The following is a 57318-nucleotide window of genomic DNA, read 5'->3' on the forward strand; positions in this document are numbered from 1 at the left end:
GGCGTGGAGGCGCAAACCATCAAACTCTTGAACGTCTGCCGCCTGCGCAATACACCGATTGTGACGTTCATGAACAAATACGACCGCGAAGTGCGCGATTCTTTGGAATTACTGGACGAAGTGGAAAACATCCTGCAAATCCGCTGCGCGCCCGTCACCTGGCCAATCGGCATGGGCAAGAACTTCAAAGGCGTGTACCACATCCTGAACGACGAAATCTATCTCTTTGAAGCGGGCGGCGAACGCCTGCCGCACGAGTTCGACATCATCAAAGGCATCGACAATCCCGAATTGGAACAACGCTTTCCGTTGGAAATCCAGCAGTTGCGCGACGAAATCGAATTGGTGCAGGCGGCTTCCAACGAGTTCAATCTCGACGAATTTCTCGCCGGCGAACTCACGCCCGTGTTCTTCGGCTCTGCGATTAACAACTTCGGTATTCAGGAAATCCTCAATTCATTGATTGAATGGGCGCCCGCGCCGAAACCGCGTGATGCGACCGTACGCATGGTCGAGCCGGACGAGCCGAAGTTTTCCGGATTTATCTTCAAAATCCAAGCCAACATGGACCCGAAACACCGCGACCGTATCGCCTTCTTGCGCGTCTGCTCCGGTAAATTTGAGCGCGGCATGAAGATGAAACACCTGCGTATCAACCGCGAAATCGCCGCCTCCAGCGTAGTAACCTTCATGTCGCACGACCGCGAGCTGGTGGAAGAAGCCTACGCCGGCGACATTATCGGCATCCCGAACCACGGCAACATCCAAATCGGCGACAGCTTCTCCGAAGGCGAACAACTGGCGTTTACCGGCATCCCATTCTTCGCACCCGAACTATTTCGCAGCGTTCGCATCAAAAACCCGCTGAAAATCAAGCAACTGCAAAAAGGTTTGCAACAGCTTGGCGAAGAAGGCGCGGTACAGGTTTTCAAACCGATGAGCGGCGCAGATTTGATTTTAGGTGCGGTCGGCGTGTTGCAGTTTGAAGTCGTTACCTCGCGCCTCGCTAACGAATACGGCGTAGAAGCCGTGTTCGACAGCGCATCCATCTGGTCGGCGCGCTGGGTATCGTGCGAAGACAGGAAAAAACTGGCGGAATTTGAAAAAGCCAACGCAGGCAATCTGGCGATAGACGCAGGCGGCAACCTCGCCTACCTCGCGCCTAACCGCGTAAACTTAAATCTGACACAAGAACGCTGGCCCGACATCGTATTCCACGAAACACGCGAGCATTCGGTTAAACTGTAAAATGCAAAGGCCGTCTGAAACTTTCAGACGGCCTTTTTTTCATTCGATATCAACCCAATAAATCCCAAGCAAACTTTCCGATGGTCAGGCACAGCAGCAACATAAACCCATAACGCAGTAATTTAGTTCCGCCGCGTATTGCCAAGCGCGCGCCGACCACGCCGCCGCACAAATTCGCCACCGCCAACGGTATCGCCCATGCCCACACGACATGGCCTTGTGGGATAAAAAACGTCAGCGCGGCAAGATTAGTGGTCGAATTGATGACCTTTGCCGAAGCATTCGCCGCTAAAAAATCATAGTCGTAAAAGCGGACGAACACAAAAGCCAGCAGGCTGCCCGTCCCCGGCCCGAACACGCCGTCGTAAAACCCGATTAATGCGCCGAAAAACAAGCCCCATAAGGTTTCACGGCGCGTCAGCTTTTCAGTGCGCGCCGTCTGCCCCAAGTCTTTTTTCAAAAAAGTGTACAGGCACATGGCAATCATGATGACCAACATTGCCGGTTTCATGTATTGCACTGGAAAATACACCACCGTTTTCGAGCCCAAATATGAAGCGGCAAATGCCAATGCCGCGGCAGGCAGCAGCATTTTCCACAGCACGGGGATTCGGCGCAGATATTGCCCCGTCGCAGTCAACGTGCCGCAGCAGGAAGCAAATTTATTGACACCCATCACCGAGGCCACAGGCGTGGCGTTTGGCAATAGGTTGAACAATCCGGGAATCTGCAACAACCCTCCGCCGCCAACCGCCGCATCCATCAGCCCGGCGGCAAAGCCGACCAACACCAGATAATAAAAAAACGAATCTGCAAGCATAATGTCCATCTCTAAAAAGCAAAACGATTTTGCGCGTGTTTGCCTGTCCTGACAACCTACAAGGCCGTCTGAAAACAAGAAACCATATTCTGTTTTCAGACGACCTTTCTTTTTCAATTCAACCACTCAAATTGCAGCTTGAAAATTTTTCCATTAAAATGCCGCCCCTTATCTTTCCTACACACAATACATTTTATGGAACACCCCACCCCGACCAAACGCACAGCCCACGACCGAATGGGCATCTTCGCGCATTTCATTTTCGCCAGCTGCTGGCTGCAACTGCCGATTTATATAGGCTTGATTATCGCCTAAGTCATTTATGCCTGTAAGTTCCTCAAACCCCTGTGGTACTTGATCTCCAACTTCGGCATTATGGATGACAATACCGTCATGATCGCCGTATTGAACCTGATTGATGTCGTGATGATTGCCAACCTGCTGACCATGGTCATTGTCGGCGGCTACGAGACCTTCGTCTCCCGCCTTCACGTTGACGAACATCCCGACCAGCCCGAATGGCTCAGCCACGTCAATGCTTCGGTTTTGAAGGTTAAGTTGTCGATGTCCATCATCAGCATTTCCTCCATCCATCTGCTGCAAACCTTCCTCAACGCCGCCAATCTGTCGAAAAACAAATCATGTGGCAATGTATTACCCACATCTGCTTCCTGATTTCTGCCCTCGCCATGGCTTTAACGGACAAAATCGTGTACAGCACGACGCATAAAGCGCATTGATAATAAAAGGCAATCAAAAGGCCGTCTGAAATATTTCAGACGGCCTTTTGTTATCTGGTAATGTTTACAACTTATTGCTTACGCTTGTCCCACCATGCAAACAAGTTACCCAAAACCGTTCCCGATACAGAGTGCCAAACGCAGGCAACGGCGGCGGCAACGGCAGACTCGGCATTACCGGGGAAAAATTTAGCACTCAAACCGGTGGCAAGTCCGGCATTTTGTACGCCGACTTCGATGGCAAGGGTACGTTTTTTGGCAGTGTTCATGCCGGTCAGCGCGCCGCTGTAATAGCCGAGGATGTAGCCGCCGATGTTGTGGGCAGCAATGGCGAGTACCATCACGAAGGCAGATTCGGCGAAACGGTGTCCATGAACGGCAGCAACGCCGCCGACGATGCAGGCAAACGCGACAACGGCAACGGCAGGCATAATCGCGCGCACGTCTTCAAACCAATGTTTTTTATGCAGCAAGATATTGGCGACAGAACCGATAACGACAGGCAACAGGGTAACGAGCAGCATAAATTTGAACATACCCCAGCCGTCCATTTCGACGGTTTGTCCGACCAAATAAGTCATCCACAGCGGCGTCATCACAGGCGCGAGGACGGTGGAGACGGTGGTCATACCGACTGAAAAGGCGACATCGCCTTTAGCCAAAAAACTCATGATATTGGACGAAACGCCGCCCGGGCAGGTGCCGACCAAAACCAGACCCAGTGTCAATCCGGGCGAAAGGTCAAAGGCTTTGGCAATGCCGATGGCGAGCAAGGGCATAATCGTATATTGGGCGATTGCACCGATAAAAATATCGAGCGGACGTTGCGCCAGAATTTGATAATCTTCTTTGCCTAAAGTCATGCCCATACCGAGCATAATGATGCCGAGTACGACGACTTGCGTATCACCTTTTACCCATGAAAACGTAGCAGGTTCAATAAAGGCGATGATGGAGGCAAGGACGATAATCAGGGCGGTGAAGCGGGTCATTTGCCGACTGATAGCGGTCAGAAAGTTCATTATTTTCTCCTGTGTATGTTTTTATCATGACAATAATTGCCATAATTTAACACATGTTAACTCTTATGCGCAATTACAGTAACGAAACAGGAAATCCATCATCCAATAATGTTTAAAAACAAACCACACTGACTCCACCCAATATCAACACAAAGGCCGTCTGAAACTTTTCAGACGGCCTTGTTTTATCTGTTCATGATCGATTTATTCGATATTTTGAACCTGTTCGCGCATTTGTTCGATTAAGACTTTCAGTTCGACAGAAGCTTGCGTGCATTCGGCGGCGATGGCTTTGCTGCCCAATGTATTGGCCTCGCGGTTAAGCTCCTGCATCAGGAAATCCAAGCGTTTACCTGCACTGCCCTTACCTTCGGTAACGATACGGCGTACTTCGGCGATATGGGTGCGCAAACGGCTGAATTCCTCATCCACATCGGATTTTTGGATGAACAAAGCAAATTCCTGTTGCAAGCGGTCGTTGTCGATATTGCCGACGGCTTCTGCCAAACGGGTTTTGACTTTATCCATATGCGCTTGCAGAAGGCTGGGGAACAATTCGTTCAAAGCGTCCACAATCTCTTCCATGCCATCCAGGCGTTGCAGCAGGTGCTCGCCCAGTTTTTTGCCTTCGCGTTTGCGGGCGGCTGTAAACTCTTTCAAAGCGCTGGTCAATAAATCTTTAACGCCTTTGGCCAAAGCCTCGGCATCTTCGCCCTGGCCTGCCAAAACGCCGGGGAAACGCAAAACGTCTGCCACGCTCAGCTTGCCGAAATTGTGTTCCTTGCGCCATTCTTTGTTCAAATGCGCCAGTTGTGCGACTAAATCCTGATTGACTTCCAAAGTCTGACCGCCCGAAGCCGCATCTTGCAGCTGAACACGACACTCCAATTTACCGCGCGCCACAGCCGCGGCAATCTGCTCGCGCAACGCGCCTTCCAAATAGCGCAACTCTTCCGGCATACGGAATTGAACATCCAAATAACGATGGTTGACCGCGCGGATTTCCAAATTAATCCGCTTGCCGCCGCATTCGCCTGCGGCATTAGCAAAGCCGGTCATGCTGTGGATTTGAATAGTTCGTCTTGTAGCCATGGTTTTACTCCGTTTCCAAATACGAGTGAAAGTATGGACACTATAACACACCCGACCGACGATTTTCAGACGGCCTTTGATGCCAAATTCCTCTATAATTCAAGGCAAGCTATTTTTTATTCCTCCCAAAGGACCATCATGAGCGACTACACCCGCACCGGCCGCGCCGCCGACAGCCTGCGCAATATCAAAATTACCCCAAACTTTCTTCCCCACGCCGACGGTTCCTGCCTTATCGAGTGCGGCAACACCAAAGTGATTTGCACTGCCTCCATCGACGAAAATGTCCCGCCCTTCTTGCGCGGTAAAGAACAAGGCTGGGTAACGGCCGAATACGGCATGTTGCCGGCTTCTACCGCCTCCCGTATGCGCCGCGAGGCCGCCGCAGGCAAACAGTCCGGCCGCACACAAGAAATCCAACGTCTGATCGGCCGCTCGCTGCGCGCCGTTGTCGATATGGAAAAACTCGGCGAACGCCAAATCCTGATTGACTGCGACGTCATCCAAGCCGACGGCGGCACGCGTACCGCCTCCATTACCGGTGCCTACGTTGCCCTGCAAATCGCCGTGGACAAGCTGCTTTCAGACGGCCTTATCAGCGAAAACCCAATCCGTGAAGCCGTTGCCGCCGTTTCCGCCGGCGTGGTAGGCGGTGTACCGCTTTTGGACTTGGACTATCCCGAAGATTCAGGCTGCGACAGTGACGTTAATATCATCATGACTGCATCCGGCAAAATCATCGAAATCCAAGGTACGGCCGAAGGCGCGCCGTTTAGCATCGAAGAATTGGGCAAGCTGATTGCCCTCGCGCACAAAGGCATTGCCGAATTGGTTCAACACCAGCAGGCCGCCCTTTTGGCCCGATAATCAGCAAGGCCGTCTGAAAACTTTCAGACGGCCTTTTTTAACCAAACCCCTTTATGCGTATTTACTCAAAAAAGCGCGTCCCATCCTTGAATTCCATGTAAAAAATAGTAATAATAACCCTTTTTCCAGCAAACCAAGCTGCCCGACAACCCCCCACAAGAAAGCACGAAACATGGCGTTAATCGTACATAAATACGGCGGCACATCAGTAGGCTCGCCCGAACGCATCAAAAACGTAGCCAAACGTGTCGCCAAAGCCCGCGCCGAAGGACACGACATCGTAGTCGTCGTATCCGCCATGAGCGGCGAAACCAACCGACTGGTCGCACTGGCGCACGAAATGCAAGAGCATCCCGATCCGCGCGAACTCGACGTCGTTCTCGCTACCGGCGAACAAGTGACCATCGGCCTGCTGGCCATGGCCCTGAAAGACATCGGCGTTGACGCCAAGAGCTACACCGGCTGGCAAGTCGCCCTCCAAACCGACACTTCCCACACCAAAGCCCGCATCGAAAACATCGACGACGAGAAAATGCGTGCCGATTTGGCCGCCGGAAAAGTCGTTATCGTAGCCGGTTTCCAAGGCATCAGCAGCGAAGGCAATATCTCAACTCTTGGCCGTGGTGGTTCGGATACCTCCGCCGTTGCTATCGCCGCAGCCCTCAAAGCCGACGAATGCCAAATTTACACCGACGTGGACGGTGTTTACACCACCGACCCGCGCGTCGTACCCGAAGCGCGCCGCATGGACACGATCACTTTTGAAGAAATGATCGAACTGGCCAGCCTTGGCTCAAAAGTTTTACAAATCCGCTCCGTAGAATTCGCCGGAAAATACAAAGTGCGCCTGCGCGTACTCAGCAGCCTGCAAGATGGCGGCAACGGCACCCTGATTACCTTTGAAGAGGACGACAACATGGAAAGAGCAGCCGTAACCGGTATCGCATTCGACAAAAATCAAGCACGCATCAACGTACGCGGCGTACCTGACAAACCCGGCGTTGCCTACCAAATCCTCGGCGCAGTTGCCGATGCCAACATCGAAGTCGACATGATCATCCAAAATGTCGGCAGTGAAGGCACAACCGACTTCTCCTTCACCGTTCCACGCGGCGACTACAAACAAACCATCGAACTCCTGCAACAACGCCAAGACAGCATCGGCGCCGCTTACATCGACGGCGACGACACCGTATGCAAAGTCTCCGCAGTCGGCTTGGGCATGCGTTCACACGTCGGCGTAGCCGCCAAAATCTTCCGCACCCTCGCAGAAGAAGGCATCAACATCCAAATGATTTCAACTTCCGAAATCAAAGTATCCGTCCTGATTGACGAAAAATACATGGAACTGGCCACCCGCGTTCTACATAAAGCATTCGACTTGGGCAACTAATTCCAGCCAATCAAAAGGCCGTCTGAAACTTTATTGTTTCAGACGGCCTTTTATATTAAAACCTTGCTGTTTCAATACTCAATCCTTCCCTTCTCTCGAAAAATGCTCAATCTCAAATCCGCTCTGACGATAAGCTCGAAAACGGTCTCGGGCTTCGGCCAAATCTTCTAAGCTATTGCCCACAATCTCAAGGATACGATTTGGAATGGCCGGGGCTTGGCTCCAGAAATCGGCAGACAGGTTCAAAACCGTGCAATCTTGCGAAATATTCGGCAATGAGTTTCCAAACGCAAGCAATACCGGCGTTTCAGACGGCATGGGGTCGGTAGGCAGCCAGACTTCATGCGGAATAAAGCTTTCGGGAATCTGCTGCCACAAATCAATGTCGAGTTGCTGCATGGCCGCAGCAGAATCCGACCATACCAAAATCTGCCCGCCATCGCGTATGGCGCGGGCAATCAGGCGGCAGGCAAAGGCGGCCGGCTGGGCGACGTGTGTATAAAAAGTGGCTTTAGGCATGGCGTATTCTTTCATTTAGGCAATGGATTTGCCGTTTTCAGACGGCCTTTTTGGTTTTCAACAATCTCAAGGCATTGCCCAATACCAGCAGCGAGCTGAAACTCATGCCGAGCGCGGCGATCCACGGGGTAACGTAACCAAACACGGCCAGCGGAACGGCAACCAGATTGTATGCGCTCGCCCAAGTCAGGTTTTGGCGGATGATTTGATGGGTACGGCGTGCCTGTTCCATCATCACGGGTAAAACGTTCAAATCATCATTGAGCAAAACCACATCCGCACCGTCTCGCGCCACATCGGCACTCGTGGCCACGGCAGCCGATACGTCGGCTTGGGCAAGGACGGGGGCATCGTTGATCCCGTCGCCGATCATCATGACTTTACGCCCTTGTTTTTGCAGATTTTCCACATAAGCCAGCTTGTCTTCAGGCGTGGCTTCGGCACGATAGGCATCCAAACCCAGCTCTTGCGCGACTTGGGCTACGGCAGCCTGACGGTCGCCGCTTAAAAGGTGCAGACGGATGCCGTGTTGTTTCAGGTTTTGCAACATTTCAGCGGCGCTGTCTTTGATTTGGTCTTCTAGCAAAAAGGCCGTCTGAAAACCGCTTTGATTGCCCAAGAAAATAATGCTGCCTGTGTGGTCGATATGGGCAAATGTTTCAGGCAGATTACCGGCGATCTCAGAAACAAATGCCGCTTTGCCCAAAGCCCAAACCTGGATTTCGCCATCAAATTCGATTTGCGCGCTGACGCCGTGTCCGATACGGTTGATCCGTTGCTGCACTTTCACATCAAGCGCGGATATGGGGCCATCTGAAAGCGTATGGTTCAAAATGGCACGGGCGATGGGGTGTTCGGATTGCTGCTCCAATGCTTGGGCAACGGCAAGGGCTTGGGCCTCGTTCAGACGGCCTGCGGACAACATACGGCTGACGGAAAGCTGCCCTTTGGTCAACGTACCGGTTTTATCGAACACGACATCGTCAATTTGAGCAAGCGTTTCCAAGCTTTGTTTGCCGCTGATGAGAATGCCGTCTTTGGCAAGCGCACCGGTAGAAGCAGCCAGTGCGGTCGGAGTGGCAAGCGATAAGGCACACGGACAGGTAATGACCAGCAGGGCAACGGTAATCCACAAGGCGGTGTGCGCATCGGCATACCAAGCCCAGCCGATAAAAACAGGAACTGCAAGCAAGAGCTCGCCAAATACAAAACTGGACGCGTATTTTTCGGCCAACTCGGCGGCACGCGGTTTTTGCGCCAGCGCACGGTCGAGCAGTTTGACGATATGGGACAGGCGCGTGTTGCCGCCGGTATGGTCGGTGCGGATGATTAAAGGGCTGCTGGTGTTGAGCGTGCCGGCGGTTACTTTTTCAGACGGCCTTTTCACGATGGGCAGGCTTTCGCCGGTCAACATGGCTTCGTTAACTTCACTCTCGCCGGATAAAACCGTACCGTCCACCGGAATGACTTCGCCGGGCTTCACAACAATCGTATCGCCGATATTGAGGCGGACGACTGCGGCTTCTTCGATGGCTTCACTTTCCGGATAAGATGGCAAACGGTGGCAGAATGCCGGAACCAGTTTGACCAACCGCTCCGCCGCATCGCCTGCTTTGCGTCGGGCAATCTGTTCCATAAAACGCCCGCCCAACAGGAAAAACAGCAGCATGGCGATAGATTCAAAATACATGCCCTGCCCTGCGTTGGTGGCCAGGCTGTAAATACCCGCAATAAAGGTCATCACAATGGCAATGGCAATCGGCGTATCCATGCCGACACGGCGGTTTTTCCAGTCGCGCCATGCGCCGCGGTAAAATGGCAACGCGCTGTAAAACACAACGGGCAACACCATCAAAAAGCCGCCCCAATGCAGGATTTCCAAATAAAGCGGCTCGATGTCGCCGCCGTAAAAATAAGTCGGCAGAGCAAACATCATCGTCTGCATCATACCCAGTCCGGCCACGGCCAATCTGACGATAAACTGCTTACGCTCCTTCTGCGCCTGCACTTCGATTTTTTGCGCATCATAAGGCGCGGCGGTATAACCGGTTTGGCGGATTTTCAGCAAAATGTCCGACAATTCGATGTGGGCGCTGTCCCACACCACGCGGCAGCGGTGGGTACTATAATTCAAATCCACGCGCACCACGCCCTTCATGCGCAACAACTGTTGTTCAATCAGCCACACACACGCGGCGCAGGTAATGCCGCCCAGCATCAACACCGCCTCGCGCTCATCCCCTGCGCCGACCTCGACAAAATCCGCCTGCACTTCGGGCAAATCGTACAGCTTTAATTGTGACAACACTTCCGGCGGCGGCAATTCAGATTTTTCCGCGTCTGCGGTACGCTGTTTGTAATAATTGCCCAAACCGGCATCAATGATACTCTGCGCCACCGCTTGGCAGCCGGCGCAGCAGGTTTCGTGTTCTTCGTCTTCAAAACGAACCGTCAGATGCAGATGCTCCGGGACTTCAAGTCCGCAATGGAAACAGTTTTTTTGGGGATGTGTGGAAGATGTCATAATGTGTTCGATTTATTTTTCAGACGGCCTGAAACAATCGTTTCAGGGTGTTACATTTTAGCAAAAAGCGTTTTTCCGCCTCATTTCATTTACTTTTGAATTAATAGACTGTCGAATTTTATAAAAAATATGGAAAACAAAGTATTGACCGTTTATCAAATGATGAACGGTAACATATAAATACCGTTTATCCTTAAAAACTTCCAATTATTTTAATGTAAAAATGGAACTTTTTTAAAAACTCCAATACATTTTTTATTGACCTCAATCCATTTAAGCAGCATACTTTAGGCATTCCGCGAAGACGGAAATAAAAAAACACACATTTACTTATAAAACTAACTTATTGGGAAACCTCACCATGATTGATCGCCTTATGCCTATCTTCGCCGTTATCGGCATTTTGTCCAGCACCGTATACCTGAGCCTCGCCGCTTGGATGCTTTACGAAAGCGTGTTCAAAAAGAAAAGCCCTCTGTCGGCATAATCCTCAGATTTAGAATTTTACGGTAAGGCCGTCTGAACATTCAGACGGCCTTGTTTCATTCCATACTATCAAGCACTTGGCTGTACGGCCAATTCAATCATTGCTTCGCGCAAACCGTCCAAGCCCAAACTTTCTGCAACGGAAACATTCACGCCGACGGCATGCCCGGAATTGTCGCGCAAAATGCCTGCTTCACGCATACCTGACGGCAGCAAATCGATTTTGTTGTACACCACCAATTGCGGAATTTCATGCGCGCCGATTTCTTCCAAGACTTCGTTGACATCGTCCATCTGCCGTTCAAAATCGGTATTGGACGCATCAACAACGTGCAGTAGCACATCCGCCATCGCCGTCTCTTCCAAAGTAGCGGAAAACGCCGACACCAGCTTGTGCGGCAAATCGCGGACGAAGCCGACGGTATCGGTCAAAATCACGCTCGCCTCGTGCGACAGAAAAAGCCGACGCGCAGTGGTATCCAAAGTGGCAAACAATTGGTCTTTCGCCAATACGTCCGCTTTGGTCAGGCGGTTGAACAGGCTGGATTTTCCGGCATTGGTATAGCCGACAATGGCAAAGGTTTTCAGACGGCCGCTCATGCGCGATTTGCGGCGCGTGGCGCGTTGTTTGCGGACATCGGCAAGCTGTTTTTTCAATGCCGTGATTTTTTGTCCGATTAAACGGCGGTCGGTTTCCAACTGGGTTTCGCCCGGCCCTTTCAAGCCGATACCGCCCTTCTGACTTTGCAGGTGTCCATAACCGCGTACCAGCCGTCCGCTCAAATGGTTCAACTGAGCCAGCTCCACCTGCAACTTACCTTCCTGCGATTGGGCGCGTTTGGCAAAAATCGCCAAAATCAAACCCACTCTGTCGAGGACGCGGCATTGAAGCTCTTTCTCCAGATTACGCTCTTGTGTCGGCGTGAGTTCGTGGTTAAACACGACCAGCCCGACATCATGCTGCTTGACCACTGCCGCCAATTCTTCCGCCTTACCCGTACCGACAAACAAAGCCGGATGCGGTTTGTCGCGGCGTGAAGTTTCGATAGAAACCAAATCGCCTCCGGCCGCGCTCACCAATTCTGCCGCTTCGGTCAAGGCCGTCTGAAAGCCGCGCTCGCGCGTTTCATTTGCGCCAGAATAGTCCGCCGTCAGCATTACGCCGACCAAGAGGACGCGTTCGGGCTGCTCCAAAGATTTATCGACGGAAAACAGATTGCGCTTGCTCAAAAAATTTCCTTTCAGACGGCCTTATGGCTGGGTCAAAGTGCTAATTAACGGTTTTTCAAAATATCGGCAAAATATTCGGTCACTTCTGCCAAACGTCCGCCTTGCGCGGCATAAGGCTGCATTACGGCCACCAGCTGCTCCAACACTTCGCGCGTTTCGGTTTGCGCGTGTTCGCGGTAGAGCCACATATTTTGCATGGTCACCGTGGTCAATGCCTCGCGTACATTAAGCAAGAGCAAGTGGCGGCAAGATTCATAGCCTTGGCGCAAATCGCCGGCCGCATAGGCGGTAACCGACAATTCATAATCGATGTCCAACTGATAAACATTGCTTTGGACAAAAAGAATATCGTCTGTTGGGAACGGGATACGTTTCGCCATCAGACCGATCGCATGGGAAATGCGGTATTTCCCTTCCTGGCGCAACATGGTTTGCGCAAGGTAGAGACATTCGGCACGGCGCGGGTTGTAATCATAGCCTGCCAACCAAGTCGCCAAGGCTTCATCGCGTTTGCCCATTAATTTGTAGCACTCGCCCAGCTGTTGGTAAGAAACCGACACTTCCTCGATCCAACCGCCCAACTCGATGCGTTTTTTAAACCATTCGCTCGCACGCTCGGGCATATCAGAATCCCAATAAGAACGTGCCGCATAAAAGGCGTAACGCGGTTTCAGGTCTTCATCTTCAGGGCTGTAAAACGCTTTTTCCAAAGAAACGGCGTCAAGCAGGTATTTGTTCGCCATATTGCTGCGCGCGCCGAAACGGCCGCTGAGTACCGTATAGTCGCCATGAAGCGTGGCTTCGCTGGTATCTTGTTTGTCGGTTTCAATAAATTCGTGCAACACGCCGCGCCAGTAGAATGTGCCGTCATTGCGCAACAACAGCGGACGATAATAAACCACGCTGCCCATGGCATTTCTCATGCGGAGGCGGTAGCGGTCGGCGGTCAGCTCGGGCAATTCCAATTTGCCTTCAAAGCGGTCGTCCGCATCAAAAATCAACACGTAATCGGTTTTGTCTTTTGCGTGTTTCAACGCTTGATTGCGGTTGTATGCAAAATTTTGCCAACCATCATGATGAATCTCGCCTGCGATGCCCTTTGCATCGAAAAAGCGGCGGATCACGCCGGCGGTATCATCGGTCGAGCCGGTGTCGCTGATGACATAGTAGTCAAGTTTGATGTGGTCGGTGATGTTGGCCAGTGTTTCTTCGATGATTGCCGCTTCGTTTTTAACAATCATATTCAAGCAGATGGTTTGGGACATTTTCAATAGCCGCATTGGTTTGGAAAGGTATTATTTTACTTTAGCATTTTGTTTTTTGCACACAAAATACTCAGGCCGTCTGAAGATTGCCTTTCAGACGGCCTGAAGTTTATTTTGCCTTATCTTTTTTCCTGACGGCGTATCAGATACACCGCCAACAGTGCAAACAAAACCGTCGGCAATGCGCCCGCCAAAAACGGCGGCACACCGTACAACTGACTGGTAAAGCCGAAGAGCCGTCCGGCAAAGTGGAACAGCAAACCAAGGCAGATACCGCCGAAAAGTTTCAAGCCCATATTGCCGTGGCGCGTGGTTTGCGGCGTAAAGGCGAAGGCAACAAGCGCCATCACCCATGCGGCAACGGGATACACCAGCTTGCGCCACCATGCGATGGCATAGACTTGGGTATTTTGGTTGTTTTTTTCCAGATGGTCGATGTAGGTGGTCAATTCGCCGACAGACATTTGGTCGGGCTTGACGAGCAATACATCCATCAGGTTGCGTTTAACGGAAATCGGCCAGTTTTCTTCGGTGGTAGTGGAGACCTCGACTTTATCTTCGCCCAATATGCTGCGGCGGATATTTTTCAGCTGCCAACTGCCGTCGGGATTCAAAACGGCTGATTCGGCTTCTGCCGCTTGGGTCAGTTCGTTTTTATCGTTGCGCTGCCAAATTTTGATGCCCAAAAGCGTATGGTCGGGCAGCATTTCGCGCACGTTGATAATGCTGTTTTTTTCTTTCAACCAAAGGCCGGTATTGCCGGTACTGATTTTGCCATTGATGGCCGCAGCTTTGATGTTTTCGGCTTTTTGGCTCAGAGTGGGAGCAACCCATTCGCCAAGAGCGACGGTGGCAATGGCGAAAATCAAACCAAACTGCGACAGAATCAACAGCAGTTTTTTGGTGCTCATGCCGCTGGCTTTGATAACGGTCAGCTCGCTGCCGGAAGCCAGTTGGCTGAGGGAAATCAGGCCGCCGATCAAAACGGCAAGCGGCATCAGTTCATATGCGCGCGCAGGCATCTGCATTAAAACATACTGCCCCAATTTTGCGCCGTTATAGCTGCCTTTTCCAAGATCGCCGACTTCGTTGATGATTTCAAAAAAGCTGTACAAAGCGAGGAAGGCAAGGAGGGCGTAAACCGCCATAACCGCCATTTGACGGATGATGTAACGTGAAATCAGGTTCATTTTCCGCCTTTCAATGTCAGACTTTTGGCAACCGCCTGCCAGAAGGGTTGGCTGGGCATACTGCGCACGCGTAGCAGGACGACGGCAATCACAAACATGATGATGTGCATAGGCAGCAGTCCGAGCCAAAAATGGATTTTGCCGTCTTCCACAGCATTGCGCAGGAAGGTCAGCCCGTTTTGGTAAACCAAAAACAAACCGATGGCAATCAAGATATTGTAGGTATGGCCGCTACGCGGATTGAAATAAGAAAGCGGCACGGCAAGCAGACACAACAACAAAACGCTGACGGTCAAGGAAATACGCCACATCAATTCCGCTTGGTGTTGGGGATTGCTGCTGCCAATCAGTTGGGCAGTCGGAATGGTACGGCGGTGTGAAACAGGGTCGATGAGTTTGGGCGTGGTGCTGATAATCAGGCTGAGGTGTTGGAAAGAAACGCGGTTGTAATCGGCTTTGCCGGGTGTACCGCTGTAACGGTAGCCGTCGCGCAATTCAAGCGTGCGTTTGTTGTCGGTCAGCGAAAAATTGCCCTCTTTGGCAAAAACGATGTTGTCGTTGCCGTTTTTGTCCTGTTCGCGCAGGAACAGGTTTTTCATGATGCCGGATTCTGTATCGAAGGTTTCGACAAAATAAACCCTGCCGTTGCGCTTGCCCAAGTTATTGAACTCGCCGGCTTCCACCAAAGACAATTCCTGCTTCTGCTTCAAAATTTCGGCATATTCGCGGCTGCGCAACTCTGCCCACGGCATCACCCAAAGCTGCATGACGGCAATCAAAATGGCAAACGGCACGGCAAACTGCATGACCGGGCGTATCCATTGTTTCAATGCCAATCCGCAGGAGAGCCAAACCGACATCTCGCTGTCGCGCCAGTAGCGGGTCAATACTGTCAGCGTACTGATAAATGCGGTCAACACCAGCAAAAACGGCGTCATGCCGATGACCCAGAAGCCGACCAAGGCCAGCACGGCATCGATGGCGACACGCCCGTCGGCTGCGCGGCCAAGCAGGTTAATGGCCTGCGTGGACACCAATACCGCCAAGAGGACGACAAAGATGCCGACGGCGGTAAAGGAAAGTTCTTTAATAAAGTTTCTTTGGTAAATCATAAGATTGAGCGTGGTATACGGTTTATGGGAAACCTATATTTATTCATAAGGCTTCAGACGGCATGACACAAATGGAGTACAATGATTTTCATCTGTTCGGACGGTTGGTCAACAGGCCGTCTGAATAACCGACAACCGTTCCAATCAGGAGAATAAACGTGAAATTTAGCACAAAAGCCGAAACTTTGCAGGCTCAACAGGCAGGTGCGCAATTATTTGTCTGCGCCGAAGCATCGCAACTGAGCAACCCGACTGCCCTCGCCCTCTTCGCTTCCCTTGAAGAAGGTCAAAATTTCGCCGACACCAAAATCCCGACGGACAACGGTTTGCAGGCAGTCGCCGTCGCCCGCCTCGAAAAAACCGACCGCGCCGCATTGAACAAAGCCGCCGCCGAAGCCGCCAAATGGGCGCAAAACCAAGAAACGGTCAATGTGGACGTTCACGCCTTTGAAGAAGCGCAAGCAGCAGCCGTTGCCGAGGCGTTTGCGATTGCGTTCGGCAACGCCGCCTACCGTTTCGACCGCTACAAAAAAGAAGCCAAACCGGCCAAATTTGCAGAAGCCGTGTTCCACAGCGCACACGAAGCCGCCGTCAAAGAAGCCCTGCGCGTTGCCGAAGCGCAAGTTTACGGACAAAGCCTCTGCCGCGACTTAGGCAATGCCGCACCAAACGAGTGCACGCCTGAATTCCTCGCGCGTACCGCCAAAGCCGAAGCCGAAAAATTGGGTGCACACGCCAAAATCATTGAAAAAGACTACATCAAAGAAAACATGGGTTCGTTCTGGTCTGTCGCCAAAGGCAGCGTCGAAGACCCATATTTGGTCGAACTGAGCTATTTCGGTGCGGCCGACAAAGAAGCCGCGCCTGTGGTATTGGTCGGCAAAGGCATTACCTTCGACACTGGCGGCATTTCCCTCAAACCCGGCCTGAACATGGACGAAATGAAGTTCGATATGTGCGGCGCGGCAACCGTCATCAGTACCTTCTGCGCCGCCGTCAAACTGCAACTGCCGATCAACCTGATTGCCATCGTCGCCACTTGTGAAAACATGCCTTCCGGCGCGGCCAACAAACCGGGCGATGTCGTAAAAAGCATGAAAGGCTTGACCATCGAAGTGTTGAACACCGATGCTGAAGGCCGTCTGATTTTGTGTGACGCGCTCACTTACGCCGAACAATTCAAACCCAAAGCCGTCATCGACGTCGCCACCCTGACCGGCGCGTGCATTATCGCCCTGGGTCATGACGTCAGCGGCGTAATGGGCAACAATCAAGATTTGGTCGACAGCCTGCTGGCCGCTTCCCGCAATGTGGACGACAAAGCATGGCAACTGCCGCTCTTTGAAACCTACAAAGACCAACTCAAATCCAACTTTGCCGACATTCCAAACATCGGCACGCCCGGCGCAGGCACGATTACCGCCGCAACATTCCTGTCCTACTTCACCGAAGACTATCCATGGGCACATCTCGACATCGCAGGTACCGCATGGAAATCCGGCGGTGAAAAAGGCGCGACCGGCCGCCCTGTTCCTTTATTGCTGAACTATCTGCGCAATGTGAAATAAATCTTGGGGGAAGCCTGCGGGGTTAATCGTTTCAACCCTGCAGGCCGTCTGAAAACGGAATCCGCATTATCTGACTCAACCTGACAAACGGAGAACCACCATGAAACCACTATTTGCCGCATTATCTGTCGCCCTTCTGCTCGGCACATCTCTAAACACTCAAGCCGCCGAACAAACCACCCCCACCGACCGCAGCATCCAAGTGTACAAAAAAGCCGACTTAACTGAATGGAACCGCGAAAACGCAGCCGGAGGCCAAGGCCCCTTGCTCGGCAGCTTTGCCTTCACGCGCCATCAAACCGCCGACCAAGACGCATTCAAAGAAATCGGCTGGCTGACACTGCCGCCGGGCGCTTCCATCGGTCAGCACAAACATACCGGCAATGAAGACGTCTACATCATCGTATCGGGCAAAGGCCTGTTTACCGACAGCGAAGGCAAACAAACCGAAGTCGGCGCCGGAGACATTACCATCGCCCGCCCCGGCCAGTCCCACGCACTCAAAAATATCGGCAAAAAGCCGTTGGTCTTCCTTGATCTGATTGCCGAAACTGCTGCTGCCCAAACTAAGACCTTTACAAAATAACCCATTTATCCAACAGCCGAAACCTAGACACAAGATTTCGGCTGCTTCAGGTACTGTAATCGGGTTAGAGTAACCATTGTTTCTATATTAAATCATGTTATGATTGAACTTGTTTTATTCTTGAGTTCAATCAATTATGGCTAACCGTCTTTTTCACTTATATCGCTATCAAATTATTTCGAATGAACGCATTCAAGAACGTCTGCCTTTTGGGGATATGACAGTTGAAGAAGTAATCCAAAATAAAAATGCATTTTTTATCGAAGCCTTTAATAATCTTATCCTGCAGAGTGATTTGAATTTATATGAAGAAACGACTAGAAAGATAAGAATTAAGCAAATTTTCCCAAGTACCCATGCAGATGAAAGTGAGCAACTTTTTGTATTTAAAGTTGCTACACGTAAGCGATTGAAGAGAGAAACAGAAAATTTTGAATCGGTTTCCGAAGAAAATTGGCCAAGTGCGTTTGTACTTATTTGGAATGACCCAGAGCAACAAATTATTGCTATTGAATATCGACCAATAGCATTTCATAGTACTAATTCATTAGCAGCAACCTTGGAAAAACGTTTAAATGAAATACTTGCTATTCATAATTTAAATGTGCAAATCAATCCGATATTTGATAAGAAATCCTTTTGGGAATTTATTGAAGGTCGCAACTTAGAAAAGGTTATCTTCAAAATAGTTACACCTAACATGGCTTCTATTTCTCAGTCATTAAGTGAAGAATTAAAAGCCATAGCTAAAATGTCCAATTCTGCCACAACAGAATTGACTTTGACTGCTCCCGAAAATGGTACTTTGAATATTTCACCCAGTATGCCGCAACTTCCTGAACTGGTAGATTACAGCAGTAAAGGAGGTGGAAATATTAGAGTAAAGTATAAAGGTGTCAAAGCAATTACCAACGTCAAAACTGAACACTCTAGTTTAACGGTTGATGAGATTACTATTGAATATCACCCCTATAACCTTGTTGACAAAATTCAAGATTCTTGTAGAGAAAATGATTAAAACTATTGCTGACACCTTTGCCAAATCTTTTGTCATTGCTGTGGTTATTTGTGCCATTCAAGCATTATTTGGGATTTCTTTTGTCAGAGAATTCATGCAGGACAATTTGCTCAATATTCTGGTTACTTTGATGGCTATTAACACTGCAACAATAGCTGTCATTTTGTCAAAAATGTATGAAATCAGTCGAGAACATCAAAAAAAAGTTAATGAAATCTTTGGTGCTACCAAATCACAAATGTTGTTGTCTATTCGTGAACAAATTGCTTTGATAGGTAGTGGTCTAGTTCTTTCTATTTTATCGAAAAAAATAGATTGGGCTTGGAATCCGACTATTATTAATGCCAGTTTGGAAATTTTGTTATTAACAGTATTTATTTATGCATTGTTTATATTGTATGACACTGCTAAAGCTGTTTTAGAATTTTATCAATAACTTTCTAGTATCTGTTAAATAGTCAGCAAGCACCCCTTAACAGTTGGTTAAACATTGATTTATACAATGTCTAACCAACTGTTAAGGACTTTTATGTCTAAATCCCTTGAACTCATTTGAACATCGAAAATTACGAAGCGCGTTTTTTCCCGATCTAAACCGCCCAAGCCGCCAAATAGCAGTTATCAAACCGACAAGGTCGTCTGAAAACCATATTACGTTTTCAGACGACCTTTTTTGCTGTTTAGGCAGCATGATTCGTTCCAAGCAAACGGGGGGATGGTGCGCCGCCGTTGTTTCCATCTTTTTTATCATTTTCAAGATATTGGGCTTCAGACGACCTTTGGTTTTTCACTGTTTGTATGAGCTTTGGCTTGACTGTTTTTCAGCATCAAATGCGATTTACTTCTTAAATTCTTGTTATATTAATGATGAAATGTTATATAATAACAGCCTTTCGAAATATGATGAGAAACTAAAATGACACAAACCACACTCAAACCCATTGTTTTATCTATTCTTTTAATCAGCACCCCCATTCTCTCCCAAGCGCATGAAACCGATCAGTCGGTGGACTTGGACGAGGTTACCGTTGTCGGCAAAAGCCGTCCGCGCGCCACTTCGGGGCTGTTGCACACTTCGACCGCCTCCGACAAAATCATCTCCGGCGATACCTTGCGCCAAAAAGCCGTCAACTTGGGCGATGCTTTAGACGGCGTACCGGGCATTCATGCCTCGCAATACGGCGGCGGCGCGTCCGCTCCCGTTATTCGCGGTCAAACAGGCAGACGGATTAAAGTTTTGAACCATCACGGCGAAACGGGCGACATGGCGGACTTCTCGCCCGACCATGCCTTGATGGTGGACAGCGCCTTGTCGCAACAGGTCGAAATCCTGCGCGGCCCGGTTACGCTCTTGTACAGCTCGGGCAATGTAGCCGGTTTGGTCGATGTTGCCGATGGCAAAATCCCCGAAAAAATGCCTGAAAACGGCGTATCGGGCGAAACCGGATTGCGTTTGAGCAGCGGCAATTTGGAAAAACTGACATCCGCAGGCATCAATATCGGACTGGGCAACAACTTCGTGCTGCATACCGAAGGCTTATACCGCAAATCGGGCGATTATGCCGTACCGCGCTATCAAAAAGAAGAAGGCCGTCTGAAACGACTGCCCGACAGCCATGCCGATTCAAAAACAGGCAGCATCGGCCTGTCTTGGGTTGGGGATAAAGGTTTCCTCGGCGTAGCGTACAGCGACCGTCGCGACCGCTACGGCCTGCCTGCCCACAGCCATCTCTACGACGACTGCCACGCCGACATTATTTGGCAAAAGAGTTTGATTAACAAACGCTATTTACAGCTTTATCCGCACCTGTTGACCGAAGAAGACGTCGATTACGACAATCCAGGCTTGAGCTGCGGCTTCCACGACGATGATAATGCACACGCCCATGCTCACAACGGCAAACCTTGGATAGACCTGCGCAACAAACGCTACGAACTCCGCGCCGAATGGAAGCAGCCGCTCCCAGGTTTTGAAGCCCTGCGCGTACACCTGAACCGCAACGACTACCACCACGACGAAAAAGCAGGCGATGCAGTAGAAAACTTCTTCAACAACAAAACACACAACGCCCGTATCGAGTTGCGCCACCAACCTATAGGCCGTCTGAAAGGCAGCTGGGGCGTGCAATATTTGGGACAAAAATCCAGCGCGCTCTCCGCCATTCCCGAAACCGTCCAACAACCGATGTTGATTGACAACAATGTCCGCCATTACAGCTTTTTCGGTGTAGAACAGGCAAACTGGGACAACTTCACGCTTGAAGGCGGCGTACGCGTGGAAAAACAAAATGCCTCCATCCAGTACGACAAAGCATTGATTGATCGGGAAAACTACTACAACCAGCCCCTGCCCGACCTCGGTGCGCACCGCCAAACCGCCCGCTCGTTCGCACTTTCGGGCAACTGGTATTTCACACCACACCACAAACTCAGCCTGACCGCCTCCCATCAGGAACGCCTGCCGTCAACGCAAGAGCTGTACGCACACGGCAAACACGTCGCCACCAACACCTTCGAAGTCGGTAACAAACACCTCAACAAAGAGCGTTCCAACAACATCGAACTCGCGCTGGGTTACGAAGGCGACCGCTGGCAATACAATCTGGCACTCTACCGCAACCGTTTCGGCAACTACATCTACGCCCAAACCTTAAACGACGGACGCGGCCCCAAATCCATCGAAGACGACAGCGAAATGAAGCTCGTACGCTACAACCAATCCGGCGCCGACTTCTACGGCGCGGAAGGCGAAATCTACTTTAAACCGACACCGCGCTACCGCATCGGCGTTTCCGGCGACTATGTTCGAGGCCGTCTGAAAAACCTACCGTCCCTACCCGGCAGGGAAGATGCCTACGGCAACCGCCCTTTCATCGCACAGGACGACCAAAACGCCCCTCGCGTTCCGGCTGCGCGCCTCGGCGTCCACCTGAAAGCCTCGCTGACCGACCGTATCGATGCCAATTTGGACTACTACCGCGTGTTCGCCCAAAACAAACTCGCCCGCTACGAAACGCGTACGCCCGGACACCATATGCTCAACCTTGGCGCAAACTACCGCCGCAATACGCGCTATGGCGAGTGGAATTGGTACGTCAAAGCCGACAATCTGCTCAATCAATCCGTTTACGCCCACAGCAGTTTCCTCTCTGATACGCCGCAAATGGGCCGCAGCTTTACCGGCGGCGTGAACGTGAAGTTTTAAAATCGGACAGGCAAACAAAAAAGGTTTTCAGACGTCCGTCTGAAAACCTTTTTCTTATTTTAACCAATCATTTAAAACTAACTATTAATCTTTCAACACATCGCGCACAGCCGCTTGAATCTTGGCCGCCGCTGCTTCGATTTGCTGCTGTTCGGTAGATTGGTTTGCCACTGTCTCAACCGGAGCCGCTTGTGAAGCTGGAGTCGCTTGTGAAACTGGCGCGGCTTGTTGAGCTGCGGTTTTAGGCTCAGATTCAGTTTGCGACGCAGTCAGCGGCAAACGCGCCAATACTGTGCTGACGCCGGTAACTTTATCGCCAATCGCCACTTGCGCCTGCGCATCGACAGGCAGATACATATCCACGCGCGAACCAAAGCGGATAAAGCCATAGCGTTCACCGCGAGACAGTTTTGCACCTGCTTGGGTGTAGCACAAAATACGGCGTGCCACCAAACCGGCCACTTGAACAAAAGTAATTTCACGACCAGAAGCCGTAGTCGCCAACACCGCGTTACGTTCGTTTTCCGTGCTGGCTTTGTCCAAATCTGCATTCACGAATTTGCCTTTGTTATAGACCACTTTCGTTACCGTACAATCGGCAGGCGATTTTTGCGAATGCACGTTGAACACGTTCATAAAAATACTGATTTTCAAAGCATCAACATCACGATATGGATCGCGTGCGCGCTCGACCACCACGATACGGCCGTCAACCGGGCTTAATACCGCTTCAGGATTTTGCGGAATCTCACGCGCAGGGTCGCGGAAAAACTGCAGGGCAAATACGGTAAACACCCAAAACGGCAAAGACCACCAGCCGCAACACATCGACACCAACAGGCTCAAAGCCAAACCGCCGCCGATAATCGGCCAGCCCTCACGGGCGATAATCGGGTGGGGATACAAACGGTTCATCACTTATCCTTCATTTAACAATTTCAAAATTGCCGCCATTATATCTGAAACTCCAAACATTGAGGCCGTCTGAAATGTTCAGACGGCCGGTGTCTTTTGTAAAAAATACTCAACATAGATAAAGTTTAAATCTCGGCAACACAATGACACAGCGTCCTCAACAAGCGGCCCACACAATCCAACACCTCGCCGCAAATATCATTTAGACCAAACCTCTGCCCTCGATTATCTCGACAAACCCAACACGACCGCCAATACCAGCCAAATCCAATGCCGCCGGCGCGATGTAGAAAACAAAGCGCGTTGAGACAGCAAACGCGTTTGGCTCAACTGAAACGCCACATCGGCCAACATCATCAAACGATCGGACTGCCGCGCCTCCCGTTCTTCCACTTCACGCAGTTTCAAATTTTCCGCCTCAATCCGCAGCCGTACCAGCTTGGCTTCCAAAAGCAGCAGCTCGCGCGCTTCTTCATACTCCTGTTGCTTCATCGTCCGCATCCTTGTCTATCTCACCGCGCAAATACGCAATGTCCGTCCGAATATCCTGCAAGGTTTCAGCCACACGACTGCCCTGCTCCCGATAATCTGCCGATACTTTGCGGAACAATACGGCAATAATCAGCAGACTCAAGAAGAAAATGCCGAAAAACACCCATAACGCCGCGACATCCGACAACACGCGGTTCAAGCCGAACAGCAAACCGACCAAACCCACCATCAACAGCGCGCCGGACAACACCAGCCAAACCGCCAAACGGAACACATTCTCCGCCTGACGCGTCAAATCCAAGCTCAATACCTGCAAACGCAGCAGCAGCAAATCCGCGCCCTGATTCAACAAAGCCTTGCCATGTTCAAAACGTTGGCGAATCCCCATCTCGATTATCCTTTTTCTCAGGAAACATAAGGCTAAGGCCGTCTGCACGGCGCAATGAAATCCAAGATTTCATGTGTACGCCTGTTCAGACGGCCTTAACATATTCACATTAACGGCGGTTCAACAACACACCGACAACCAAACCGGCCAATGCGGCAAAACCCATCGCATAGTATGGTTTTTCATGCACCACTTCATCAGCGTGTTTGGCACCGCGTTTCAAACGCTCGCCCGCATCAGCTTCAAATTCGGCAAAACGCTCTTTGCCTTCTTTAAGACGCTCCTGGGCCGCTTCTTCAAACTGCTCGTATTTCTCACGCGCACGCTCGGCATGATGGCGCAAACGTTCGCCGGCCTCTTCTTCAAAACGGCTCAAACGCTCTTTGGCCGCGGCCAATTTCTCTTCCAATTTGGCCCGGGCTTTGCCGCCCTCTTCCGAACCGGCTTCCACACCGTCGCGGTACAACTCTTCCACATCATCCATCACTTCTCGGATGTCTTTCAGCAAAGCCTCGCGACGCGTTTCAAAATCGTGTTTTTTCATGTTTTTCTCCTTGAGATAGGTTGATATGGCTACAGACTGTTTATCTGTTAATCAATTATAAACATTTATCTCCGGTTATCACATTAATTCCAATCAAATTAAGTATCAAATATGTAAAAACAACCCGATGAAATTTAAAAAAGGCCGTCTGAAAACTTCAGACGGCCTTTTCATTTCAGCTTAAAGACTTAAGTCTTATGCCAAACCTTTTGCTTTCAACACTTCCAGCATAGTAGTGCCCAACTCGGCAGGGCTGCGGGTGTAGGCGATACCGGCTTTTTCGAAAGCGGCAAATTTTTCTTCGGCAGTACCTTTACCGCCGGAGATAATCGCACCGGCGTGGCCCATGCGTTTGCCTTTAGGCGCGGTAACACCTGCGATGTAGCCGACAACGGGTTTGGTTACGTTGGATTGGATGTATTCGGCTGCTTCTTCTTCCGCAGTACCGCCGATTTCACCGATCATGATGATGGCGTCGGTATCTGGGTCTTCTTGGAAGAGTTTCAGTGCGTCGATTTGGTTCATGCCAGGAATCGGGTCGCCGCCGATACCGATACAGGTTGATTGACCCAAGCCCAGTTTGGTGGTTTGTGCCACGGCTTCGTAAGTCAATGTACCGGAACGGGAAATGATGCCGATGCGGCCCGGAGTGTGAATGTGGCCCGGCATAATACCGATTTTGCACTCACCCGGAGTAATCACGCCCGGGCAGTTTGGGCCGACCAAGCGGGTGCCGTTGCCGTTGGTTTCCAAGTAACGTTTGGCTTTGAGCATGTCCAAAGTAGGCACGCCTTCGGTAATCACAACGACCAAGCCTACGCCTGAATCAACGGCTTCAACGATAGAATCCAAAACAAACGGAGCTGGAACGTAAATTACAGATGCGTCAGCGCCGGTTTCTTTAACGGCTTCTTTCATGGTGTTGAATACAGGCAGGTTCAGGTGGGTTTGACCGCCTTTGCCCGGGGTAACGCCGCCGACAACTTTAGTGCCGTAAGCCAGAGCTTGTTCGGAGTGGAAAGTACCGTTTTTACCGGTGAAACCTTGAACCAATACTTTGGTGTCTTTATTAATCAATACGCTCATTCTTTTCTCCTTAGGCGTTTACGGCTGCAACAATTTTTTCGGCTGCGTCATTCAGGCCGTCTGCAGAAGTCAGTTTCAGACCTGATTCATTCAGGATTTTCGCGCCGAGTTCGGCGTTGTTACCTTCCAAACGAACAACGACAGGAACGTTGACGTTGATTTCTTTAACGGCTGCCACGATGGCTTCCGCAATCATGTCGCAACGTACGATACCACCGAAGATGTTGATCAATACGCCTTTAACGGATTTGTCTTCCAAAATCAGTTTGAACGCTTCAACCACGCGGTCTTTGGTTGCGCCGCCACCAACGTCTAAGAAGTTGGCAGGTTGGCCACCTTTCAGTTTGATGATGTCCATAGTGGCCATCGCCAAACCGGCACCATTAACCATACAACCGATGTTGCCTTCCAGGGCAACATAGTTCAGGTCAAATTCAGAAGCTTTCAGCTCACGTTCGTTTTCTTGAGATTTGTCGCGCAATTCAGCGATTTTTGGCAGGCGGTAGAGCGCGTTGCTGTCGATACCGATTTTGCCGTCCACGCAGGCCAGTGCGCCGTTTTCGCGAACTGCCAGTGGGTTTACTTCAAACAGGGCGAAGTCGTTTTCGATAAACGCTTTGTACGCGCCGGTCATCAGTTTGACGAACTCGTTGATTTGTTTGTCTTTCAAGCCCAGTTGGAAGGCAACTTCGCGAGCTTGGCAAGGTTGCAGGCCGACCAGCGGATCAACGGTTACTTTGAAAATTTTTTCAGGAGTTTCGGCAGCAACTTTTTCAATTTCCACGCCGCCTTCGGTAGAAGCCATGAATGTAACGCGGCGGGTAGAACGGTCAACCACTGCGCCCAAGTACAGCTCGGTTTGAACAGGATACATGTCTTCGCAAACCAAAACGCTGTTGACAGGTTGTCCGTTGGCATCGGTTTGGTAAGTTACCAAGTTGGTGCCAATCAGGCTTTCAGCCACTTCTTTAGCTTCTTCGCGGCTTTTAACGACTTTTACGCCGCCCGCTTTACCGCGGCCGCCGGCGTGTACTTGTGCTTTGACAACAGCGAATTTGCCGCCCAATTTGTCGTAAGCTACAGCGGCTTCTTCGCCGTTATGTGCCAAAATACCGCCTTGTACGGGCAAACCGTAGCTAGCCAGCAGTTCTTTAGCCTGATACTCGTGTAAATTCATGGATTTCTCCTTAAGGTGAGTGGGTTTTAGGAATCGCCCTGCGGCCAATCCCATATTTTCAGACGGCCCTACTATTTACTGAAGGGCAACCACATCCGTGCCAGCAGATACATGGTTGCACCGCCTCCCCCGAGAATAAAAAAGACGATGCCTTTTTTACGCGAATTCGGGCAGAGCAGATAAACAGCAAGGCTGAAACTGATAAACAACAATGCCACGCGCCAAACCAATTCTTTATCTTTGAAACGGTTGAGCGTATAAGTTTCGGTCATCATCACATACATCTGCCACAATGCGGCCATACACATGCTGATGATGCCCATCGGTATAAAGAAAATACCGACTATTTCTTTGTTCATAATGAATGTAAATGCTGTGTGTTTGTCTGACGGAATTATAAATCAGAAAACGGAGCTCTCGAAACATTCAATTTGTCGGAGGCCTTAAGGCCGTCTGAAAAGTTTCAGACGGCCTTAATGTCTATCAACCGTGCAAAGCGCGTTTGTCAGCCGCCAATGCAGCTTCGTGAACCACTTCGGACAAGGTTGGGTGGGCATGGATAATGCGGGCGATGTCTTCGCTGCTGGCGAAGAATTCGAGCGCAGTCACGCCTTCGGTAACCAATTCGCTGACAACCGGGCCGATCATGTGTACGCCCAAGATACGGTCGGTTTTGGCATCTGCCAACACTTTAACCGTACCTTTGGCTTTGCCCATTGCCAATGCGCGACCGTTTGCACCGAAACCTGAAGTACCTTTTTTGTACTCCACGCCTTCGGCTTTGAGCTGCTCTTCGGTTTTACCCACCCAAGCGATTTCAGGATCGGTGTAAATCACGAATGGTACGTTGTTGAAGTCGATATGCGGTTTTTGACCGGCAATGCGCTCAGCAACGGCAACGCCTTCGTCGCTGGCTTTGTGTGCCAACATCGGGCCGCGGACCACGTCGCCGATTGCCCATACGTTAGGCAGGTTGGTACGGCATTCGCCATCTACTTTGATAAAGCCGCGCTCGTCTTTTTCCAAGCCTACGGCTTCCGCGTTCAGGCCTTTGGTGTTTGGAATACGGCCGATGGCAACGATCAGTTTGTCGAATACTTCAGTTTTGGCTTCGCCGGCAGCAGTTTCGTAAGCAACGGAAACGCCTTTGCCTTCGGATTTGATGTCGCCGATTTTCACGCCCAATTCGATGCTCAAACCTTGCTCTTTAGTAAAGTATTTGAAGGCTTCTTTGGCGATTTGTTGGTCTGCGGCAGCCAGGAAGGTCGGCGCGGCTTCAAGAATGGTAACTTCTGCACCCACGCGGTTCCATACGGAACCCATTTCCAAACCAATCACGCCGGAACCGATCACGCCGAGTTTGGCAGGTACTTCAGTCAGGTTCAATGCACCTTCGTTGTCCAATACATTCACGTTGTCGATAGCGACTTGTGGCAGCGGACGCGGTACGGAACCGGTGGCTACGATGACGTGTTTGGCTTCGATAACGGTTTTCTCGCCTTTGTTATCGACTTCGATTTGGTAAGCATCGCCATTTTTACCGGCAAAGGAAGCAGTACCGAACAGGCTGGTTACTTTGTTTTTTTGGAACAGGAATTTCACGCCGCCGGTCAGTTTGGTTACGATGGCATCTTTGCGCTCAATCATTTTGGCCGCGTCGAATTTTACGTCGCCGACAGTGATACCGTGTTCGGCAAACTCGTGTTGCGCAGCGTGGAAATGTTCGCTGGATTGCAACAGGGCTTTAGAAGGGATACAACCTACGTTCAAGCAAGTACCGCCCAATGCAGGGGCATTGCCTGCTTTGTTAACGCCTGCGTCAACGCAAGCGGTTTTGAAACCGAGTTGCGCGGCACGGATGGCGGCAACGTATCCGCCCGGGCCTGCACCAATCACTACTACATCATATTGAGACATCGTGTCATCCTTTGCTTTTGCAGTATCTCAAAATAAAAACGATACTTTTTGTTTCTTTTTTATTTTGAATGACTGCGTTTTGATGGTTTTAAGAAAAGGCCGTCTGAAAGTCCATATCTGCCGATTCATTCGAATCAAATGTTTCAGACGGCCTCAATCGTTCGTTGAGCCTATTGTAGCACGATACTACATTACGCTACATCTAAATAAAAATTCAGACGGCCTTTTCATTAACAAATAAAAGGCCGTCTGAAACGATTACAGATCCAACAACAGGCGAGCTGGGTCTTCCAACGCGTCTTTAATGGCTACCAAGGTCAATACAGCTTCACGGCCGTCAATAATACGGTGGTCGTAAGACAGAGCCAGATACATCATTGGACGGACAACAACTTGGCCGTTTTCAACCACGGCACGTTCTTTAGTGGCGTGCATACCCAAAATCGCAGATTGAGGCGGGTTGATGATCGGGGTAGACATCATAGAACCGAAAGTACCGCCGTTGGTAATACTGAATGTACCGCCGGTCAGATCTTCGATAGCGATTTTGCCGTCTTTAGCTTTTTTCGCGTAATCAACAATTGCTTGTTCGATGTCGGCAATGCTCATTTGGTCGGCATCGCGCAGGATTGGTACAACCAAACCGCGTGGGCTGCCAATTGCGATACCGATGTCGAAGTAGCCGTGGTAAACGATGTCTTTGCCGTCAACAGAAGCATTCACAACCGGATATTTTTTCAGGGCGGCAACAGCGGCTTTAACGAAGAAGGACATAAAGCCCAATTTCACGCCGTGTTCTTTCTCGAATTTTTCTTTGTACTTCGCACGCAAGTCCATGATTGGTTTCATGTTGACTTCGTTGAATGTAGTCAGAATGGCGTTTTCTTGTTGAGAAGCCAAGAGGCGTTCTGCAACACGGGCACGCAGACGGCTCATTGGTACGCGTTCTTCAGGACGTGCGCCGGCAGGAAGTGCAACGGCAGGGGCTGCGGCTGCTGCAGGTTTGGCAGCGGCATTTTGTACGTCTTCTTTCAATACGCGACCGTCACGGCCAGAACCTTGCAATGCGTTCACGTCAACACCGGTCTCGGCAGCCAGTTTGGCGGCGGCAGGCATAGCGGCGTTGTTTTGTGCAGCAGCAGGAGCAGCGGCTGGGGCAGCTTCGGCAGGCGCGGCGGCTGGTGCTTCAGCAGCGGCAGTAGCAGCTGTATCGATGCGTGCCAAAACTTGGTCGGCAACAACGGTTTCACCGTCTTGCGCTACGATTTCAACCAATACGCCGGCTTGTGGAGAAGGTACTTCCAAAACCACTTTGTCAGTTTCGATATCGATCAGGATTTCGTCACGGGCAACTGCTTCGCCAACTTTTTTCTTCCATTCCAAGAGCGTGCCTTCAGATACGCTTTCAGACAGCATAGGTACTTTTACATCAATAATCATTTTGTGTCTCCAATGGCCCTTTCAGACGGCCTGTTGTGTGTTTTTAATTCTGCATATGGGCATTCCGCCTGAGCAGCCTCAGACGGAATGCTACTTGGTTTACAACGCCAAAGCGTCTTCAACCAATTGTTTCAATTGAGCAATATGTTTGCTTGAGTAGCCCACTGCAGGCGATGCACTGCTTGGACGACCGGCATAAGACAGTTTTTGCTCTTCGCTGATAACGTCTTCGATGCGGTGGCGGATTTGGTAGAACGCGCCTTGGTTTTTCGGCTCTTCTTGCGCCCAAACCACAGATTTTGCATTCGGATATTTCGCCAGTTCAGCTTTAACCTCTTCATATGGGAACGGATACAGCTGCTCAACGCGGACGATAGCAACATCATCTTCCAGTTTACGCTCGGTACGGCCTGCTTCCAAGTCATAGTAAACCTGACCGGCACACAATACCACGCGTTTCACGCTGTCGTTGCTTGCGCGTTCGGCGGTATCACCGATAACCGGACGGAAAGTCGAACCTTCGGTGAAGTTTTCCAGCGGGCTCATTGCACCTTTGAAGCGCAACAGGCGTTTGGACATGAAAATCACCAGCGGTTTGCGGTATGAACCCAAGACTTGACGTTGCAAGAGGTGGAACATTTGCGATGCTTCAGACGGCATGATGACTTGCATATTGTTCTCTGAACACAGTTGCAACCAACGTTCTACGCGTGCAGAAGAGTGCTCAGGGCCTTGACCGTCGTAACCGTGCGGCAGGATGGTGGTCAGACCGCACAAACGACCCCATTTGGTTTCGCCTGAAGACAGGAATTGGTCAATAGTCACTTGCGCGCCGTTGGCGAAGTCACCGAATTGAGCTTCCCAAATGGTCAGCTTGTCAGGAGCGGAGCAGGCAAAGCCGTACTCGAACGCCATCACGGCTTCTTCGTTCAAGATAGAGTCGATAACCAGGAACTCGCCCAAGCCTTCGCCCATGTTGCGCAGAGGAACATAAGTACCGTCGTCCCATTTTTCGCGTTTTTGATCGTGCAATACTGCATGACGGTGTGAGAATGTACCGCGGCCGGAGTCCTCACCGGAGATACGCACGCCATGACCTTTGGTCAGCAGGCTTGCGTATGCGAGGGTTTCGGCCATACCCCAGTCGATGGCTTGTTTGCCGGATGCCATGGCTTTACGCGCTTCGATCACACGTTTTGCAGTCGGATGCAGGGCAAAGCCTTCCGGTACAGCGGTGAATTTCTCAGTAAGACGCTCAATGTCGGCGGCAGGCAAACCGGTTTCGATTTTTTCGCGCCAATCTTTACCTTGGTATTTGCTCCAGTCGATTTGTGTGCGTTGGAAGTTGCTCAAAGTTGTTTGTTCAACATGTTCGCCTTTGTCCAAAGCATCACGGTAAGCTTGGATGTAGCCGTCAGCCTCAGCTTGAGTTACCACGCCTTCGGCAATCAGTTGCTCGGTGTACAAAGCACGCGCACCTGGGTGTTGCGATACTTTTTTGTACATCATCGGTTGGGTCAGGGTCGGATCATCGCCCTCGTTGTGACCCCATTTACGGTAGCAGACAACGTCGACCACAATATCTTTATGGAATTTTTTGCGGTAATCCAAGGCAGCTTGGATGGCAAAGCAAACGCGTTCAGGATCATCGCCGTTCACATGGATAACCGGAGCGGAAACCATTTTCGCGATATCGGTACAGTGTACGGTAGAACGGGTATCGCGGGTATCGGAAGTCGTAAAGCCGATTTGGTTGTTGATCACGATGTGAACAGTACCGCCGGTGGTATAACCGCGTGTTTTAGACAGGTTGAATGTTGCTTGGTTAACACCCAAACCGATAAATGCGGAGTCACCGTGAATCAATACTGGCAAGACTTTATCGCGGCCGTTTTCGCCCAAACGTTTTTGTTTGGCGCGTGCAGAACCTTCCACTACCGGGTTAACGATTTCCAAGTGTGACGGGTTGAATGCCAAAGAAACGTGCATCGGGCCGTGTGGCGTAGCAATGTCGGAGCTGAAGCCCATGTGGTATTTCACGTCGCCGCTAGGCAATTTGATTTCGGCACGGCCTTCAAATTCAGCAAACAGATCAGCCGGTTTTTTACCCAAAATGTTAACCAAAACATTCAGACGGCCACGGTGTGCCATACCGATGATGACTTCTTCCACGCCGTCTTTACCAGCGTTTTGAATCAGGTAATTCAAACCGGCAATCGCGCTTTCACCGCCTTCTACACCAAAGCGTTTTTGACCGACATATTTGGTATGCAGGTAGCGTTCCAGAGTTTCGGCAGCAGTCATTTCTTTCAAGATACGGCGTTTTTGTTCAACGTTGTAGCTTGGCGTAGACAGTACGCTTTCAAAATAATTGCGAACCCAGCGGCGCTCTTCGGTATTTGGGATGTAGATATACTCTACCGCAATATGGCCGCAGTAGGTTTGTTTGAGGTTGCTGATGATTTGGGACAGAGGCAGTTTGCTCTGACCGGAAAAATCGCCCTCGCCCATATTGAACTGAAGCGCCATATCGGCATCTGACAGACCGTGGAATTTAGGATCGAGAGCTTCGATATTTTGAGGAGGAATACGTTTGAGCGGATCAAGTTGGGCTGCACCCACGCCTTGGATACGATAGGCAGAAATCAGTCGCAAAACGCTGACTTGCTTTTTCATCATTGCCTCATCCAAACCGCCTGCGACGGCTGCGGCAATTTTCTTTTTAGCCAAAGTGGCAAATGATTCACGAATCGGTGTATGGGCAACATCGACAGCGACTGCGCCCGGCTGTTTACTCAAATCGGTAAAGTACTGTTTCCACTTTTCATCGACAGATTCCGGATTATCCAGAAACTTTTCATACAACTCCTCGATGTATGGCGCATTAGAACCAAACAGATAAGAGAAATTGAGTTTTTCGTCCATCATGGCGTGAGCTCTTTTCTTTAAAATATAAACAAAGGGTAGAATCCCGTGTTCTCCGAACGGAATTCAGGCCGTCTGAAATGACACTTTATTCTACCCTATTTCAAATCAAATTACCTGCTATCAACTTAATTAATTACGACCAACCTCATTGAAAACGGCAATTCGATTTTTTCAAACGACTTTTCAACAATATATTAATGTATTGTCTATTAGCGTTTATCTACCGAAACGTAATCGCGACGTTCTGCACCGGTATAAAGTTGACGTGGGCGACCGATTTTCAGTGCCGGATCGCTAATCATTTCATGCCAATGAGAAATCCAACCTACACTGCGCGACAATGCGAAGATAACGGTAAACATTTCAGTTGGAATGCCCAATGCGGACAAGACGATGCCGGAGTAGAAATCGACGTTTGGATACAGCTTGCGTTCAACAAAGAATGGATCTTTCAGTGCAATTTGTTCCAATTCCATCGCCAGCTTGAATTTAGGACTGTCTTCCAAGCCCAATTCTTTCAAGACTTCATAACAGGTTTCGCGCATGATGTTGGCTCGTGGATCCATATTGCGGTATACGCGGTGACCGAAGCCCATCAGACGGTATTTGCGTTGTTTCACACCTTCCATGTATGCGGCAACATTAGATACATCGCCGATTTCGTCCAGCATCTTCAACACAGCTTCGTTTGCACCGCCGTGTGAAGCACCCCACAGACAGGCGATACCGGCAGCGATACAGGCAAATGGATTTGCACCAGAAGAGCCGGCCAAACGTACAGTCGAAGTAGAAGCGTTTTGCTCGTGGTCGGCATGCAAAATAAAGATGCGGTCGAGCGCGCGAGCCAATACTGGATTAGGTTTGTATTCTTCACATGGTGTCGCAAACATCATGTGCAAGAAGTTTTCAGCATAGGAAAGGTTATTTTTTGGATAATTGAACGGCAAACCGTTGGAATAACGGTAACACATTGCCGCAATGGTCGGAATTTTGGAGATTAAGCGGTAAATCGCGATTTTGCGGTGTTCAGGATTGGTAATATCCAAGCTGTCTTGATAGAAAGCAGACAAAGCGCCAACCACACCCACCATCATCGCCATCGGGTGCGCATCGCGACGGAAACCGCGGAAGAACCAAGTCAACTGTTCATGCACCATAGTATGGTGGCTGACTGTAGCATCAAATTCTTTTTTCTGTTCAGGGGTAGGCAGTTCGCCGTAAATCAACAGGTAGCAAACTTCCAAGTAATCGGATTTTTCGGCCAACTGCTCGATAGGATAACCACGGTAATACAACAGACCTTCATCGCCATCAATATAAGTGATTTTGGATTCGCAACTTGCAGTTGACACGAATCCGGGGTCGAAGGAAAACAGACCTGTATTTTTTGTCAAAGCACGAATATCAACCACATCATGGCCGATACTTGCTTCCAATACTGGCAGTTCCAAGGTCTCTTGATTTGGGGTGGTGAGCTTGACTGATTTAGACATTCTTAAACTCCTTTGTAAGTTGGGGCTTTCGTTGCCGCCCAAGCGGCACGGTCCTTTTTTTCAGACGGCCTCCGTATGGAAAGAGCTTGTTCGGATTGGCATCGCAAACAAGCTCTATAACACGTCATGCCTGTCTGATTTTTTCAAGCATGGGAATCAGGTGTTTCTTGTCCGTCGCCGAATGTCCGTTAATCAAGGCAAGCAACTCTTGGTCTTGAAATTCGAGGATTTCGGAAAATTCGGACAACTCCTGATCACTCAGGTGCTCGAATTCTTTTTCCATGAACCTGCCGAAGATTAAATCTAATTCCAATAATCCCCGGCGGGTTTGAAAACGGATTTTCCGTTTGGCAATATCGTCAAAAACCATCATTTCTTAAACGGCTCGTTTCAACATAATCTCTTTAATCTTACCGATGGCTCGGGTCGGATTCAAGTGTTTAGGACATACGTCTACGCAGTTCATAATGGTGTGGCAACGGAACAAACGGTATGGGTCGTTCAGATTATCCAAACGCTCGTTAGTAATGGTATCACGGCTATCCGCAATGAAACGGTAAGCATTCAGCAAACCAGACGGACCAACGAATTTATCAGGGTTCCACCAGAATGACGGGCAGGCAGTCGAGCAGCAAGCACACAAAATACATTCGTACAAACCGTCCAACTCTTTACGCTCTTCCTGAGTTTGCAGACGCTCTTTGTCCGCATCGATAGGGTTATCGTTGACAACGTAAGGTTTGATGGAGTGATATTGTTTGAAGAATTGGGTCATATCCACAATCAGGTCGCGGATAACAGGCAGACCTGGCAGAGGGCGGATTTTAACCGGCTGTTTCAAACCACGCAGATCGGTCAGACATGCCAAGCCGTTTTTGCCGTTGATGTTCATACCGTCAGAACCGCAAATACCTTCGCGGCAAGAACGGCGGAAAGACAATGTATCGTCTTGTGCTTTCAGACGCACCAAAGCGTCCAAAAGTTTAACGTCCGTTGGTTCCAATTCCAACTCGTAACGTTGCATATAAGGTTTGGCATCAACGTCCGGGTTATAACGGTAAATTTCAAAACTCATTTTTTCCATGAGAAGTGTTCCTTTTCTCATAAACTGCCCAATGATTTTGTATTATGAATTCAAGCAGTTCAATGTGGGTATGGTTAGGTTTCAGACGGCCTTTAAGATAAAGGCCGTCTGAAAACTCATCAATAAACGCGTTTGGCCGGTTTGATGTATTCCACGCTCAAAGGCTTGGTATGTACCGGTTTGTAAGACAAAGTATTGGTATCTGAATGATACAGGGTATGTTTCATCCAGTTTTCGTCATCGCGCTCAGGATGGTCGTCTGAAGCGTGTGCGCCACGCGATTCTTTACGCGCTTCGGCGGACACCAAAGTCGCTTTCGCTACTTCAATCAAATTATCCAATTCCAAAGCTTCGATACGCGCGGTATTCCACACTTTGCTCTTGTCTTTGATTTCAGTACGTTTCACGCGCTCGGCAATCTCCATGATTTCTCGAACGCCTTTGCTCAGAATCTCATCGGTACGGAACACACCGGCGTGCAGTTGTACGGAGCGTTGCAGTTCGCGACGCAATGCATCAACGTTTTCGCCGCCAGTTTGATTATCCAAACGCTCGATACGTTGGCGGGTCAATTCACCGGCATTAGCAGGCAGAGGTTTCCAGTCGCTTTGCTCTTTGATGAATTTAATCATGCTGTCGCCGGCAGCTTTACCGAATACCACCAAGTCCAACAGGGAGTTGGTACCCAAGCGGTTCGCACCGTGTACGGAAGCACATGCGCACTCACCTGCCGCATACAGACCTTTTACAGGCACTTCATAATCTTCACCTTGCGGAACAACAACTTCGCCATGGTAGTTAGTCGGAATACCGCCCATCATATAGTGGGTAGTCGGCACAACAGGAATCGGGTCTTTAATCGGGTCAATACCGGCAAACTGAATGGAAATCTCGCGGATGCCCGGCAGTTTTTCCATAATTTTTTCTGCACCGATATGGTCGATTTTCAGCAATACATGGTCTTTGTTTTTACCACAGCCGCGACCTTCGTAAATTTCCATCGCCATCGCACGGGAAACCACGTCACGGGAAGCCAAGTCTTTTACGGTTGGTGCGTAACGTTCCATAAAGCGTTCGCCGTCGGCATTCAACAGAATACCGCCCTCACCACGCACACCCTCAGTAATCAATACACCGGCACCGGCTACACCAGTCGGGTGGAATTGCCAGAATTCCATGTCTTCCAACGGAATACCTGCACGGGCACAAATACCCAAACCGTCACCGGTATTCATATAAGCATTGGTAGAAGAAGCATAAATACGACCGCCACCACCGGTAGCAAACATCACAGCTTTAGCGTGGAAAATATAAACTTCGCCGGTTTCCATTTCCATGGCGGTTACACCGACTACGTCGCCGTTTTCATCACGAATCAAATCTTGCGCTGTCCATTCCACAAAGAATTGTGTATTGGCACGGACGTTTTGTTGGTACAAAGTATGCAACATCGCATGACCGGTACGGTCAGCAACAGCACATGCACGTTCTACCGCGCGTTTACCGTGTTCTGCAGTATGACCACCGAAAGGACGTTGGTAGATTTTGCCACTTTCCACACGGTCAAAAGGCATACCCATGTGTTCCAACTCAATTACAGCTTCAGGCGCTGCGCGACACATAAACTCAATCGCATCTTGGTCGCCCAACCAGTCGGAACCTTTTACGGTATCGTACATATGCCAATCCCAACGGTCTTCCTGCACATTACCCAATGAAGCAGAAATACCACCTTGAGCCGCTACAGTATGAGAACGGGTTGGGAAGACTTTAGACAAAACAGCACAATTCAGGCCGGATTTAGACAATTGGAGGGCTGCGCGTAAACCTGCACCACCACCGCCAACAATCACGGCATCAAACTTGCGAACAGGAAAACCCATATTTACCCCCAAATTACTTTAACTGAATACACCAAGCAGCCTACCAACCAAACGATGGTGGCAACTTGTAAAAACAAACGCACGCCGAAAGGCTTAATGTAGTCCATCCACAAATCACGGATACCTACCCATGCATGCAGGAATACGGCCAAGAAGCTCACTTGGGTAAACACCTTCACCCAAGTTTGATCAAAAAATGCCTGCCATGCCGAATATTCTTTAGGCAACGTAAACAAAACAACCAAAAGAACCACGGTGTACACCAGCATGATGACCGCAGTTGCACGTTGCATTGCCCAATCGCGCAAACCGTAATGCGCACCTGTCAATTTACGTTCTACCATAACAAAGCTCCCAAAACGACGGTCAGAATCAAAGCAGAAGCAAATACAACTTTAGCAGTAGTACGGGCAGTATTTAATTCCAGGCCTTTATGCACATCCAAAAACAGAAAGCGGATACCGGCAAAAAAGTGGTGCAGATATGCCCACAACAGACCGATAAGGATCAGCTTCACAAACGGATTGGAAATAGCAGAACGATATGCTTCAAACGACGCTTCGCGATCCAGCGTTCCAGAGAAGAAATACAAGAGAACAGGCAGCATCACAAATAAGCCGACGCCGCTGATACGGTGAAGAATAGATACAATCCCCGGTATGGGCAATCGGATATTCGGAATTTCCAAAAATACCGGGCGTGATTTGGCGGACATGGTCAGTTCCTCTAGATTTATTATCAGCTCAAAACCTATAGCTCAGCACTACAATAAGCTACATAAACCATAATTTACCTGTTTTATCTCATTTTGAACAGTGCAATTTATGAATGCTCTAATGATTTTTACCAAAAGACTAATAAAATCAAACAATCATTCTTAGATTTTTTTTTTTGCGTGGCTAGCCTTTTTTGTTACTTTCCTGCAATTAAGCCATCTCCCCATCAAAGCACTTACAATAACATCATTATGATTTGAGAATCGTATCTATTGCGAGATAAATTCTCACTCTTGATACCTAATCTTTACAAAGGCATAAGCCATTTTTAACTTATTACTATTGCATTATTACTACTACTCTTACATAGTTATACATTCAAAGACATTTCATCTATCCCTAGATGGACTAAAATACAGCACAACACCAACAATGTTTCCATACCTTATAAGGAAGCTGCATCATGACACACTCCCCTCATCAAAACACACCCGATCCGGAAGACTACATCCCCTCCTTCCGCCGTCGAAACTTGGACACATCCGGTTTTATGAAAAAACTCGGACGCTTTGCCGGCCGCCTGGGCAAACCTGTCGTCCGACAGCTTTATGTACTTTATTACCTTTGGGAATCCGAACACACGCCCAAACGGGCTAAAATGATTATTGTCGGCGCACTGGTTTATTTCCTCAGCCCTATCGACAGCATTCCCGACCTTCTGATTCCATTTGGCTTCAGCGATGACATTGCCGTCATTGCGCTGGTTTATTCTCAGATGAAAAACTATCTGACCGAAGATATTCAAGAAAAAGCCCGTCAAGCGGCTGACAAGTTGTTTGGTTCTTAATTGGATACAATTCGACTACACATATATAAATACAAAAAGAAGGCCGTCTGAATATTCAGACGGCCTTCTCAGTTTATGACTTTTTTATTTCAAAGGCTGCATACCCATAACTTCCATCAGGAAATTGGTAAACGCAGGATTGCTTGGCTTGGTATCCATGTTTTTCCAACGCTGTTGCCAACCGCGCAAAGCACCTTGGATGTACTGTTTGGATTGCTCGGTAGTAATTTCACCACGTTGGCTGTCAACGGCAGAACGCAGATAAACTTCGTACATACTGTCATCGACAGAGTTGCGTCCCACTTGTTGGATACGGAAGCGGTTCAAATATTGTGCAGCCTGAACTTTGGTCAGACTACCTTGGCTCACTTGGGTACTCAAGCGACGTGCTTCATCATGAATCTTGGAAACATCTGCCCAATGCGAAGGAGCCAAATGATAACCGGTAGCTGAAACTTGTGAATCAGCCTTAGGCTTTTTGACGTTGGTTGGTCGAACTGGCACTTCTTTCAAAGTCGGAACATAAATCGATTCACAACCGGCAAGTGCCGCTACAGCAAGGATAGGAAGAATGTATTTTTTCATAATGCGCATTATAAGCATGATTCGTTGAAGAAACCGACTTTTGAATAACGGTATTCAAAACAGATTAACTGAATTACAACAGATTTCATACGATATCTCAAGCCCATACGCAAAAAAGGCCGTCTGAAAACGGCCTTTTAACAACAATCCTATATTATGCCAAATCGGCAAACAGAGGCGTAGAAAGATAGCGTTCGCCATACGATGGCAACAAGACAACAATCAGCTTGCCTTCGTTTTCAGGTTTTTTGGCCAGTTGCAATGCGCTCCATACCGCGGCACCTGAAGAAATACCTACCAAAATGCCTTCTTTTTCAGCCATAGCGCGTGCAGTTTCAAACGCTGCTTCGTTAGGTACTTTGACAATGCTGTCGTAAACAGTCGTATTCAAAACGCTGGGGATAAAGCCTGCGCCCAAACCTTGAATCGGATGTGGGCCTTTTTCGCCACCACTCAATACCGGAGAAGCTTCAGGCTCGACAGCCACGATTTGAACTTCGGGTTTGTATTTTTTCAACACTTCGCCCACGCCGGTAATCGTGCCGCCAGTACCCACACCGGCCACGAAAATATCTACTTTACCGTCTGTATCGCGCCAAATCTCTTCGGCAGTGGTTTTGCGGTGAACTTCAGGATTGGCCTCGTTATCAAATTGGCGCGGCATGAAATAAGTGCCCGGATGTTCGTCCACTAAAGATTGGGCTTTGGCAATAGCGCCTGCCATGCCTTCGGCAGCAGGAGTCAAAATCAATTCTGCACCAAACGCACGCAGCAGCATTTTGCGTTCTTTACTCATGCTTTCAGGCATGGTGATGGCCAATTTATAACCGCGGGCCGCGCACACCATGGCCAAACCGATACCGGTATTGCCACTGGTTGCCTCGACGATAACGGTATCTTTATTGATTTTACCGGCTTGCTCGGCCGCTTCAATCATGGCTTCGGCAATACGGTCTTTCACGCTGCTGCCTGGATTAAAGAATTCAAGTTTAACGGCGATTTGCGCTTTTAAACCTTCGGTCAGGCGGTTCAGTTTCACCAGAGGTGTGTTGCCGATCAGCTCGGTAATATTATTTGCAATTTTCATTTCCTGCTCCTGATTTAGATGTAATACAGCCTGCATATTAAACTCAGGCCGTCTAAAAAACCAATATCGAAAATTTCTTTCTTTATAACTTTTGGTTCAAGCGCGGTCAATATCCACTGCGCTCAAAAATCAATGTAACGGCAACCACAGCCTGCATCACGACGGCAACCATCCAGCCTGCCCACATCTGCCGCATACTGAAAAGAGAGGCAGACTGCTTGCAAACAACCACACGGTGCAGATAAAACACCAGCATCAACACGCCCTGCAAGACAAACCAATAAATGGGTTTCAAAGCATAAATTTTCAGTAAGGCCACCCATGCAAAAACCGAGCCTGCCAGCGGCAAGATGAAATAAACCACGCCTGCCAAGAAAACAAAAGCCAAAGTCATGACGACATTGGAAACTGCAAATAAGGTCAAACCGGCATATTCGCCTGCCGACCAAAACTTTTTGTCTTCCGTTTTACTGCAGTCATCGATAAAGAAGAAAATACTGGCGATTGTCAGATAAAAATGAGGGATGAACAAAGGGCCTGTATGCGTAAAGCCCCACATTCCAGGCAACAAGCGTGCGCCCAGTGCCGAAATCCCCAGCCACAACAACACCGTAGCCCAAAGCCATTGAAACCGCTGTGCGCGAAAAATAAATGCCAACGATACCGCAGCATACGCGACGGCAAACCAAAAATCCAAAGAAACCATCATGAATACTGCAACTCGCCTTCAAAAACGGTTTCAGCAGGGCCGGTCATTTGCACATCGCCGCCTTCTTCCCAACTGATAAACAGTTCGCCCCCAGGCAGAGTAACACGCACAGGCGCACCCGCTTTCAGCAAGCCATTGCGCACGCCTGCCACCACGGCCGCACACGCTCCAGTGCCGCAAGCCTGAGTTTCCCCCACCCCGCGTTCAAACACGCGCAGGCGGACTGACAACTCATCTTCAACCTGCAAAAAGCCGACATTGACCCGTTCAGGAAACTGCTCGTGCGATTCAATAGCGCCGCCCCAATGCTCCACCGGTGCGGTTTCAACATTATCAACCAAAATTACCGCATGCGGATTACCCATATTCACACAGCTTACCGGTACAGATTCCAAACCGACCAAGACAATATGCGTCAGCGCATCTTCATTTTCACCATGTGCAGGCACAAACGGAATTTCAGACGGCATGAAACGCGGTTTACCCATATTGACGGTAACCAAACCGTTATCCAACAGCTTCGGCACAATAATCCCTTTGGTCGTTTCAACCAAAATTTCCGTTTTATCCGTCAACCCCTTATCCGCGACAAAACGCGCAAAACAACGCGCGCCATTGCCGCACTGCTCTACTTCCCGACCATCAGCATTGAAAATGCGGTACCGAAAATCGACCGCATCAGAAGAAGGCTTCTCCACTACCAAAAACTGATCAAAACCCACGCCGCGATAGCGGTCTGCCCATTGGGCAAGCGGCGCAGCCAACGGATCAAAGTCCTGATTGATGGCATTGACCACCATAAAATCATTGCCCAAACCGTGCATCTTCGTAAATTTTAAAGTTTTCATTATTCATTCACATTCTTATTAAATCATTATTTCGGCACATTCTACACCAGAATGATATATTCGTTTCTATCTTGTTTTTCAGACGGCCTTGCGCCCTTTTACCAATACTAACACCAGCCCCCCCGCAAAAATACTATACTTCCCACATTACAAACATTTCTTATTACAAGGATACACATTATGAAAAAAGTTCTCTTACCTGCCCTTTTGGCCGCTTCACTCAGCGCATGTACAGTCGGCACGCCCGGCGTTTCCGTCGGTTTAGGCGTCGGCACCAGCATCGGCCGCCACGTCGGCCTGGGTACATCCATCAACATTCCTGTCGGCTTGGATAAAACCAAAACCACCAAAGGCACGGATTCAGACGGCATCCGTATCTCAGAAGAACAAATTGTGACCTATTTTGATGCACACGGCACACCCAGCAACAGCGCAGTCAAAGGCGGTTTCCATCGCCAACTGATCAGCAAACGCAACAACGAATATGTCGTGCAAGACTTTTACAGCGACAACAGCCAAAAACGCACGGACCCCTACGTCCTCAGCCGCAACCAACTGATGCAGTTCCGTGCCACGCCAAGTAACGGCTCGTTAACCACTTACGCTTACAACGGCACGGTGATGCAGCAACAAGTATTCCAAAACGGCAAATTGGTTAACGCCAAATACTAAAGGCCGTCTGAAACGGCTGGGGAGTATGTGAAACTTGATTACAAAATATTTTTAACATTCAAACATTTGAAATATTTTGCACCATTTTCTTGAAAATATGGATTGACACATTTTTTCCAGCCATTATAATACGCCCCATTCCCCGATAGCTCAGTCGGTAGAGCGACGGACTGTTAATCCGCAGGTCCCTGGTTCGAGCCCAGGTCGGGGAGCCAAATTTCAAAAGCCTGAACTGCTGTTCAGGCTTTTTTACATCAATAAGGAACGCTTGTTCTTTCCCAAAGAAAGCCCATGAGTCCTCATAATAAAAAAGGCCGTCTGAAACCCAAATCTGGCTTCAGACGGCCTTTTATTTATTTTTAAATCAACGGAAGAAATCGCCCATACCGGCAGGCAGGCCTTGGGTGAATGCACCCATGGTTTTGTTGGTGGTTTCTTCGGCTTTTTCAGAAGCGGCATTAATGGCGGCCAATACCAAATCTTCCAGCATTTCTTTGTCGTCAGCGGCTTCTTGAATCAAATCAGGGCTGATTTCAAGTTTGCGGACAACATGCGAACACGTCATCACAACTTTCACCAAACCATTGCCTGCTTCACCTTCAACTTCGGTTTCAGCCAGCTTGGCTTGTGCCTTTTTCATGTTTTCCTGCATTTGTTGAGCCTGTTTCATCAGGCCGCCTAATCCGGCTTTTCCGAACATGTTTTACTCCTATGGGTTTGAATAAATGGGTTTCACTCATGCCGTCTGAAAAACGCTATTGCCTTTCAGACGGCCTTGTATATCAGTATTTTAAGAATGTCCTGCCAACTCTAAAGAATCCGGCAGCCATTGCGCTTCAAAGGTTTGCAAGATTTTCTGCGCCGTTGTATCCGCTTCCAGCAAATCTTGCGCCTGCTGCCGCCCTTCTTCTTGAATACGTTTGCGGCGCATCACCGGCGTTTCCCAGCCTTTATCATCCTGCCAAGGCTCAGTTTGCAGCCTTAAATTGCCAAGATGGTAAGCCTCGCTCAACGTCTGGCAGATTTTGTCCAAGCGCTCTTTATTGGCAGTAGCTTTGGCCTCATCCGTCAACGACAGCATGATTAAACCTGCTTCCGCATCATAACTCGTCCATGCCGCATTTTGCGCTAACATCTGCGCCGCGCCTAATTTACGGGCAAAGCGTTCGATAATGCTGTGCCAATTCTCAGTTTTAAACTCAGGCAAAGGAGCGAACTGAAGCTCTTCTTCATCTCCCTCCTCTTCTTCAGACACAACCGGCTGTGGTACTTCCATCACATCAGCATGATGCGAATCTTCATATGTATATGCTTCATCAAAATACGGAGGCGGAATTTCCTCATCCATGTGCGGATATTCTTCCAGCTCAGGGGCCGTCTGAACTTTTGCAACAGGCAATGGCTCCGCAGCTTCTTGCTTCTGCGCCGCTTGAATTTGAGGCGGCTCAGCCGATACTTGGCTCGGCATGTCTTCCCAAGGCGGTACATCCGTCTGTTGTTGAGCAGACTGAATAGTTTCTTCAGACGGCCTTTCAACGATATCCTGTTTGGTCGGAACAGCCTCTTTCTCAACCACCGGTGCTGCTATCGGTTCAGATTTCGGCAGCTGAAAAGGCTTTTTTTCGGCCTCAGCTTTCTGATGGTCGGAATGCAAATCCGTGTGTTCAATCTGACTTTGCGTATCGCAACCCGAAGCAGCCAACGGCGCAAATGCAAGTATGCGCAAAAGCGTCATGACAAAACCGGCATACTCGTCCGGAGCCAGCGGCAAATCCTGTTTACCATGAATAGCACATTGATAATAAAGCTGAACCTGCTCGCCACTCAAAGCCTGACTTAATCGCAGCAAAGTTTCACGCTCAGGGTCGTCATTTGCCAAGGCAGAAGGAATGGTTTGAATCAAAGCCAAACGTTGCAACAACATAGCCAATTCTGCCAAGGCGCTGTCAAAACCAATCGCTCTGGCGGACATTTCCTGAGCCTTTTCCAGCAAGGCCTCACCGTTTTGATTGATGATTCCTTCAAGCAATTCAAACAAATATTGTTTATCGACCGCTCCGATCATCTGGCGGACATCTTGTTCGGCAACTTTACCCGAACCCATGGCAATCGCCTGATCCAAAAGGCTCAACGCATCGCGCATCGAACCGGCGGCGGCACGTCCCAAAAGCTGCAAAGCCTGCGGCTGATAAGGAACGTTTTCACGGTCCAAGACATGTGCCAAATGCTCGGCAACCTGTTGGGTTGTCATGTTGCGCAAAACAAACTGCAAACAGCGGCTCAATACGGTAATGGGGACTTTATGCGGATCGGTGGTCGCCAAAATGAATTTAACGTGTTCAGGCGGTTCTTCCAAAGTCTTCAGCATGGCATTGAACGCGCTTTTGGAAAGCATATGCACTTCGTCGATGATATAGACTTTGTATTTACCCGCAGTCGGTGCGTATTGCGCATTTTCCAATACTTCGCGGATATTATCGATGCCGGTATTCGATGCCGCGTCGATTTCCAATAAGTCCACATAACGGCCGCTGTCGATTTGCGTACAGCTTTCACACTGACCGCACGGCTCGCCATGCACGGCATTTTCGCAGTTCAAGCTCTTGGCCAAAATCCTGGCAATCGTGGTCTTGCCCACACCGCGCGTCCCTGTCAGCAGATAGGCATGGTGCAGACGGCCTTCGTCCAGCGCGTTGCGCAGGGCTTTGACGACGTGTTCCTGACCGACCAAATCGGCAAAGGTTTTCGGACGCCATTTTCGTGCAAGAACTTGATAAGCCATGTTGTTTCTCTACGGGAAATAAATCGGAAGGCCGTCTGAAAAGAATTATCCGCTCTTCAGACGGCCTCAGAAAATGGCATATATTCTAGCATTTTTTTGATTTTTATTAAGGATTTTCTATCAAGCTGGCAGCGACAGCATGTCATCGCAATGTTAGAATGCCACACAAATGATAAACAATTTGAAGCTAAAATCATTATGCCTGAAATCATACTACGCAACCAATCAGCCACTATGCAAGTCAATACAATGGGCGGATATATTGACTCCCTGATTCTAAAAGGACGGGAAGTCTTGTTTCCGAAAACCAGCGTCCACGTGGGCGATGATACAAAATTACGCGGCGGCATGCACGTCTGCTTACCCCAATTCGGACCGGACAGCAAAAATCATCTAGCTCAACATGGTTTCGGCAGAACTTCAGACTGGGAAATCCGCCATCAAAATGAATCGGATATCGGCTTGAAATTAATCAGCACAGAAAAAGGCTATGAACACGTCGAATGGTTGCTTGATTACAGTCTGCCTAACGAAAATGAAGCCATCGCCATCCTAACTGTCTGCAATTACGGCGAATCGCCCGTCCGCACGTCTCCGGGATTCCACCCCTACTTTACCGCCGCAGGTACACAATTTGATTTCAACGGCGCGCCATACGATGCCGACTATATCTCCCATACCGAATTTGTTTCCTCCGACCAGGATGCACACGTTGCATTTAACGGCTTGAAACTGGATATCCGCACCCACAATCTGCCTGTGTATGCCCTCTGGAGCGATAGAAACGGCCAATATACTTGTGCAGAACCAACCGCAGAAGGCAATGCGTTTTTATCCCCTGCAAAAGGCGGACAGTTTGTTTCAGGGCACAGCAAAAAACGTTACGCCATGAAAATCAAACTGATGGCTTAAAATGTTCTGTAAAAGCCCCAAATACTTAAAAACCACCCAAATGGGTGGTTTTCTTATGGCTTACAGGCCATTGTTATTGATTGCATTCGCAATATCGCGTACCGCTGTTACATACATGCGGCTGTGGTTGTATTGCCATACAGTGTAGAAGTTATTCAGGCCCAAATAGTATTCAAATACGCCCGGGCTGGTTTCCAAAGCATACAATACAGCCTTTTCATTATCCGCAACAGCAGCTTGAGGCACGACACCCAAAGCTTTGAAATCTGCGACAGTGCGCGTCAAGGCAGTTTTCTCATCGATAATCGCCTGCAAGTGCGGAGTAATCGTCAGACTTACCGGCACAACCATCTTACCGCCGGTCTGCCAGCCATGCTGTTTCATATAATTGGCGACAGAAGCCGCCACATCGCCGACATTATTCCAAATATCGCGATGACCATCACCATCATAGTCCACCGCCCATTTACGGTAGCTTGAAGGCATAAATTGCGGCATACCCATCGCACCGGCATAGCTGCCTTTGAAGTCAAAGATATTTTCTTTTTCTTCTTTTGCCATCTGCAAAAGTTCGCTCAACTCGTTTTGGAAGAACTCGGCACGGCGTGGATAATCAAAGGCCAATGTACTCAAGGCATCGGCAACGCGGAAGCTACCCGTATTTTTGCCGTAATTGGTTTCGATACCGAGAATCGCCACAATCAATTCGGCAGGTACGCCGTATTTGCGTGCCACATCATCGATTACGGCACGGTTTGCCGCATAGAATTGTCTGCCGCCGTTAAATTTGGCTGCACCAGAGTTACCGGTGCGGAATTCATACCAAGGACGCGAAGTGCTTGGGCGGTACATAATGGTAATAATGTTGCCTTTATACACCACGCCATTAAAGAAATTGCGCAACTCTTCCGCACTGAAACGGCGGTTTTTTACTTCATATTGGATAAACTGCTGAACATTGACGTTCTCATTAAAACCGCTGCTGGCAACAGATTCAGCCGCTGCATCAAATACAGGGCGTTTTGCAGAAGAAACAGGCTCAACAGGTTTCGCTGTATCGACAGCAGGCTTTTGCGGGGTACTACATGAAGCTAGAGCCAAAGCAGCCAGACCCATCCCAAAGATTTTGATTTTATTCATAAATAATCTCTTTATTAAATACTATGATAAATCCGAATACGAAAGAATATTCGTCCAACACATCATCTCTCTATGCCAACTGCCATCTTTTTAATCAGCCAAAAAATATAGAAACTCGGTACCTATTTGCTTCGACTCAAGCACATAGACAAGGCCGTCTGAAATCCAAGGAAACCCTTGATTTTCAGACGGCCTTGAATGAATCAATTACTCAGCGGCTGCAACAACAGCAACGGTAATTTTAGCAACAGCGTCAGTGTGCAGAGCCACTTCAACTTCGTATTCGCCAACAGCTTTCAATGGGCCGTTAGGCAGACGTACGTTTGCTTTAGCAGCTTGGATACCGGCAGCAACAATTGCTTCAGCGATGTCAGCATTGGTAACAGAGCCGAACAGACGACCATCAACACCGGCTTTTTGAGCAACAGTAATGGTTTGGCCTTCCAGTTTTTCTTGACGTGCTTTAGCATCAGCCAAGATTTCAGCTTGTTTGGCTTCCAATTCAGCGCGGCGTGCTTCGAATTCTTTCATGTTGGCTTCGGTTGCACGTTTTGCTTTACCGGCAGGGATCAGGAAGTTGCGTGCGTAACCGTTTTTAACGGTTACGATGTCACCCAAGTTACCCAGACCGCCGATTTTTTCTAACAGAATAATTTGCATGATTTAAACTCCAAAATTATTTGTGTTGATCGGTGTAAGGCAACAGAGCCAGGAAACGGGCACGTTTCACAGCAGTAGCCAACTGACGTTGGTAGTGTGCTTTAGTACCAGTAATGCGGGCAGGGATGATTTTGCCGTTTTCAGAGATGAAGTCTTTCAACAAATCAACTTGTTTGTAATCAACTTCTTGGATTTTTTCAGCCGTAAAGCGGCAGAATTTTCTACGTTTGAATGATTGACGAGCCATTGTCGTTTAACCTTTATATTCTTTAATGTTCTGTATGCGTAGTACCGGCTTGGGGAAGCGTTGGCTGCGTTGCGCCAAAAATCCTTCCGACTCGATGATAGCATCTTGCCGATACTGCCATTCCTCAGCCTGCTTACCTAAAATCCGCGCGGGAATTTCAAATTTGACCAGACATTTCTGTCCGTTTTCTTCCTGCCAAGATTCATGTTGTAACACAACATCTAAAACAGGAATTCCTGCCGGCGTGTATCTCAAAGGCTGAACCTGTAAGATACGGGCGGTAAGCTTAATCAGATTGTTCAATCTTATTCGGCTGCTGCAACTTCTTCAGCTGCACCGTTCAGCAAATTTTTTGCTTTTTCGCCGCCCAACATTGGAGAAGCTTCAGTTACAGCGTGTTTTGTTTTGATGGTCAGGTGACGCAGTACGGCATCATTGAAGCGGAAAGCAGTTTCCAGCTCTTCAACCACTTCAGGAGTAGTTTCGATATTCATCAAAACATAATGTGCTTTGTGGATTTTGTTGATTGGGTAAGCCAATTGACGACGGCCCCAGTCTTCCAAACGGTGGATTTTACCGCTGGCTTCAGTAATCATGGTTTTGTAACGCTCAACCATAGCAGGCACTTGCTCGCTTTGATCAGGATGAACGATAAACACGATCTCGTAATGACGCATGTTATCTCCTTATGGATGATTAAAAACAGCCTTTCACCATGCGAAGTAAAAGGCAAGGCAAAGAGGCTGAATTTTATCCGCATTTCTTAAAAAATACAAGTCCGGATTCAAAATCCACTTTCTTTTCAATTAAAAAACAACAATAGGCCTTATGGTTATTTCCTAGCAAACCACTCAACTATCTGCCAAAAATCTGCTAAAATCTGCCCCATCCTAATAAATACAGCATCAGAAGGCACACAATCATGGCTCTTTTGCAGATTTCAGAACCCGGCATGTCCGCCGCCCCCCATCAACACCGCCTCGCCGTAGGCATTGATTTAGGCACAACCAACAGCTTGGTTGCCACAGTCCGCAGCGGCAGCGCAGTCTGCCTGCCTGATTCAGACGGCCGCGCCACCCTGCCTTCGGTTGTCCGTTATTTGGATGGCGAAGTTGAAGTCGGCAAAAACGCCCTTTCTGCCCAAAAAACCGATCCGCTAAATACAGTCAGCTCCGCCAAACGCCTGATCGGCCGCACCCTTACCGACCTCGCACAAGAGGCGCAATACCTGCCCTATCGATTTACACCCAATGAGCGCGTGGTCGAGTTAAACACCCGTCAAGGTGCAAAAACGCCTATCGAAGTATCGGCTGAAATCCTCAAAGCCCTTAAATCGCGTGCCGAAGAAACATTAGGCGGCGATTTGGTCGGTGCCGTCATTACCGTACCTGCCTATTTCGACGATGCCCAACGTCAAGCCACCAAAGATGCCGCACGCTTGGCAGGCTTGAATGTATTGCGCCTCCTCAACGAGCCGACCGCCGCCGCAATCGCCTACGGACTGGACAACGCTTCAGAAGGCACGTTTGTCGTTTACGACCTGGGCGGTGGTACATTCGACGTATCAGTATTGCAACTGACCAAAGGATTGTTTGAAGTTAAAGCCACCGGCGGCAACAGCGCATTGGGCGGCGATGACTTCGACCATCGTTTGTTCTGCTACCTGCTCGAACAAAACGACCTTTCCAAACTCAACGAACAAGACAGCCAACTTCTGCTTTCCCTTGTCCGTACCGCCAAAGAAAAACTGACCACTCAAACCGAAGCCGTCATCGAAACCACACTTTCAGACGGCCATAAAGTTCATACCGTCATTACCCGCCAAGAGTTTCACAATCTGACCCAAAATCTGGTACAAAAAACCATCGAGCCCGTCAAACAGGCTTTGAAAGACGCAGGCGTAACCAAGGCAGATGTCAAAGGCGTGATTATGGTTGGCGGCTCTACCCGCATGTTGCACGTTCAACAAGCAGTTGCCACATTCTTTGGCCAAACCCCGCTGAACAACCTCAATCCTGACGAAGTGGTTGCACTCGGTGCCGCCATACAAGCAAACGTCCTTGCCGGCAACAAAACCGACGGCGAATGGCTACTGCTTGACGTTACACCTTTATCGCTTGGTCTGGAAACCTACGGCGGTCTTGCCGAGAAAATCATTCCTCGCAACTCTACCATTCCTACCGCGCGTGCGCAGGACTTTACCACTTTCAAAGACGGTCAAACTGCCATGACGATACACGTCGTTCAAGGCGAGCGCGAACTCGTTTCCGACTGCCGCAGCCTTGCCAAATTTACCCTGCGCGGTATTCCGCCCATGGCAGCAGGCGCAGCGCGTATCCGCGTGACCTTCCAAGTTGATGCCGACGGTTTGCTGTCCGTTTCCGCACAAGAACAAAGCACCGGCGTACAGGCGCAAATCGAAGTCAAACCTTCCTACGGCTTGGACGACGGCACCATTACCCAAATGCTCAAAGACAGCATGAGCAACGCTGCCGAAGACATGGCCGCACGCGCACGCGCCGAAGCCGTAGTCGAAGCCGAAAGCTTAACCGACGCTGTCAACGCAGCCCTTGAGTTAGACAGAGATTTGTTGGAAGCCGAAGAATTGCAACAGATTCAACAAGACATCGCCAACTTGCAAGGCCGTCTGAAAGACGGCAAAGCCGAAGACATCCGTGCCGCCGTCACCAAGCTCAGCCACAGCACCGACAACTTCGCCGCCAAACGCATGAACCGCAACATCCAACGCGCATTGACAGGACAAAGCGTTGATAATATTTGACGGCAAATGGTTTCAGGCGGCCTTTGATAAAAAGGCCGTCTGAAAAGATATCTTCATACAGAAATAAAAATAAAGGACAACAATGGAAAAAGCAGGCATTGTCTACCTGATGAAAACCGTCATCAAAGGCGTATATAAAATTGGTATTACTGACGAAAATAATTTTGAAACTAGAATGCGCCATTTGGAAAACAACGGCTACGCAAACGTTGCCGGGTTAGAACGCATTCTAGCCATTAAAACCGACAACTATAAAGAAAAAGAAACCTTACTTCATGAAATTTTCGGCAAAAGCCAAATAGGAGAAACTGAGCTTTTTGCAATTGATGAAAATCTTGCGAAAAGGCTTTTTCTCTCATTAAGAGGCGAAATTGTATTTCCTAAAAATGAAATAGCAGAGTTAGGTTTTGAAAAAACCGTCGAAGAACATCATCAAGAAAAAATCTTTGAAGTAAACAGAAGTGCATTTATCGACTTTATCAAGGAAAAGCACCAACAAAATCCTTCCATATTAAGAAATCTCATCTCTTCAGAAAATGCATATAAACCCAAAAATTCCAAAGTCCGTTTATATAAAGACGAATACTTTGGGACAAGTGGTTCAAAGCTAACTACTGAAATTGAAGAAGGTCTTCATATTTATACTACCTATTCAAAAGAAAATTTAGAGAAAGCTTACACAGAATATTTAAAATTATTTGAATCACAATGAGACTCTGGCACCAAACCCTTATCCCCCTACTCCCCCGTGCCCAGCTTTTGGGGCAACACCGCGAATGCGCCGCTTTACGCGGAGCGGGCTGGGGCAGGCCGCATGCGACGGTTAATTACGTTTTTACCCATTCGCCCTACAAACTCTATCTATATCACGCGTTGATTATGGATGAGATGGAAAAGCGCGGTTACAAACCGGATGCTTTATGGAAAGACCCGCTATATCGCGGCAAAGTCGCTGCCCCATACCATTCACACGCGGCTGAAACAGCTACTTCGCCGATTTATGCCGAACATGATGATGCTTATCTGGACGAGTGTTTGGAAAATTTAAGAAGTAAAGGCATCATGTTATAAACCCATTTTTCAGACGGCCTGAATATTGAATATCCAAGGCCGTCTGAAACCACTTTAACCACAACCACTCTTAAACAACCGAGACAATAAAAATGCCAAAAATTACCGTACTCCCACACGCGACATTATGCCCTGAAGGCGCGGTTATCGAAGACGCGCCGGAAGGCCAAACCGTCCTTGACGTACTGCTCGACCATGACATCGAAGTCGATCATGCCTGCGAAAAATCCTGCGCCTGCACCACCTGCCACGTGATTATCCGCAAAGGTTTTGACAGCCTGGAAGAACCGACCGAATTGGAAGAAGACCTGCTCGACCAAGCATGGGGTTTGGAAGCTGATTCACGCTTGAGCTGTCAGGCAGTCGTTGCCGATGAAGATTTGGTCGTAGAAATTCCTAAATATACAATCAACCACGCTCGCGAAGACCATTAAAACGAGGTTTAATGAAAAGGCCGTCTGAAACCACAAATTCATGGTTTTCAGACGGCCTTTTGGTTATGCAGCAAATTATTTGATATGAGGGAAAATAAAACGCATACGCGAAATCTGCATGGAGGCCACTTTCTGCGTAGCGGAGTAATTTTCAATTTTTTCTTGCATTCTGATTTGATGCATATTGCCGTTATAACGGGGAGCAGCATTCTGAGATTTATTTACTGTCGGCAGTTCAGCCTCTGCCTTTAACGCTTCCTCTGCCTCGATGGCTGAAAGCGCAGCCTCATCCCTTACCAAACCGAAACGCTCGATAATGGCATTGGCTTCATCTATATAATGAGATTTGTCCACGCCATTTTCCAACGCCGCATCTTCAAGCACGACCGACAAATGCTTGCCGCACTTTTCGATACGCTCTGCGATCCGCGAATAAACCATCCAACGTTTCAACCTCAACGCGCCTGCATCGTCATTGGGCGAAGCGGCATCCAGTTTAATTAAGCCATAGTGCTTGCCGTAATACAGACGGAACACCAGCTGCTTCAAACCTTCTGTTTCGTCCAGCATCCGATAAAGTTCGCGAACCAACAGCAGCAAACGGTCAAATGCGCCTGCTTTAGACAGATACTCCGGATCATCTGAAGCAAGCGCGTAAATTAGTTTGGATAGCTTGGCGTTGAGTGCGTTATTCATCTTTTTTTCCTTTTATTTTTAAGCGATGGATTTCGTATTAAGAGCCGTTCCAAATGATTTGGTTGCATTGAGATAATGTAAATTATTCATGCGCAAACCATCATTCAAAACGGAATAAAATATATAAAACGGCAAATTCAAAGCGAATGTGCCGTAGTTTTTAAGTGTCGTGCCGTATTTTAACGCAAATATGCTATTTTGTTAAAAAATACCCGCATTATTTATATCCGCATCTGCAGTAAAACATTCTGGCAGTCCGACTTCTTCTTGATTAAAATAATTACTATTAGCCCAAACCCAATAAAGGAACACATCATGAAATGGACAGATACCCAACGCATCGCCGAAGAACTCTACGACTTACACGGTGACAGCATCGACCCGAAAACCGTACGCTTTACCCAACTGCGTGATCTGATTATGGCTTTGCCTGGATTTGACGATGATCCGGCGCGTTGCGGCGAGCGCATTCTCGAAGCCGTGCAACAAGCATGGATAGATGAAGCAGAATAAGCTTTCTTCCCTTCCCTATCAAACAAGACCTCAGGCTATTTTTCAGACGGCCTGAGGTCTTTATTAAATCTATTCATACAATTTTGGAAAATTTCGAAATTGACTCATACTGACCTCAAATTTATTATGCAGTCTGACAACAAATAAAAGATATGCAGAAGGTGCATAACCATGAATCACGCTCGAGAAATCGCCGCTTTAAACAACAGCCTTTCTGATTTGAAAGGCGACATCAATGTTTCGTTCGAATTTTTCCCGCCGAAAAACGAACAAATGGAAACCATGCTATGGGATTCCATCCATCGCCTGCAAACCTTGCATCCGAAATTCGTTTCCGTAACTTACGGTGCAAACTCCGGCGAACGCGACCGCACACACAGTATCGTTAAACGCATCAAACAAGAAACCGGCCTTGACGCAGCCCCCCACCTGACCGGTATCGACGCCAGCCCTGACGAGTTGCGCCAAATCGCCAAAGATTATTGGGACAGCGGTATCCGCCGCATTGTCGCCCTGCGTGGCGACGAGCCGCCCGGCTACGAGAAAAAACCTTTCTATGCCGAAGATTTGGTCAAACTGTTGCGCTCCGTGGCCGACTTTGATATTTCCGTAGCGGCCTATCCAGAGGTTCACCCTGAAGCCAAATCCGCCCAAGCCGACTTGATCAATCTGAAACGTAAAATCGATGCGGGCGCAAACCACGTTATCACCCAATTCTTCTTTGACGTGGAAAGCTATCTGCGCTTCCGCGACCGTTGCGTGATGATGGGCATCGACGTTGAAATCGTTCCCGGCATCCTGCCTGTAACCAATTTCAAACAATTGACCAAAATGGCCCAAGTGACCAACGTCAAAATTCCAAGCTGGCTGTCTAAAATGTACGAAGGTTTGGATGACGACCAAGGCACACGCAACCTTGTTGCCGCCAGCATCGCCATCGACATGGTCAAAGTCCTCTCTCGCGAAGGTGTCAAAGACTTCCACTTCTACACCCTCAACCGCAGCGAACTGACTTACGCCATCTGCCATATTTTGGGTGTACGCCCCCGTTAATAAAACAGACGGCCTCACCATTCTGATTTACAATATCGAACATTCAGGCCATACCGGCCTGATTCAAAATTCCAACTAGGAGAGTTAACATGACAACATTACATTTTTCAGGCTTCCCGCGCGTCGGTGCCTTCCGCGAATTGAAATTCGCACAAGAAAAATACTGGCGCAAAGAAATCAGCGAGCAAGAATTGCTGGCTGTTGCTAAAGACTTGCGCGAGAAAAACTGGAAACACCAAGCTGCTGCCAACACCGATTACGTTGCCGTAGGCGATTTCACTTTCTACGACCACATCCTCGACCTGCAAGTTGCTACCGGTGCCATCCCTGCCCGCTTCGGCTTCGACAGCCAAAACCTGTCTTTGGAACAATTCTTCCAACTGGCGCGTGGTAACAAAGACCAATTCGCTATCGAAATGACCAAATGGTTCGACACCAACTACCACTACTTGGTGCCTGAATTCCACGCCGATACCGAATTCAAAGCCAACGCCAAACACTACGTTCAACAGCTGCAAGAAGCCCAAGCTTTGGGCCTGAAAGCCAAACCGACCGTTGTTGGTCCGTTGACTTTCCTGTGGGTGGGTAAAGAAAAAGGCGCCGTTGAATTCGACCGTCTGAGCCTGTTGCCTAAACTGTTGCCTGTTTACGTTGAAATCCTGACTGCTTTGGTTGAAGCCGGTGCCGAGTGGATTCAAATCGACGAGCCAGCTTTGACTGTTGACCTGCCTAAAGAATGGGTAGAAGCATACAAAGACGTTTACGCTACTTTGAGCAAAGTAAGCGCCAAAATCCTGTTGAGCACTTACTTCGGTTCTGTTGCCGAACACGCTGCTTTGCTGAAATCCCTGCCTGTTGACGGCCTGCACATCGACTTGGTACGCGCCCCTGAGCAACTGGACGCATTTGCCGACTACGACAAAGTTCTGTCTGCCGGCGTTATCGACGGCCGCAACATTTGGCGCGCCAACCTGAACAAAGTTTTGGAAACTGTTGAGCCTCTGCAAGCCAAACTGGGCGACCGTTTGTGGATCTCCAGCTCTTGCTCTCTGCTGCACACTCCATTTGACTTGTCAGTTGAAGAAAAACTGAAAGCCAATAAACCTGATCTGTACTCTTGGTTGGCATTCACCCTGCAAAAAACTCAAGAATTGCGCGTTCTGAAAGCTGCATTAAACGAAGGTCGTGATTCTGTTGCCGAAGAACTCGCCGCCAGCCAAGCTGCTGCCGACTCCCGTGCCAACAGCAGTGAAATCCACCGTGCAGACGTTGCCAAACGCCTGGCCGATTTGCCTGCCAACGCAGACCAACGCAAATCTCCATTTGCCGACCGTATCAAAGCGCAACAAGCATGGTTGAACCTGCCTCTGCTGCCGACTACCAACATCGGTTCTTTCCCACAAACTACCGAAATCCGCCAAGCACGTGCAGCCTTCAAAAAAGGCGAACTGTCTGCTGCCGATTACGAAGCCGCGATGAAAAAAGAAATCGCTTTGGTGGTTGAAGAGCAAGAAAAACTGGACTTGGACGTACTGGTACACGGCGAAGCCGAGCGTAACGACATGGTTGAATACTTCGGCGAATTGTTGAGCGGTTTTGCGTTCACCCAATACGGCTGGGTACAAAGCTACGGCTCACGCTGCGTTAAACCACCTATCATCTTCGGTGACGTAAGCCGTCCTGAAGCCATGACTGTTGCTTGGTCTACTTACGCTCAAAGCCTGACCAAACGCCCGATGAAAGGTATGCTGACCGGCCCTGTAACCATTCTGCAATGGTCTTTCGTCCGCAACGATATTCCTCGCGCTACCGTGTGCAAACAAATCGCACTGGCTCTGAACGACGAAGTATTGGATCTGGAAAAAGCCGGTATCAAAGTCATCCAAATTGACGAACCTGCCATCCGCGAAGGTCTGCCTTTGAAACGTGCCGATTGGGATGCCTACCTGAACTGGGCCGGTGAATCTTTCCGCCTGTCCTCTACCGGTTGCGAAGACAGCACCCAAATCCACACTCATATGTGCTACTCTGAGTTCAACGACATCCTGCCTGCCATCGCCGCCATGGACGCTGACGTCATCACCATCGAAACTTCACGTTCCGATATGGAGCTCTTGACTGCGTTCGGCGAATTCAAATACCCGAACGACATCGGCCCAGGTGTTTACGACATCCACAGCCCACGCGTACCGACTGAAGCTGAAGTTGAGCACCTGTTGCGCAAAGCCATCGAGGTTGTACCGGTTGAACGTCTGTGGGTTAACCCAGACTGCGGCCTGAAAACCCGTGGCTGGAAAGAAACTCTGGAACAACTCCAAGTGATGATGAATGT

Annotated in this window: 56 protein-coding genes, 1 tRNA gene and 1 pseudogene (2 of these 58 running past the window's edge); 21 read left to right on the forward strand and 37 right to left on the reverse strand. The window is 49.0% G+C overall.

The annotated features are described in order from the left end of the window. On the forward strand, positions 1–1248 hold the 3' portion of the coding sequence (locus tag ACTHSW_RS03135) for a peptide chain release factor 3 (RefSeq protein ID WP_440373759.1). Its footprint begins 348 nt before the window's first position; only the last 1248 of its 1596 coding nucleotides appear in the window; the start codon falls outside the window, past its left edge; the stop codon is at positions 1246–1248. A 49-nt stretch (positions 1249–1297) separates the two neighbouring features. Here ACTHSW_RS03135 and ACTHSW_RS03140 read toward each other — a convergent pair whose 3' ends face one another. After that, complete coding sequence (locus tag ACTHSW_RS03140; protein ID WP_440373760.1) at positions 1298–2068, reverse strand: sulfite exporter TauE/SafE family protein; 771 nt, start codon at positions 2066–2068, stop codon at positions 1298–1300. Positions 2069–2386: 318 nt separating this feature from the next. On the opposite strand from ACTHSW_RS03140, the pseudogene ACTHSW_RS03145 reads away from it, so the two are divergent. Then, a pseudogene (locus ACTHSW_RS03145) lies at positions 2387–2808 on the forward strand (TIGR00645 family protein). Between the two features lie 71 nt (positions 2809–2879). On the opposite strand, the gene ACTHSW_RS03150 reads toward ACTHSW_RS03145, so the two are convergent. Both ACTHSW_RS03150 and ACTHSW_RS03155 read right to left on the reverse strand, forming a co-directional pair. Then, entirely contained in the window at positions 2880–3830 is a 951-nt protein-coding gene (locus ACTHSW_RS03150; protein WP_070583619.1) for a bile acid:sodium symporter family protein, read from the reverse strand. A 204-nt stretch (positions 3831–4034) separates the two neighbouring features. Next, positions 4035–4922 (reverse strand): YicC/YloC family endoribonuclease, encoded by an 888-nt coding sequence (locus tag ACTHSW_RS03155; RefSeq protein ID WP_283114749.1) that lies wholly within the window; start codon positions 4920–4922, stop codon positions 4035–4037. 138 nt (positions 4923–5060) lie between these two features. Between ACTHSW_RS03155 and rph the strand changes: the two genes are divergently transcribed. Beyond that, positions 5061–5789, forward strand: coding sequence for a ribonuclease PH (gene rph, locus ACTHSW_RS03160; RefSeq protein ID WP_003686003.1), 729 nt, complete (start codon positions 5061–5063; stop codon positions 5787–5789). Positions 5790–5961: 172 nt separating this feature from the next. After that, on the forward strand, positions 5962–7182 hold the full coding sequence (locus ACTHSW_RS03165; protein WP_063075945.1) for an aspartate kinase: 1221 nt from the start codon (positions 5962–5964) through the stop codon (positions 7180–7182). A gap of 78 nt (positions 7183–7260) precedes the next feature. Here the strand turns inward: ACTHSW_RS03165 and ACTHSW_RS03170 are convergent, their stop codons facing one another. Continuing rightward, entirely contained in the window at positions 7261–7701 is a 441-nt protein-coding gene (locus ACTHSW_RS03170; protein WP_070461505.1) for a DNA polymerase III subunit chi, read from the reverse strand. A gap of 37 nt (positions 7702–7738) precedes the next feature. Next, complete coding sequence (locus tag ACTHSW_RS03175) at positions 7739–10225, reverse strand: heavy metal translocating P-type ATPase (protein ID WP_070461338.1); 2487 nt, start codon at positions 10223–10225, stop codon at positions 7739–7741. 361 nt (positions 10226–10586) lie between these two features. Here ACTHSW_RS03175 and ACTHSW_RS03180 point away from each other — a divergent pair, with 361 nt between their 5' ends. After that, complete coding sequence (locus ACTHSW_RS03180) at positions 10587–10712, forward strand: hypothetical protein (RefSeq protein WP_003678791.1); 126 nt, start codon at positions 10587–10589, stop codon at positions 10710–10712. Between the two features lie 68 nt (positions 10713–10780). Here ACTHSW_RS03180 and hflX read toward each other — a convergent pair whose 3' ends face one another. From hflX to lptF, 4 genes are all read right to left on the reverse strand, one after another. After that, a complete protein-coding gene (hflX, locus tag ACTHSW_RS03185) occupies positions 10781–11941 on the reverse strand; it encodes a GTPase HflX (RefSeq protein WP_070461337.1) in 1161 nt (386 codons plus the stop codon). A 44-nt stretch (positions 11942–11985) separates the two neighbouring features. Continuing rightward, positions 11986–13206, reverse strand: coding sequence for a glycosyltransferase (locus ACTHSW_RS03190; protein WP_234396194.1), 1221 nt, complete (start codon positions 13204–13206; stop codon positions 11986–11988). A gap of 119 nt (positions 13207–13325) precedes the next feature. After that, on the reverse strand, positions 13326–14396 hold the full coding sequence (gene lptG / locus ACTHSW_RS03195; RefSeq protein WP_070461336.1) for an LPS export ABC transporter permease LptG: 1071 nt from the start codon (positions 14394–14396) through the stop codon (positions 13326–13328). After that, positions 14393–15508: an LPS export ABC transporter permease LptF gene (gene lptF, locus ACTHSW_RS03200; RefSeq protein WP_440373761.1), complete on the reverse strand. Its 1116-nt coding sequence runs from the start codon at positions 15506–15508 to the stop codon at positions 14393–14395. Before lptF ends, lptG begins: the two co-directional genes overlap by 4 nt. Positions 15509–15666: 158 nt before the next feature. Here lptF and ACTHSW_RS03205 point away from each other — a divergent pair, with 158 nt between their 5' ends. The 5 genes from ACTHSW_RS03205 (at position 15667) to znuD (ending at position 21885) form a co-directional block, all read left to right on the forward strand. Next, positions 15667–17076 carry a leucyl aminopeptidase gene (locus tag ACTHSW_RS03205; RefSeq protein WP_440373762.1) on the forward strand — a complete coding sequence of 470 codons (1410 nt, stop codon included), beginning with the start codon at positions 15667–15669 and terminating at the stop codon, positions 17074–17076. A gap of 100 nt (positions 17077–17176) precedes the next feature. Next, positions 17177–17662: a cupin domain-containing protein gene (locus ACTHSW_RS03210; protein WP_440373763.1), complete on the forward strand. Its 486-nt coding sequence runs from the start codon at positions 17177–17179 to the stop codon at positions 17660–17662. 136 nt (positions 17663–17798) lie between these two features. After that, a complete protein-coding gene (locus ACTHSW_RS03215; RefSeq protein ID WP_141743138.1) occupies positions 17799–18680 on the forward strand; it encodes a hypothetical protein in 882 nt (293 codons plus the stop codon). Then, complete coding sequence (locus ACTHSW_RS03220) at positions 18673–19116, forward strand: hypothetical protein (protein ID WP_070461331.1); 444 nt, start codon at positions 18673–18675, stop codon at positions 19114–19116. Before ACTHSW_RS03215 ends, ACTHSW_RS03220 begins: the two co-directional genes overlap by 8 nt. A gap of 480 nt (positions 19117–19596) precedes the next feature. Further along, the gene (gene znuD, locus ACTHSW_RS03225) at positions 19597–21885 is read left to right on the forward strand and encodes a TonB-dependent zinc receptor ZnuD (protein WP_107768897.1); all 2289 of its coding nucleotides are present in this window, start codon (positions 19597–19599) and stop codon (positions 21883–21885) included. Between the two features lie 84 nt (positions 21886–21969). Here the strand turns inward: znuD and ACTHSW_RS03230 are convergent, their stop codons facing one another. The 16 genes from ACTHSW_RS03230 to sdhC form a co-directional block, all read right to left on the reverse strand. Beyond that, a complete protein-coding gene (locus ACTHSW_RS03230; RefSeq protein WP_107768898.1) occupies positions 21970–22800 on the reverse strand; it encodes a phosphatidylserine decarboxylase in 831 nt (276 codons plus the stop codon). A 225-nt stretch (positions 22801–23025) separates the two neighbouring features. After that, entirely contained in the window at positions 23026–23292 is a 267-nt protein-coding gene (locus ACTHSW_RS03235) for a hypothetical protein (protein WP_107768899.1), read from the reverse strand. After that, positions 23273–23680 carry a phage holin family protein gene (locus tag ACTHSW_RS03240; RefSeq protein ID WP_107810859.1) on the reverse strand — a complete coding sequence of 136 codons (408 nt, stop codon included), beginning with the start codon at positions 23678–23680 and terminating at the stop codon, positions 23273–23275. The genes ACTHSW_RS03235 and ACTHSW_RS03240 overlap by 20 nt, the downstream gene beginning before the upstream one ends. Positions 23681–23789: 109 nt before the next feature. Continuing rightward, positions 23790–24224, reverse strand: coding sequence for a DUF883 family protein (locus tag ACTHSW_RS03245; protein ID WP_070461327.1), 435 nt, complete (start codon positions 24222–24224; stop codon positions 23790–23792). 195 nt (positions 24225–24419) lie between these two features. After that, the gene (sucD, locus tag ACTHSW_RS03250) at positions 24420–25310 is read right to left on the reverse strand and encodes a succinate--CoA ligase subunit alpha (RefSeq protein WP_002221113.1); all 891 of its coding nucleotides are present in this window, start codon (positions 25308–25310) and stop codon (positions 24420–24422) included. Positions 25311–25320: 10 nt separating this feature from the next. Then, positions 25321–26487, reverse strand: a complete 1167-nt coding sequence (gene sucC, locus ACTHSW_RS03255; protein ID WP_070461326.1) for an ADP-forming succinate--CoA ligase subunit beta — start codon at positions 26485–26487, stop codon at positions 25321–25323. 71 nt (positions 26488–26558) lie between these two features. Continuing rightward, positions 26559–26846, reverse strand: coding sequence for a hypothetical protein (locus tag ACTHSW_RS03260; RefSeq protein WP_004519272.1), 288 nt, complete (start codon positions 26844–26846; stop codon positions 26559–26561). 124 nt (positions 26847–26970) lie between these two features. Next, positions 26971–28404: a dihydrolipoyl dehydrogenase gene (lpdA, locus tag ACTHSW_RS03265; protein ID WP_002225317.1), complete on the reverse strand. Its 1434-nt coding sequence runs from the start codon at positions 28402–28404 to the stop codon at positions 26971–26973. A 258-nt stretch (positions 28405–28662) separates the two neighbouring features. Further along, on the reverse strand, positions 28663–29844 hold the full coding sequence (odhB, locus tag ACTHSW_RS03270) for a 2-oxoglutarate dehydrogenase complex dihydrolipoyllysine-residue succinyltransferase (protein ID WP_002217383.1): 1182 nt from the start codon (positions 29842–29844) through the stop codon (positions 28663–28665). 99 nt (positions 29845–29943) lie between these two features. Continuing rightward, positions 29944–32772 (reverse strand): 2-oxoglutarate dehydrogenase E1 component, encoded by a 2829-nt coding sequence (locus tag ACTHSW_RS03275; RefSeq protein ID WP_070461324.1) that lies wholly within the window; start codon positions 32770–32772, stop codon positions 29944–29946. A 209-nt stretch (positions 32773–32981) separates the two neighbouring features. Next, positions 32982–34265, reverse strand: coding sequence for a citrate synthase (gltA, locus tag ACTHSW_RS03280; protein ID WP_107810860.1), 1284 nt, complete (start codon positions 34263–34265; stop codon positions 32982–32984). A gap of 124 nt (positions 34266–34389) precedes the next feature. Then, complete coding sequence (locus ACTHSW_RS03285; RefSeq protein ID WP_003678830.1) at positions 34390–34638, reverse strand: FAD assembly factor SdhE; 249 nt, start codon at positions 34636–34638, stop codon at positions 34390–34392. A gap of 3 nt (positions 34639–34641) precedes the next feature. After that, entirely contained in the window at positions 34642–35349 is a 708-nt protein-coding gene (locus ACTHSW_RS03290) for a succinate dehydrogenase iron-sulfur subunit (RefSeq protein ID WP_002241462.1), read from the reverse strand. 119 nt (positions 35350–35468) lie between these two features. Continuing rightward, complete coding sequence (sdhA, locus tag ACTHSW_RS03295; protein ID WP_070461322.1) at positions 35469–37232, reverse strand: succinate dehydrogenase flavoprotein subunit; 1764 nt, start codon at positions 37230–37232, stop codon at positions 35469–35471. 2 nt (positions 37233–37234) lie between these two features. Continuing rightward, on the reverse strand, positions 37235–37576 hold the full coding sequence (gene sdhD / locus ACTHSW_RS03300) for a succinate dehydrogenase, hydrophobic membrane anchor protein (protein WP_004519264.1): 342 nt from the start codon (positions 37574–37576) through the stop codon (positions 37235–37237). Beyond that, positions 37570–37947: a succinate dehydrogenase, cytochrome b556 subunit gene (gene sdhC, locus ACTHSW_RS03305; protein ID WP_004519263.1), complete on the reverse strand. Its 378-nt coding sequence runs from the start codon at positions 37945–37947 to the stop codon at positions 37570–37572. The genes sdhD and sdhC overlap by 7 nt, the downstream gene beginning before the upstream one ends. A gap of 464 nt (positions 37948–38411) precedes the next feature. On the opposite strand from sdhC, the gene ACTHSW_RS03310 reads away from it, so the two are divergent. Next, complete coding sequence (locus ACTHSW_RS03310; protein ID WP_039861948.1) at positions 38412–38795, forward strand: YkvA family protein; 384 nt, start codon at positions 38412–38414, stop codon at positions 38793–38795. A gap of 84 nt (positions 38796–38879) precedes the next feature. Here ACTHSW_RS03310 and ACTHSW_RS03315 read toward each other — a convergent pair whose 3' ends face one another. The 4 genes from ACTHSW_RS03315 to dapF all read right to left on the reverse strand — a co-directional run bounded on the left by ACTHSW_RS03315 (position 38880) and on the right by dapF (position 42024). After that, on the reverse strand, positions 38880–39380 hold the full coding sequence (locus ACTHSW_RS03315; RefSeq protein WP_371444493.1) for a membrane lipoprotein lipid attachment site-containing protein: 501 nt from the start codon (positions 39378–39380) through the stop codon (positions 38880–38882). A 154-nt stretch (positions 39381–39534) separates the two neighbouring features. Continuing rightward, complete coding sequence (cysK, locus tag ACTHSW_RS03320) at positions 39535–40467, reverse strand: cysteine synthase A (RefSeq protein WP_100066632.1); 933 nt, start codon at positions 40465–40467, stop codon at positions 39535–39537. A 106-nt stretch (positions 40468–40573) separates the two neighbouring features. Then, positions 40574–41176 (reverse strand): hypothetical protein, encoded by a 603-nt coding sequence (locus ACTHSW_RS03325; protein ID WP_070461321.1) that lies wholly within the window; start codon positions 41174–41176, stop codon positions 40574–40576. Continuing rightward, on the reverse strand, positions 41173–42024 hold the full coding sequence (gene dapF, locus ACTHSW_RS03330) for a diaminopimelate epimerase (RefSeq protein ID WP_004519258.1): 852 nt from the start codon (positions 42022–42024) through the stop codon (positions 41173–41175). Before dapF ends, ACTHSW_RS03325 begins: the two co-directional genes overlap by 4 nt. Before the next feature lie 180 nt (positions 42025–42204). Here dapF and ACTHSW_RS03335 point away from each other — a divergent pair, with 180 nt between their 5' ends. Both ACTHSW_RS03335 and ACTHSW_RS03340 read left to right on the forward strand, forming a co-directional pair. After that, positions 42205–42696 (forward strand): hypothetical protein, encoded by a 492-nt coding sequence (locus ACTHSW_RS03335; RefSeq protein ID WP_003678851.1) that lies wholly within the window; start codon positions 42205–42207, stop codon positions 42694–42696. A gap of 139 nt (positions 42697–42835) precedes the next feature. Continuing rightward, positions 42836–42911 (forward strand) — tRNA-Asn (locus ACTHSW_RS03340). A 149-nt stretch (positions 42912–43060) separates the two neighbouring features. Here ACTHSW_RS03340 and ACTHSW_RS03345 read toward each other — a convergent pair. Together ACTHSW_RS03345 and dnaX are read right to left on the reverse strand one after the other, a co-directional pair. Beyond that, the gene (locus ACTHSW_RS03345; RefSeq protein WP_003678854.1) at positions 43061–43396 is read right to left on the reverse strand and encodes a YbaB/EbfC family nucleoid-associated protein; all 336 of its coding nucleotides are present in this window, start codon (positions 43394–43396) and stop codon (positions 43061–43063) included. A 90-nt stretch (positions 43397–43486) separates the two neighbouring features. Then, complete coding sequence (dnaX, locus tag ACTHSW_RS03350; RefSeq protein ID WP_107792444.1) at positions 43487–45478, reverse strand: DNA polymerase III subunit gamma/tau; 1992 nt, start codon at positions 45476–45478, stop codon at positions 43487–43489. Positions 45479–45676: 198 nt separating this feature from the next. On the opposite strand from dnaX, the gene ACTHSW_RS03355 reads away from it, so the two are divergent. Then, on the forward strand, positions 45677–46390 hold the full coding sequence (locus tag ACTHSW_RS03355) for an aldose epimerase family protein (protein WP_070461503.1): 714 nt from the start codon (positions 45677–45679) through the stop codon (positions 46388–46390). Between the two features lie 60 nt (positions 46391–46450). Here the strand turns inward: ACTHSW_RS03355 and mltB are convergent, their stop codons facing one another. From mltB to rpsF, 5 genes are all read right to left on the reverse strand, one after another. Continuing rightward, the gene (gene mltB, locus ACTHSW_RS03360; RefSeq protein ID WP_070461317.1) at positions 46451–47530 is read right to left on the reverse strand and encodes a lytic murein transglycosylase B; all 1080 of its coding nucleotides are present in this window, start codon (positions 47528–47530) and stop codon (positions 46451–46453) included. A gap of 207 nt (positions 47531–47737) precedes the next feature. Beyond that, the gene (rplI, locus tag ACTHSW_RS03365; protein ID WP_003678862.1) at positions 47738–48190 is read right to left on the reverse strand and encodes a 50S ribosomal protein L9; all 453 of its coding nucleotides are present in this window, start codon (positions 48188–48190) and stop codon (positions 47738–47740) included. 16 nt (positions 48191–48206) lie between these two features. Then, entirely contained in the window at positions 48207–48437 is a 231-nt protein-coding gene (gene rpsR, locus ACTHSW_RS03370) for a 30S ribosomal protein S18 (protein WP_003678863.1), read from the reverse strand. A gap of 6 nt (positions 48438–48443) precedes the next feature. Then, a complete protein-coding gene (gene priB, locus ACTHSW_RS03375; protein ID WP_191620669.1) occupies positions 48444–48746 on the reverse strand; it encodes a primosomal replication protein N in 303 nt (100 codons plus the stop codon). Then, on the reverse strand, positions 48743–49114 hold the full coding sequence (gene rpsF, locus ACTHSW_RS03380; RefSeq protein WP_003686150.1) for a 30S ribosomal protein S6: 372 nt from the start codon (positions 49112–49114) through the stop codon (positions 48743–48745). The genes priB and rpsF overlap by 4 nt, the downstream gene beginning before the upstream one ends. 245 nt (positions 49115–49359) lie before the next feature. On the opposite strand from rpsF, the gene hscA reads away from it, so the two are divergent. The 4 genes from hscA (at position 49360) to fdx (ending at position 52724) form a co-directional block, all read left to right on the forward strand. Continuing rightward, entirely contained in the window at positions 49360–51219 is a 1860-nt protein-coding gene (hscA, locus tag ACTHSW_RS03385; RefSeq protein ID WP_070461315.1) for a Fe-S protein assembly chaperone HscA, read from the forward strand. 82 nt (positions 51220–51301) lie between these two features. After that, on the forward strand, positions 51302–51931 hold the full coding sequence (locus ACTHSW_RS03390) for a GIY-YIG nuclease family protein (RefSeq protein WP_107768907.1): 630 nt from the start codon (positions 51302–51304) through the stop codon (positions 51929–51931). Continuing rightward, positions 51928–52290, forward strand: coding sequence for a TIGR02328 family protein (locus ACTHSW_RS03395; protein ID WP_070461313.1), 363 nt, complete (start codon positions 51928–51930; stop codon positions 52288–52290). Before ACTHSW_RS03390 ends, ACTHSW_RS03395 begins: the two co-directional genes overlap by 4 nt. 92 nt (positions 52291–52382) lie before the next feature. After that, the gene (gene fdx / locus ACTHSW_RS03400; RefSeq protein WP_003686005.1) at positions 52383–52724 is read left to right on the forward strand and encodes an ISC system 2Fe-2S type ferredoxin; all 342 of its coding nucleotides are present in this window, start codon (positions 52383–52385) and stop codon (positions 52722–52724) included. Between the two features lie 75 nt (positions 52725–52799). On the opposite strand, the gene ACTHSW_RS03405 is transcribed toward fdx, so the two are convergent. After that, a complete protein-coding gene (locus tag ACTHSW_RS03405; protein WP_070461312.1) occupies positions 52800–53420 on the reverse strand; it encodes a hypothetical protein in 621 nt (206 codons plus the stop codon). Between the two features lie 315 nt (positions 53421–53735). Here ACTHSW_RS03405 and iscX point away from each other — a divergent pair, with 315 nt between their 5' ends. The 3 genes from iscX to metE form a co-directional block, all read left to right on the forward strand. After that, the gene (gene iscX / locus ACTHSW_RS03410) at positions 53736–53933 is read left to right on the forward strand and encodes a Fe-S cluster assembly protein IscX (protein WP_070461311.1); all 198 of its coding nucleotides are present in this window, start codon (positions 53736–53738) and stop codon (positions 53931–53933) included. Positions 53934–54104: 171 nt separating this feature from the next. Next, positions 54105–54986 carry a methylenetetrahydrofolate reductase gene (gene metF, locus ACTHSW_RS03415; protein ID WP_049323818.1) on the forward strand — a complete coding sequence of 294 codons (882 nt, stop codon included), beginning with the start codon at positions 54105–54107 and terminating at the stop codon, positions 54984–54986. A gap of 89 nt (positions 54987–55075) precedes the next feature. Next, on the forward strand, positions 55076–57318 hold the 5' portion of the coding sequence (gene metE, locus ACTHSW_RS03420; RefSeq protein ID WP_070461310.1) for a 5-methyltetrahydropteroyltriglutamate--homocysteine S-methyltransferase. 34 nt of this gene lie beyond the right edge of the window; only the first 2243 of its 2277 coding nucleotides appear in the window; its start codon is at positions 55076–55078; its stop codon lies off the right edge, out of view.

The organism is Neisseria sp. P0008.S004 (genome assembly GCF_051962755.1).
In the GTDB taxonomy this organism is placed as follows: Bacteria; Pseudomonadota; Gammaproteobacteria; order Burkholderiales; family Neisseriaceae; genus Neisseria; species Neisseria subflava_A.

What these genes read in the sequence shown, in the direction of transcription:
- ACTHSW_RS03140 (WP_440373760.1), bottom strand. Translation starts at nt 2,068, where the DNA reads ATGCTTGCAGATTCGTTTTTTTATTATCTGGTGTTGGTCGGCTTTGCC.
- ACTHSW_RS03150 (WP_070583619.1), bottom strand. Translation starts at nt 3,830, where the DNA reads ATGAACTTTCTGACCGCTATCAGTCGGCAAATGACCCGCTTCACCGCC.
- ACTHSW_RS03155 (WP_283114749.1), bottom strand. Translation starts at nt 4,922, where the DNA reads ATGGCTACAAGACGAACTATTCAAATCCACAGCATGACCGGCTTTGCT.
- rph (WP_003686003.1), top strand. Translation starts at nt 5,061, where the DNA reads ATGAGCGACTACACCCGCACCGGCCGCGCCGCCGACAGCCTGCGCAAT.
- ACTHSW_RS03165 (WP_063075945.1), top strand. Translation starts at nt 5,962, where the DNA reads ATGGCGTTAATCGTACATAAATACGGCGGCACATCAGTAGGCTCGCCC.
- ACTHSW_RS03170 (WP_070461505.1), bottom strand. Translation starts at nt 7,701, where the DNA reads ATGCCTAAAGCCACTTTTTATACACACGTCGCCCAGCCGGCCGCCTTT.
- ACTHSW_RS03175 (WP_070461338.1), bottom strand. Translation starts at nt 10,225, where the DNA reads ATGACATCTTCCACACATCCCCAAAAAAACTGTTTCCATTGCGGACTT.
- ACTHSW_RS03180 (WP_003678791.1), top strand. Translation starts at nt 10,587, where the DNA reads ATGATTGATCGCCTTATGCCTATCTTCGCCGTTATCGGCATTTTGTCC.
- ACTHSW_RS03190 (WP_234396194.1), bottom strand. Translation starts at nt 13,206, where the DNA reads ATGTCCCAAACCATCTGCTTGAATATGATTGTTAAAAACGAAGCGGCA.
- lptG (WP_070461336.1), bottom strand. Translation starts at nt 14,396, where the DNA reads ATGAACCTGATTTCACGTTACATCATCCGTCAAATGGCGGTTATGGCG.
- lptF (WP_440373761.1), bottom strand. Translation starts at nt 15,508, where the DNA reads ATGATTTACCAAAGAAACTTTATTAAAGAACTTTCCTTTACCGCCGTC.
- ACTHSW_RS03210 (WP_440373763.1), top strand. Translation starts at nt 17,177, where the DNA reads ATGAAACCACTATTTGCCGCATTATCTGTCGCCCTTCTGCTCGGCACA.
- ACTHSW_RS03215 (WP_141743138.1), top strand. Translation starts at nt 17,799, where the DNA reads ATGGCTAACCGTCTTTTTCACTTATATCGCTATCAAATTATTTCGAAT.
- ACTHSW_RS03220 (WP_070461331.1), top strand. Translation starts at nt 18,673, where the DNA reads ATGATTAAAACTATTGCTGACACCTTTGCCAAATCTTTTGTCATTGCT.
- znuD (WP_107768897.1), top strand. Translation starts at nt 19,597, where the DNA reads ATGACACAAACCACACTCAAACCCATTGTTTTATCTATTCTTTTAATC.
- ACTHSW_RS03230 (WP_107768898.1), bottom strand. Translation starts at nt 22,800, where the DNA reads ATGAACCGTTTGTATCCCCACCCGATTATCGCCCGTGAGGGCTGGCCG.
- ACTHSW_RS03235 (WP_107768899.1), bottom strand. Translation starts at nt 23,292, where the DNA reads ATGAAGCAACAGGAGTATGAAGAAGCGCGCGAGCTGCTGCTTTTGGAA.
- ACTHSW_RS03240 (WP_107810859.1), bottom strand. Translation starts at nt 23,680, where the DNA reads ATGGGGATTCGCCAACGTTTTGAACATGGCAAGGCTTTGTTGAATCAG.
- ACTHSW_RS03245 (WP_070461327.1), bottom strand. Translation starts at nt 24,224, where the DNA reads ATGAAAAAACACGATTTTGAAACGCGTCGCGAGGCTTTGCTGAAAGAC.
- sucD (WP_002221113.1), bottom strand. Translation starts at nt 25,310, where the DNA reads ATGAGCGTATTGATTAATAAAGACACCAAAGTATTGGTTCAAGGTTTC.
- sucC (WP_070461326.1), bottom strand. Translation starts at nt 26,487, where the DNA reads ATGAATTTACACGAGTATCAGGCTAAAGAACTGCTGGCTAGCTACGGT.
- ACTHSW_RS03260 (WP_004519272.1), bottom strand. Translation starts at nt 26,846, where the DNA reads ATGAACAAAGAAATAGTCGGTATTTTCTTTATACCGATGGGCATCATC.
- lpdA (WP_002225317.1), bottom strand. Translation starts at nt 28,404, where the DNA reads ATGTCTCAATATGATGTAGTAGTGATTGGTGCAGGCCCGGGCGGATAC.
- odhB (WP_002217383.1), bottom strand. Translation starts at nt 29,844, where the DNA reads ATGATTATTGATGTAAAAGTACCTATGCTGTCTGAAAGCGTATCTGAA.
- ACTHSW_RS03275 (WP_070461324.1), bottom strand. Translation starts at nt 32,772, where the DNA reads ATGATGGACGAAAAACTCAATTTCTCTTATCTGTTTGGTTCTAATGCG.
- gltA (WP_107810860.1), bottom strand. Translation starts at nt 34,265, where the DNA reads ATGTCTAAATCAGTCAAGCTCACCACCCCAAATCAAGAGACCTTGGAA.
- ACTHSW_RS03285 (WP_003678830.1), bottom strand. Translation starts at nt 34,638, where the DNA reads ATGATGGTTTTTGACGATATTGCCAAACGGAAAATCCGTTTTCAAACC.
- ACTHSW_RS03290 (WP_002241462.1), bottom strand. Translation starts at nt 35,349, where the DNA reads ATGGAAAAAATGAGTTTTGAAATTTACCGTTATAACCCGGACGTTGAT.
- sdhA (WP_070461322.1), bottom strand. Translation starts at nt 37,232, where the DNA reads ATGGGTTTTCCTGTTCGCAAGTTTGATGCCGTGATTGTTGGCGGTGGT.
- sdhD (WP_004519264.1), bottom strand. Translation starts at nt 37,576, where the DNA reads ATGGTAGAACGTAAATTGACAGGTGCGCATTACGGTTTGCGCGATTGG.
- sdhC (WP_004519263.1), bottom strand. Translation starts at nt 37,947, where the DNA reads ATGTCCGCCAAATCACGCCCGGTATTTTTGGAAATTCCGAATATCCGA.
- ACTHSW_RS03310 (WP_039861948.1), top strand. Translation starts at nt 38,412, where the DNA reads ATGACACACTCCCCTCATCAAAACACACCCGATCCGGAAGACTACATC.
- ACTHSW_RS03315 (WP_371444493.1), bottom strand. Translation starts at nt 39,380, where the DNA reads ATGAAAAAATACATTCTTCCTATCCTTGCTGTAGCGGCACTTGCCGGT.
- cysK (WP_100066632.1), bottom strand. Translation starts at nt 40,467, where the DNA reads ATGAAAATTGCAAATAATATTACCGAGCTGATCGGCAACACACCTCTG.
- ACTHSW_RS03325 (WP_070461321.1), bottom strand. Translation starts at nt 41,176, where the DNA reads ATGATGGTTTCTTTGGATTTTTGGTTTGCCGTCGCGTATGCTGCGGTA.
- dapF (WP_004519258.1), bottom strand. Translation starts at nt 42,024, where the DNA reads ATGAAAACTTTAAAATTTACGAAGATGCACGGTTTGGGCAATGATTTT.
- ACTHSW_RS03335 (WP_003678851.1), top strand. Translation starts at nt 42,205, where the DNA reads ATGAAAAAAGTTCTCTTACCTGCCCTTTTGGCCGCTTCACTCAGCGCA.
- ACTHSW_RS03345 (WP_003678854.1), bottom strand. Translation starts at nt 43,396, where the DNA reads ATGTTCGGAAAAGCCGGATTAGGCGGCCTGATGAAACAGGCTCAACAA.
- dnaX (WP_107792444.1), bottom strand. Translation starts at nt 45,478, where the DNA reads ATGGCTTATCAAGTTCTTGCACGAAAATGGCGTCCGAAAACCTTTGCC.
- ACTHSW_RS03355 (WP_070461503.1), top strand. Translation starts at nt 45,677, where the DNA reads ATGCCTGAAATCATACTACGCAACCAATCAGCCACTATGCAAGTCAAT.
- mltB (WP_070461317.1), bottom strand. Translation starts at nt 47,530, where the DNA reads ATGAATAAAATCAAAATCTTTGGGATGGGTCTGGCTGCTTTGGCTCTA.
- rplI (WP_003678862.1), bottom strand. Translation starts at nt 48,190, where the DNA reads ATGCAAATTATTCTGTTAGAAAAAATCGGCGGTCTGGGTAACTTGGGT.
- rpsR (WP_003678863.1), bottom strand. Translation starts at nt 48,437, where the DNA reads ATGGCTCGTCAATCATTCAAACGTAGAAAATTCTGCCGCTTTACGGCT.
- rpsF (WP_003686150.1), bottom strand. Translation starts at nt 49,114, where the DNA reads ATGCGTCATTACGAGATCGTGTTTATCGTTCATCCTGATCAAAGCGAG.
- hscA (WP_070461315.1), top strand. Translation starts at nt 49,360, where the DNA reads ATGGCTCTTTTGCAGATTTCAGAACCCGGCATGTCCGCCGCCCCCCAT.
- ACTHSW_RS03390 (WP_107768907.1), top strand. Translation starts at nt 51,302, where the DNA reads ATGGAAAAAGCAGGCATTGTCTACCTGATGAAAACCGTCATCAAAGGC.
- ACTHSW_RS03395 (WP_070461313.1), top strand. Translation starts at nt 51,928, where the DNA reads ATGAGACTCTGGCACCAAACCCTTATCCCCCTACTCCCCCGTGCCCAG.
- fdx (WP_003686005.1), top strand. Translation starts at nt 52,383, where the DNA reads ATGCCAAAAATTACCGTACTCCCACACGCGACATTATGCCCTGAAGGC.
- ACTHSW_RS03405 (WP_070461312.1), bottom strand. Translation starts at nt 53,420, where the DNA reads ATGAATAACGCACTCAACGCCAAGCTATCCAAACTAATTTACGCGCTT.
- iscX (WP_070461311.1), top strand. Translation starts at nt 53,736, where the DNA reads ATGAAATGGACAGATACCCAACGCATCGCCGAAGAACTCTACGACTTA.
- metF (WP_049323818.1), top strand. Translation starts at nt 54,105, where the DNA reads ATGAATCACGCTCGAGAAATCGCCGCTTTAAACAACAGCCTTTCTGAT.